49 protein-coding genes, 1 tRNA gene and 1 pseudogene (2 of these 51 cut by a window edge) are annotated in these 56360 nt (G+C 65.1%); 29 read left to right on the top strand and 22 right to left on the bottom strand.

Going from position 1 to position 56360, the window contains the following annotated elements:
* The 4 genes from AC25M7_RS16525 to AC25M7_RS16510 all read right to left on the bottom strand — a co-directional run.
* Window positions 1-291, bottom strand: the start of a protein-coding gene (locus AC25M7_RS16525) for a deoxyguanosinetriphosphate triphosphohydrolase (RefSeq protein WP_028692774.1). It extends 1041 nt beyond the left edge of the window; only the first 291 of its 1332 coding nucleotides appear in the window; its start codon is at window positions 289-291; the stop codon falls past the left edge of the window.
* Between the two features lie 78 nt (window positions 292-369).
* Window positions 370-699 carry a hypothetical protein gene (locus AC25M7_RS16520; RefSeq protein ID WP_028692773.1) on the bottom strand — a complete coding sequence of 110 codons (330 nt, stop codon included), beginning with the start codon at window positions 697-699 and terminating at the stop codon, window positions 370-372.
* Window positions 696-1070 carry a phage holin family protein gene (locus tag AC25M7_RS16515; RefSeq protein WP_028692772.1) on the bottom strand — a complete coding sequence of 125 codons (375 nt, stop codon included), beginning with the start codon at window positions 1068-1070 and terminating at the stop codon, window positions 696-698. The genes AC25M7_RS16520 and AC25M7_RS16515 overlap by 4 nt, the downstream gene beginning before the upstream one ends.
* Window positions 1071-1079: 9 nt before the next feature.
* Window positions 1080-1391, bottom strand: a complete 312-nt coding sequence (locus tag AC25M7_RS16510) for an ElaB/YgaM/YqjD family protein (protein WP_028692771.1) — start codon at window positions 1389-1391, stop codon at window positions 1080-1082.
* A 302-nt stretch (window positions 1392-1693) separates the two neighbouring features.
* Here AC25M7_RS16510 and AC25M7_RS16505 point away from each other — a divergent pair, with 302 nt between their 5' ends.
* The 4 genes from AC25M7_RS16505 (at window position 1694) to AC25M7_RS16490 (ending at window position 4522) form a co-directional block, all read left to right on the top strand.
* Window positions 1694-2902: an ammonium transporter gene (locus AC25M7_RS16505; protein WP_028692770.1), complete on the top strand. Its 1209-nt coding sequence runs from the start codon at window positions 1694-1696 to the stop codon at window positions 2900-2902.
* 72 nt (window positions 2903-2974) lie between these two features.
* A complete protein-coding gene (locus AC25M7_RS16500; protein ID WP_028692769.1) occupies window positions 2975-3211 on the top strand; it encodes a glutaredoxin family protein in 237 nt (78 codons plus the stop codon).
* A 68-nt stretch (window positions 3212-3279) separates the two neighbouring features.
* Window positions 3280-3588: a hypothetical protein gene (locus tag AC25M7_RS16495; protein ID WP_028692768.1), complete on the top strand. Its 309-nt coding sequence runs from the start codon at window positions 3280-3282 to the stop codon at window positions 3586-3588.
* Between the two features lie 49 nt (window positions 3589-3637).
* Window positions 3638-4522: a pseudouridine synthase gene (locus tag AC25M7_RS16490; protein ID WP_069016680.1), complete on the top strand. Its 885-nt coding sequence runs from the start codon at window positions 3638-3640 to the stop codon at window positions 4520-4522.
* 113 nt (window positions 4523-4635) lie between these two features.
* Here AC25M7_RS16490 and AC25M7_RS16485 read toward each other — a convergent pair whose 3' ends face one another.
* From AC25M7_RS16485 to acnA, 3 genes are all read right to left on the bottom strand, one after another.
* Entirely contained in the window at window positions 4636-6201 is a 1566-nt protein-coding gene (locus tag AC25M7_RS16485; protein WP_028692766.1) for a methyl-accepting chemotaxis protein, read from the bottom strand.
* Between the two features lie 200 nt (window positions 6202-6401).
* The gene (locus AC25M7_RS16480; RefSeq protein ID WP_486971281.1) at window positions 6402-7178 is read right to left on the bottom strand and encodes a CPBP family glutamic-type intramembrane protease; all 777 of its coding nucleotides are present in this window, start codon (window positions 7176-7178) and stop codon (window positions 6402-6404) included.
* Between the two features lie 129 nt (window positions 7179-7307).
* On the bottom strand, window positions 7308-10049 hold the full coding sequence (gene acnA / locus AC25M7_RS16475; protein ID WP_062359607.1) for an aconitate hydratase AcnA: 2742 nt from the start codon (window positions 10047-10049) through the stop codon (window positions 7308-7310).
* Window positions 10050-10268: 219 nt separating this feature from the next.
* Here acnA and rlmM point away from each other — a divergent pair, with 219 nt between their 5' ends.
* From rlmM to pdxB, 3 genes are all read left to right on the top strand, one after another.
* On the top strand, window positions 10269-11333 hold the full coding sequence (gene rlmM / locus AC25M7_RS16470) for a 23S rRNA (cytidine(2498)-2'-O)-methyltransferase RlmM (RefSeq protein ID WP_062359604.1): 1065 nt from the start codon (window positions 10269-10271) through the stop codon (window positions 11331-11333).
* 68 nt (window positions 11334-11401) lie between these two features.
* Complete coding sequence (tusA, locus tag AC25M7_RS16465; protein ID WP_028692762.1) at window positions 11402-11644, top strand: sulfurtransferase TusA; 243 nt, start codon at window positions 11402-11404, stop codon at window positions 11642-11644.
* A gap of 48 nt (window positions 11645-11692) precedes the next feature.
* Complete coding sequence (gene pdxB, locus AC25M7_RS16460; protein ID WP_028692761.1) at window positions 11693-12835, top strand: 4-phosphoerythronate dehydrogenase PdxB; 1143 nt, start codon at window positions 11693-11695, stop codon at window positions 12833-12835.
* Between the two features lie 52 nt (window positions 12836-12887).
* On the opposite strand, the gene AC25M7_RS16455 is transcribed toward pdxB, so the two are convergent.
* Window positions 12888-13061, bottom strand: coding sequence for a PA1571 family protein (locus AC25M7_RS16455; protein WP_167388413.1), 174 nt, complete (start codon window positions 13059-13061; stop codon window positions 12888-12890).
* A 246-nt stretch (window positions 13062-13307) separates the two neighbouring features.
* On the opposite strand from AC25M7_RS16455, the gene AC25M7_RS16450 reads away from it, so the two are divergent.
* From AC25M7_RS16450 to mqo, 4 genes and pseudogenes are all read left to right on the top strand, one after another.
* Window positions 13308-15071, top strand: coding sequence for an ABC transporter transmembrane domain-containing protein (locus tag AC25M7_RS16450; RefSeq protein WP_486971280.1), 1764 nt, complete (start codon window positions 13308-13310; stop codon window positions 15069-15071).
* Between the two features lie 671 nt (window positions 15072-15742).
* Window positions 15743-15952, top strand: a pseudogene (locus tag AC25M7_RS16445) (methyl-accepting chemotaxis protein); the annotation flags it as partial.
* Between the two features lie 165 nt (window positions 15953-16117).
* Window positions 16118-16885, top strand: a complete 768-nt coding sequence (locus AC25M7_RS16440) for a methyl-accepting chemotaxis protein (protein WP_371877805.1) — start codon at window positions 16118-16120, stop codon at window positions 16883-16885.
* A 279-nt stretch (window positions 16886-17164) separates the two neighbouring features.
* Entirely contained in the window at window positions 17165-18730 is a 1566-nt protein-coding gene (gene mqo, locus AC25M7_RS16435) for a malate dehydrogenase (quinone) (protein ID WP_486971279.1), read from the top strand.
* A gap of 106 nt (window positions 18731-18836) precedes the next feature.
* On the opposite strand, the gene AC25M7_RS16430 is transcribed toward mqo, so the two are convergent.
* Together AC25M7_RS16430 and AC25M7_RS16425 are read right to left on the bottom strand one after the other, a co-directional pair.
* Window positions 18837-18913, bottom strand: a tRNA-Pro gene (locus AC25M7_RS16430).
* Window positions 18914-18994: 81 nt separating this feature from the next.
* Entirely contained in the window at window positions 18995-19216 is a 222-nt protein-coding gene (locus AC25M7_RS16425) for a YgdI/YgdR family lipoprotein (protein ID WP_023632528.1), read from the bottom strand.
* Between the two features lie 170 nt (window positions 19217-19386).
* Here AC25M7_RS16425 and moaB point away from each other — a divergent pair, with 170 nt between their 5' ends.
* Together moaB and AC25M7_RS16415 are read left to right on the top strand one after the other, a co-directional pair.
* Complete coding sequence (gene moaB / locus AC25M7_RS16420) at window positions 19387-19926, top strand: molybdenum cofactor biosynthesis protein B (RefSeq protein ID WP_028692756.1); 540 nt, start codon at window positions 19387-19389, stop codon at window positions 19924-19926.
* Window positions 19910-21130: a molybdopterin molybdotransferase MoeA gene (locus tag AC25M7_RS16415; protein ID WP_486971278.1), complete on the top strand. Its 1221-nt coding sequence runs from the start codon at window positions 19910-19912 to the stop codon at window positions 21128-21130. Before moaB ends, AC25M7_RS16415 begins: the two co-directional genes overlap by 17 nt.
* On the opposite strand, the gene AC25M7_RS16410 is transcribed toward AC25M7_RS16415, so the two are convergent.
* Both AC25M7_RS16410 and AC25M7_RS16405 read right to left on the bottom strand, forming a co-directional pair.
* A complete protein-coding gene (locus AC25M7_RS16410; RefSeq protein WP_062359597.1) occupies window positions 21119-22354 on the bottom strand; it encodes a glycosyltransferase family 4 protein in 1236 nt (411 codons plus the stop codon). The genes AC25M7_RS16415 and AC25M7_RS16410 overlap by 12 nt on opposite strands.
* A gap of 63 nt (window positions 22355-22417) precedes the next feature.
* The gene (locus AC25M7_RS16405) at window positions 22418-23872 is read right to left on the bottom strand and encodes a mannose-1-phosphate guanylyltransferase/mannose-6-phosphate isomerase (protein WP_486971277.1); all 1455 of its coding nucleotides are present in this window, start codon (window positions 23870-23872) and stop codon (window positions 22418-22420) included.
* Between the two features lie 266 nt (window positions 23873-24138).
* On the opposite strand from AC25M7_RS16405, the gene yegS reads away from it, so the two are divergent.
* The gene (gene yegS, locus AC25M7_RS16400) at window positions 24139-25026 is read left to right on the top strand and encodes a lipid kinase YegS (protein ID WP_062359595.1); all 888 of its coding nucleotides are present in this window, start codon (window positions 24139-24141) and stop codon (window positions 25024-25026) included.
* On the opposite strand, the gene AC25M7_RS16395 is transcribed toward yegS, so the two are convergent.
* From AC25M7_RS16395 to AC25M7_RS16385, 3 genes are all read right to left on the bottom strand, one after another.
* The gene (locus tag AC25M7_RS16395; RefSeq protein ID WP_062359593.1) at window positions 25010-25669 is read right to left on the bottom strand and encodes a response regulator; all 660 of its coding nucleotides are present in this window, start codon (window positions 25667-25669) and stop codon (window positions 25010-25012) included. The genes yegS and AC25M7_RS16395 overlap by 17 nt on opposite strands.
* A complete protein-coding gene (locus tag AC25M7_RS16390; RefSeq protein WP_028692750.1) occupies window positions 25659-26555 on the bottom strand; it encodes a sensor histidine kinase in 897 nt (298 codons plus the stop codon). Before AC25M7_RS16390 ends, AC25M7_RS16395 begins: the two co-directional genes overlap by 11 nt.
* A 377-nt stretch (window positions 26556-26932) precedes the next feature.
* Window positions 26933-27433: a hypothetical protein gene (locus AC25M7_RS16385; RefSeq protein WP_036986768.1), complete on the bottom strand. Its 501-nt coding sequence runs from the start codon at window positions 27431-27433 to the stop codon at window positions 26933-26935.
* A 338-nt stretch (window positions 27434-27771) separates the two neighbouring features.
* Here AC25M7_RS16385 and AC25M7_RS16380 point away from each other — a divergent pair, with 338 nt between their 5' ends.
* Window positions 27772-28701 carry a chemotaxis protein CheV gene (locus AC25M7_RS16380; protein WP_028692748.1) on the top strand — a complete coding sequence of 310 codons (930 nt, stop codon included), beginning with the start codon at window positions 27772-27774 and terminating at the stop codon, window positions 28699-28701.
* Between the two features lie 40 nt (window positions 28702-28741).
* Window positions 28742-29545: an MOSC domain-containing protein gene (locus AC25M7_RS16375; protein ID WP_028692747.1), complete on the top strand. Its 804-nt coding sequence runs from the start codon at window positions 28742-28744 to the stop codon at window positions 29543-29545.
* A gap of 61 nt (window positions 29546-29606) precedes the next feature.
* Here the strand turns inward: AC25M7_RS16375 and AC25M7_RS16370 are convergent, their stop codons facing one another.
* Window positions 29607-31535 carry a transglycosylase SLT domain-containing protein gene (locus AC25M7_RS16370; protein WP_028692746.1) on the bottom strand — a complete coding sequence of 643 codons (1929 nt, stop codon included), beginning with the start codon at window positions 31533-31535 and terminating at the stop codon, window positions 29607-29609.
* A gap of 207 nt (window positions 31536-31742) precedes the next feature.
* On the opposite strand from AC25M7_RS16370, the gene AC25M7_RS16365 reads away from it, so the two are divergent.
* Window positions 31743-33674, top strand: coding sequence for an ATP-binding cassette domain-containing protein (locus tag AC25M7_RS16365; RefSeq protein WP_028692745.1), 1932 nt, complete (start codon window positions 31743-31745; stop codon window positions 33672-33674).
* A gap of 81 nt (window positions 33675-33755) precedes the next feature.
* Here AC25M7_RS16365 and AC25M7_RS16360 read toward each other — a convergent pair whose 3' ends face one another.
* Window positions 33756-34199, bottom strand: a complete 444-nt coding sequence (locus AC25M7_RS16360) for a universal stress protein (protein WP_028692744.1) — start codon at window positions 34197-34199, stop codon at window positions 33756-33758.
* A 110-nt stretch (window positions 34200-34309) separates the two neighbouring features.
* Between AC25M7_RS16360 and AC25M7_RS16355 the strand changes: the two genes are divergently transcribed.
* The 7 genes from AC25M7_RS16355 (at window position 34310) to AC25M7_RS16325 (ending at window position 42531) form a co-directional block, all read left to right on the top strand.
* Window positions 34310-34747 carry a hypothetical protein gene (locus tag AC25M7_RS16355; RefSeq protein ID WP_028692743.1) on the top strand — a complete coding sequence of 146 codons (438 nt, stop codon included), beginning with the start codon at window positions 34310-34312 and terminating at the stop codon, window positions 34745-34747.
* Between the two features lie 473 nt (window positions 34748-35220).
* Window positions 35221-37368 carry a fatty acid oxidation complex subunit alpha FadB gene (gene fadB / locus AC25M7_RS16350; protein WP_207851605.1) on the top strand — a complete coding sequence of 716 codons (2148 nt, stop codon included), beginning with the start codon at window positions 35221-35223 and terminating at the stop codon, window positions 37366-37368.
* Window positions 37369-37399: 31 nt separating this feature from the next.
* Window positions 37400-38575: an acetyl-CoA C-acyltransferase FadA gene (fadA, locus tag AC25M7_RS16345; protein ID WP_028692741.1), complete on the top strand. Its 1176-nt coding sequence runs from the start codon at window positions 37400-37402 to the stop codon at window positions 38573-38575.
* Window positions 38576-38653: 78 nt separating this feature from the next.
* Window positions 38654-38905 carry a DUF1653 domain-containing protein gene (locus tag AC25M7_RS16340; RefSeq protein WP_028692740.1) on the top strand — a complete coding sequence of 84 codons (252 nt, stop codon included), beginning with the start codon at window positions 38654-38656 and terminating at the stop codon, window positions 38903-38905.
* A 100-nt stretch (window positions 38906-39005) separates the two neighbouring features.
* Window positions 39006-41615 (top strand): type I DNA topoisomerase, encoded by a 2610-nt coding sequence (topA, locus tag AC25M7_RS16335; RefSeq protein WP_182322730.1) that lies wholly within the window; start codon window positions 39006-39008, stop codon window positions 41613-41615.
* Between the two features lie 109 nt (window positions 41616-41724).
* Window positions 41725-42246 carry a DUF6586 family protein gene (locus tag AC25M7_RS16330; RefSeq protein ID WP_207851603.1) on the top strand — a complete coding sequence of 174 codons (522 nt, stop codon included), beginning with the start codon at window positions 41725-41727 and terminating at the stop codon, window positions 42244-42246.
* Window positions 42247-42297: 51 nt separating this feature from the next.
* The gene (locus AC25M7_RS16325; RefSeq protein WP_023630868.1) at window positions 42298-42531 is read left to right on the top strand and encodes a hypothetical protein; all 234 of its coding nucleotides are present in this window, start codon (window positions 42298-42300) and stop codon (window positions 42529-42531) included.
* A 51-nt stretch (window positions 42532-42582) separates the two neighbouring features.
* Here the strand turns inward: AC25M7_RS16325 and sulA are convergent, their stop codons facing one another.
* Window positions 42583-43059 carry an SOS-induced cell division inhibitor SulA gene (gene sulA, locus AC25M7_RS16320; protein ID WP_062359586.1) on the bottom strand — a complete coding sequence of 159 codons (477 nt, stop codon included), beginning with the start codon at window positions 43057-43059 and terminating at the stop codon, window positions 42583-42585.
* Between the two features lie 13 nt (window positions 43060-43072).
* The gene (gene lexA, locus AC25M7_RS16315) at window positions 43073-43681 is read right to left on the bottom strand and encodes a transcriptional repressor LexA (RefSeq protein WP_028692736.1); all 609 of its coding nucleotides are present in this window, start codon (window positions 43679-43681) and stop codon (window positions 43073-43075) included.
* A 219-nt stretch (window positions 43682-43900) separates the two neighbouring features.
* Between lexA and AC25M7_RS16310 the strand changes: the two genes are divergently transcribed.
* Complete coding sequence (locus AC25M7_RS16310) at window positions 43901-44605, top strand: TetR/AcrR family transcriptional regulator (RefSeq protein ID WP_028692735.1); 705 nt, start codon at window positions 43901-43903, stop codon at window positions 44603-44605.
* A gap of 194 nt (window positions 44606-44799) precedes the next feature.
* Window positions 44800-45798 carry a beta-N-acetylhexosaminidase gene (gene nagZ / locus AC25M7_RS16305; protein ID WP_175406179.1) on the top strand — a complete coding sequence of 333 codons (999 nt, stop codon included), beginning with the start codon at window positions 44800-44802 and terminating at the stop codon, window positions 45796-45798.
* 66 nt (window positions 45799-45864) lie between these two features.
* Here the strand turns inward: nagZ and AC25M7_RS16300 are convergent, their stop codons facing one another.
* The 3 genes from AC25M7_RS16300 to mfd are packed head-to-tail and all read right to left on the bottom strand — an operon-like array spanning window position 45865 to window position 53197.
* The gene (locus AC25M7_RS16300; protein WP_486971276.1) at window positions 45865-49176 is read right to left on the bottom strand and encodes a DEAD/DEAH box helicase; all 3312 of its coding nucleotides are present in this window, start codon (window positions 49174-49176) and stop codon (window positions 45865-45867) included.
* A 1-nt stretch (window position 49177) separates the two neighbouring features.
* Window positions 49178-49738, bottom strand: a complete 561-nt coding sequence (locus AC25M7_RS16295; protein ID WP_028692733.1) for a CsiV family protein — start codon at window positions 49736-49738, stop codon at window positions 49178-49180.
* Between the two features lie 9 nt (window positions 49739-49747).
* Window positions 49748-53197 (bottom strand): transcription-repair coupling factor, encoded by a 3450-nt coding sequence (mfd, locus tag AC25M7_RS16290; RefSeq protein WP_486971275.1) that lies wholly within the window; start codon window positions 53195-53197, stop codon window positions 49748-49750.
* 167 nt (window positions 53198-53364) lie between these two features.
* Here mfd and AC25M7_RS16285 point away from each other — a divergent pair, with 167 nt between their 5' ends.
* The 3 genes from AC25M7_RS16285 to sthA all read left to right on the top strand — a co-directional run.
* On the top strand, window positions 53365-54828 hold the full coding sequence (locus tag AC25M7_RS16285) for a glyceraldehyde-3-phosphate dehydrogenase (protein WP_036986701.1): 1464 nt from the start codon (window positions 53365-53367) through the stop codon (window positions 54826-54828).
* A 226-nt stretch (window positions 54829-55054) separates the two neighbouring features.
* The gene (locus tag AC25M7_RS16280; RefSeq protein ID WP_069016682.1) at window positions 55055-56053 is read left to right on the top strand and encodes an FAD:protein FMN transferase; all 999 of its coding nucleotides are present in this window, start codon (window positions 55055-55057) and stop codon (window positions 56051-56053) included.
* A 203-nt stretch (window positions 56054-56256) separates the two neighbouring features.
* Window positions 56257-56360, top strand: partial view of a Si-specific NAD(P)(+) transhydrogenase gene (gene sthA, locus AC25M7_RS16275; protein WP_023631920.1) — the beginning only. It continues 1291 nt past the right edge of the window; only the first 104 of its 1395 coding nucleotides appear in the window; the start codon lies at window positions 56257-56259; its stop codon lies beyond the right edge, outside the window.

Below are 56360 nucleotides of genomic sequence, written 5' to 3'. Positions count from 1 at the left end.
TCCCAGATCGCTCGGCTCGCACCAGGCCGGCAGTTGCTCGCGCAGGGTCTCGCCGACGCGCATGCCTAGCGAGCGACCGACGCAGCTGACCTCCAGTGAATGGGTCAGGCGTGTGTGGATGTGATCGTTGCTGGATACCGGGTGCACCTGGGTCTTGCGCCCCAGGCGACGGAACGCGCCAGAGAAGGTGATGCGGTCGTGATCTTTGTGGAACGGGCTGCGGCCAAGCTCCTCGGGGCTGTAAAGAGCTTTGCCCAGTCGTTCGCGGGTTAGCAGGGTGTGCCAGTCCAAGGCGTGTTCTCCCATCGTAGAGTCGGGATAGCTTCCTGCGTCCGGCGCGCCCGTGCAAGCGTCGGGCGCACCTTGGCTTCAGGGGCGGCGGCTGTTACCGAGGAACAGGCGGATCAGTGGAACCAGACTGGTGCCCACCCGAATCAAGCGCGTCAGGTTGCCGCTGCGCACGCCCTTGCCGGTGAGAAAACCCAGGGCAACGACGGCGCCGATGCCCCACAGTGAGCCATGCTTGACCCCAAGGCCCTCGCCGAACGAGTTGCCCATCCCGCGCAGGCGGCGGACGGGTTCAAGCAACTGGCCGGACTCGTGGCGGATTTCCTGGCGGTGCATTTCCATGCGCAGGCGCAGCAGTGCCTTGCGCAGCTCGCGCGGGTTACGGGTGTTGGGCAGTTCGGGCAGACTCATGGCAGCAGGCGCTCCCGATCTTTGGCCAACTCCTGGAGGGTGGCGTTGAACGGCGAGGACTCATCGAACACCGCGGCCTTAAGACGCAGGCCGCAGTATAGCGCGGCGACCCCGTAGAACACGCACAGGCCGATGATCCCGGCCAGGCGATAGCTGTCCCACAGCAGCACCAGCAGCAGGCCCGACAGCGCGGTCAGCAGCAGCAGGGCGAACACCAAGGCCAGGCCCGCGAACAACAGCAGGCTGAGGGTGCGGGCCTTTTGCTCCTGCAACTCGATGCCGAACAGCTCGATATGGCTGTGCAGCAGACCCAATATGGCCGCGCCCAGGCGCCGACCGGAGGCGCCCGTGCCGATGGCGTCGTTATCCATGCCGGCTCCTCAGCGCTTGGCCAGCAGGCCGATCAGCAGGCCGACGCCGGCGGCGATGCCAATGGCCTGCCACGGGTTCTCCTGTACGTACTGTTCGGCGTTGCCAAGGGCCGCTTGGCCGCGGGCACGCACCGAATCCTGGGTCAGTTGCAGGGTCTCGCGGGCCTGCACCAGGCGTTCGTGGATCTGCTCGCGCAGTTCGTCAGCCTGGTCGCCGGCCAGGTTGGCGGTGTCGGCGAGCAGCTTCTCGGTGTCGCGGACCAAGGCCTGGAAGTCAGCCATCAATATTTCCTGTGCAGTCTTTGCCGATTTGCTGGCCATGGAGGGGCCTCCCTGTGAATGTGTACTGGCTATTTCGAGTGATCGGTGCCGCGGAAGGTTCAGCGGAATATGTTGGTACAGCGCTTGCTAAAAAGCGGTGCGTGTCCGCCAAGACTTGCGCCGAAACCATGCGCCAGCGCTGCGGATACCGCTAAACCTTAACTCAATCCACGACAAACCCAAGAAAAAACCACGCAGGTTCCGCCCGGTTCACCGAAACAGGGCAGGGGCCTGGCACCGATTCGGTGCACGGATGCCGGTTCTTGAACTGTCCTGGTGCCTTTTTGCAGGTCTGCCACTTCATGGAAAACATGCACAGCGCGATGGACTCACTGGTCCATGGCTCCAACACCTTGTTCATCCTCATGGGCGCGATCCTGGTCCTGGCCATGCACGCGGGGTTCGCCTTTCTTGAGGTTGGCACGGTGCGGCACAAGAACCAGGTCAACGCCTTGTCGAAGATCATCAGCGACTTCGCCATCTCGGCTCTGGTGTATTTCTTCATCGGTTACTGGGTCGCATACGGCGTGAGTTTCCTGCAGCCGGCGGCGACCCTGGCCAACGATCACGGCTATGCCCTGGTCAAGTGCTTCTTCCTGCTGACCTTTGCCGCAGCCATTCCGGCGATCATCTCCGGCGGTATCGCCGAGCGCGCCCGCTTCGCGCCGCAACTATGCGCGACGGCATTGATCGTGGCGTTCATCTACCCGTTGTTCGAAGGCGTGGTGTGGAATGGCAACTTCGGCTTGCAAGCCTGGTTGCAGGCGCGTTTCGGTGCGCCGTTCCATGATTTCGCCGGTTCCGTGGTGGTGCACGCCATGGGTGGCTGGTTGGCGCTGGCGGCGGTGCTGCTGCTCGGTGCGCGGCGGGGCCGCTACCGCGACGGGCGCCTGGTGGCGTTCGCGCCGTCGAGTATTCCATTTCTGGCGCTGGGTTCGTGGATCTTGATCATCGGCTGGTTCGGCTTCAACGTCATGAGTGCGCAGACCCTGCAGGGGGTGAGTGGGTTGGTGGCAATCAACTCGCTGATGGCGATGGTTGGCGGCACGTTGTCGGCCTTGTTGGCCGGGCGCAACGATCCGGGCTTCCTGCACAACGGCCCGTTGGCAGGCCTGGTGGCGGTGTGCGCGGGGTCCGACCTGATGCACCCGGTGGGCGCGCTGGTCACCGGGCTGGTGGCCGGTGGACTGTTCGTCTGGTGCTTCACCGCCGCGCAGAATCGCTGGAAGATCGACGACGTGCTGGGGGTGTGGCCATTGCATGGCCTGTGCGGCGTGTGGGGTGGCATCGCCTGCGGTGTGTTCGGCCAGGCAGCCCTGGGTGGGTTGGGCGGCGTCAGCCTGGTCAGCCAGCTGCTGGGAAGCCTGGCGGGCGTGCTGGTGGCGCTGGCCGGGGGTTTTGCCGTGTATGGCCTGATCAAGGCGCTGCATGGCCTGCGCCTGAGTCACGAAGAGGAGTTCCAGGGGGCGGACCTGGCCGTGCACAGGATCGGCGCCACTAGTCAGGATTGAGCCAGGTCAGGTGCGCGCCGGCGGGCTCGGACCTAGAATGAGCATCCATTCATGCGAATTACGGATGTCTGCATGCTCCCTGAAACCCAGTTGTTCGGCACCGTGGGGTGCCACCTGTGCGAAGTGGCCGAGGCCGTGCTGATGCCTCTCGTCGAGCACGGTCTGCTGGTCGAGCTGGTCGATATCGCCGACAGCGAGGCACTGTTCGAACGCTACGGGCTGAGCATCCCGGTGCTACGCCGTTGCGACACCGGTGCCGAGCTGGGCTGGCCGTTCGATGCCGAGCAGGTGGTGGCCTTCCTCGGCTGAGTCGCACATTGACGAGCAGGGGTCTCGCTCCGTATGCTGTATATAAATACAGTATTCGAGGTGAAGCCATGCTCAATGTCGAGCAACTCAAGTACAGCATCAATCACATGGCTCCCGAGCGTGTGTACGAGGCCGTGCTGGAACTGCGCCTCGACGGCATCGTCACCGACGAGCGCACGCCGTTCGGCAAGGTGCATTTCAATACCTGCTTCGCCGAGATCGAGGCGCTGTTCCAGCGCGCTGGCTTCCACCGTCCGCTGGACGTGGTGGGCTACCAGGGCCTGAGCTACGCCCTCTACGATCCGGGGCGCTGGGACGCGGTACAAGTGTTGCGCTGGCTCAAGGCGCGCTGCGAGCCGGTCAGCGAGGCTGGTTGAGGGGCGCGAGCTGGGGGATAATGCCTGCCCCGCAGAACCGAGCCCGACGATGACCACGCCTTTCGACCCCTCCCGCCAGCAAGCCAGTACAGTATGCCTGCCTCCGGGCCTCTGGACGACTGTGCTTGACTGTCTGTGTGATCATTTCAAGGGCATCGACCGTGAGCAATGGCTCGACCGCTTCGCCCGTGGTCGGGTGTTGAATGCCGACGGCCAGCCCATTGCGGCCGATACGCGCTACCGGCAAGGCATGCGCCTGCACTATTTCCGTGAAGTACCCAATGAAAAAGTGATCCCGGTGCAGGAAGAGATCCTGCATGTCGACGAGCACCTGGTGGTGGCGGACAAGCCGCACTTCTTGCCGGTCACCCCCACCGGCGAGTACGTCGAACAGACGCTGCTGCGCCGGCTCATCCGGCGCCTGGACAACCCGCACCTGGTGCCGCTGCACCGCATCGACCGACACACCGCCGGGTTGGTGCTGTTTTCCGCCAACCCGCAAAGCCGTGGCGTCTATCAGCGTCTGTTTCCCGAGCGGCGTATCGACAAGCACTACCAGGCCATCGCCGCGGCCATGCCGCAGCATGACTACCCGCTGGTGCACCGCAGCCGCCTGGTGCATGGCGAGCCGTTCTTTCGCATGCATGAAGTGGAAGGGGCCGATAACAGTGAAACTCATGCCTGTGTGCTGGAGAAAAACGGCGAGCTGTGGCGCTATGGCCTGTCACCGGTCACCGGCAAGACCCACCAGTTGCGGGTGCACATGGCGGCGCTGGGCGCGGGGATCTGCAACGATCCGTTCTATCCGCAGCTGGTCAACGAGCAGGATGATTACGCACGGCCACTCAAGCTGCTGGCCCACAGCCTGCGCTTCGAGGATCCGTTGACGGGTGAGGTGCGGTATTTCGAGAGCCGGCTGACGCTCGACTGGTAGAAACATCGCCGGCAAGCCCGCTCCCACAGGTACGGCGCAGGTCTGGAAATCGGTGCGGCCGGTGTGGGAGCGGGCTTGCCGGCGATGCGCCGCGTAAGCGGCGCTCTGTGGACTCAGCGGTTGAAGCGTTCCACCAGCGAGTACTGGGTACCCGCGGTGCTGGTCAGTTCTTCGCTGAGCAGCGCCGAGCGCTGGGCCTGGCCGGAGGTCTGGTCGGCCAGGTCGGCGATGGTGCTGATGTTGCGGCTGATCTCCTCGGCCACCGCGCTCTGCTCTTCGGTGGCGGCGGCGATCTGGGTCGCCATGTCGGTGATGTTGGCCACGGCCTCGCTGATGCCTACCAACGCCTGGTCGGCCTCCATCACCCGCTCGACACCTTCCTGGGCCTGGCGGTGGCCGGTCTCCATGGTCTGCACCGCGTTGTTGGCGGTCTGTTGCAGCTTGGCGATCAGGGTGTGGATCTGCCCGGTGGATTCGGCGGTGCGCTGGGCCAACTGACGGACCTCGTCGGCGACCACGGCAAAGCCGCGGCCCATCTCGCCGGCGCGTGCCGCTTCGATGGCGGCGTTGAGCGCCAGCAGGTTGGTCTGGTCGGCGATGCCCTTGATCACATCGACCACGCCGCCGATCTCGTCGCTGTCCTTGGCCAGCTGGGTGACGGTCAGCCCGGTCTCGCCCACGGCGGCGGACAGCCGCTCGATGGCGTCACGGGTTTCGCCGGCGATGTTACGGCCCTGGCTGGTCAGGCGATTGGCTTCCTGGGTGGCGTCAGCGGTGCGCTGGACATGGTTGGCCACTTCCTGGGTGGTGGCGGCCATCTGGTTGACGGCGGCGGCGACCTGCTCGGTTTCCACCCGCTGGCGCTCCAGGCCCGAGGAACTCTGGTGGGCCAAGGCGTCGGACTGGCGTGCCTGGTCGCTGAGCTGCTCGGCGCTGTCCTGCAGGCGGGTCAGGCAGGTCTTCATCCGTGCGTCCTGGCTGAGCATGGCCATTTCCAGGCGTGCCTGGACACCGCGGCTGTCGGTGTACATCTGCGCGATCAGCGGATCGGAAGTGGTCTGTTCGGCCAGGCGCAGCAAGCGCTTGAGGCCGCGCTGCTGCCAGCTCAGGCCGAGCAGGCCGAGCGGCACCGACAGGCCGGCGGCCAGGGCGAAGCCCCAGGAGTGACCGAGCCAGTTGCCGATCAGGAAGCCGATCTGGCTGACCAGGATGAACGGCAGCCAGTCCTGTAGCACCGGCAGCCACTTGTCGCGTTTCGGGATGGCCGAGCGGCCCTGGTTGATGCGCTGGTACAGCGCCTCGGCGCGACGGATCTGCTCGGCGGTGGGCTTGACCCGCACCGACTCATAACCAATTACCTGGTTGTTGTCGAAGATCGGCGTGACGTAGGCATTCACCCAGTAATGGTCGCCCGACTTGCAGCGGTTCTTGACGATGCCCATCCACGGCAGGCCTTGCTTGAGGGTCTGCCACATGTGGGCGAACACGGCCGGCGGCACATCGGGATGGCGCACAAGGTTGTGCGGCGCGCCCATCAATTCCTCGCGGGTGAAACCGCTGATCTCGATGAAGGCATCGTTGCAGTAGGTGATCACGCCCTTGGCGTTGGTGGTGGAGATCAACCGCTGCTGGGCAGGGAAAGTCCGTTCTCTCTGGGTAATCGGCTGGTTGTTACGCATTGGCTGTTCAATCCGCAAGGCTTTCGACGGGTATCGGCAAGCCTCTGGTTTTATTGAATGAATATTTAACTGGCTTGATCTGGGGCAAGGTGCCATCGGTGCCGCTGAGCTAATGCAGCCCACCTGATCGCAGCCGTTGCCGCCAATATTGCAGTTTTCTTTATAAATGATGACGAATAGGTCTGATCATGACCGATTGTTCAATGCGGGGCCAGCATCGGGTAGCTGAAAGCGGCGAAGTGCGCCAGGTTGACGCAGGTGTGGCAAAGCACCGCCGTCGCCAACCCGCCATGGCGATAGGCCAGACCATACCCCACTCCGGCCAGGGTCGCCAGGTAGAACCATTGCCAGCCACCGGCCAGGTGCGCAAGGCCGAACAACAGCGCGGCCACCAGCAACGCCAGCCCCTCGTGCCTGAACAGACGTTGCAGGCCGCCCTGGATGTAGCCACGGAACAGCAGTTCCTCGGTCAGGCTTACCAGTAGCAGGTTGTTCAGCAGCCACAGCCAGGCCTGGTCGGGCCATTTCGGTGCCCAGGCCAGCATGCCCAGGGCCCAGGCGCCGCCCAGGCAGGCGAGCAGGGTCAGGGGCAGGGTCAGCGCCAGGCCCGGCAACAGGCCGCGTGGGCGCAGCATGATCAGCCACGGGCAGGCCAGCAGCAACCACAGGCCGATCAGGGGCTTGTCAAGGTTGAGGTACAGGGAGAAGGGCACGGCGCCGTTGCTGAGCACGGCCTTGTCGATCACCTTGGCGCTGTGGAAGCCGGGTAGCCAGTGCAAGGCCAGGGCGATGGCCAGGAGGATGAACAACAGGTGGCCGAGGCTTTGTTGCCAGCGTACCGGACGTCGAGCGAGCAGGGCACTGCACAGTAGGGCGAGCAAGGCGGGCAGGGCAGCGAGACCGAGGCTGCCGTAGGTCAGGGCGATCGCATAGCCGAGGGCGAGCAGGATCAGGGCGATCCAGTGGGGAAGAGGCATGACATTTCCTTAGTGCCGGTGAATCCGAGGAGGGTAGGACTCCTCGTTTGGCCGTCAGGACACCTGAAATCAGCCACGCGGGGCAAGCCCCCACATTGCGTGGGAGCGGGCTTGCCCCGCGATGGGGCCTTACCCTGCGATCAATTGCCGCAGCACATAATGAAGGATCCCTCCCGACTTGAAGTACTCCACCTCATTGAGGGTATCGATCCGGCACAGTACCTCGATCTGCTCCTGGCGCCCGTCCTCGCGGGTAATGCGCACCGGCAGGCTCATGCCCGGGCGGATCTGCGCGCCGCCAAGGCCCAGCACATCGATGCGTTCCTTGCCGGTCAACCCGAGGCGCTTGCGGTCGTCGCCAGCCTTGAACTGCAACGGCAGCACGCCCATGCCCACCAGGTTGGAGCGGTGGATGCGCTCGAAGCTTTCCGCCAGCACCGCCTTGACCCCCAGCAGGTTGGTGCCCTTGGCCGCCCAGTCGCGGCTGGAGCCGGTGCCGTATTCCTGTCCGGCAATCACCACCAGCGGCGTGCCATCCTGCTGGTAGCGCATGGCGGCATCGTAGATCGACAGTTTCTCGCCCGTGGGTACGTACAGTGTGTTGCCACCTTCCTCGCCACCGAGCATCTCGTTGCGGATGCGGATGTTGGCGAAGGTGCCGCGCATCATCACCTCATGGTTGCCGCGCCGTGAGCCGTAGGAGTTGAAGTCCCGCGGTTCCACGCCCTTGCCGCGCAGGTAGCGGCCGGCCGGGCTGTCGGCCTTGATGTTGCCAGCCGGGGAGATATGGTCTGTGGTCACCGAGTCGCCGAGCAGGGCAAGGATGCGCGCGCCGTGGATATCGCCGATTTCCGGCAGTGGACCACTGATGTCGTCGAAGAACGGCGGGTGCTGGATATAGGTGGAATCGTCCTGCCAGACATAGGTGGCCGCCTTGGGCACCTCGATGGCCTGCCATTGGGCGTCGCCGGCGAATACTTCGGCGTATTCCTTGTGGAACATGCGCGTGTCGACATTGCCCACGGCCTCGGCGATCTCCTGCTGGCTGGGCCAGATATCGCGCAGGTACACGGGCTTGCCATCCTTGCCGGTGCCCAGCGAGTCCTGGGTCAGGTCGACGCGCACGCTGCCGGCCAAGGCGTAGGCCACCACAAGCGGCGGCGAGGCCAGCCAGTTGGTCTTGACCAATGGGTGCACCCGGCCTTCGAAGTTGCGGTTGCCCGACAGTACCGAAGCCACGGTGAGGTCGGCGCTGCCGATGGCCTTCTCGATCGCCTCGTCCAGGGGGCCGGAGTTGCCGATGCAGGTGGTGCAGCCATAGCCGACCAGGTCGAAGCCGAGCTGATCCAGATAAGGCGTGAGACCGGCGGCCTTGAAGTAGTCCGTCACCACCTTGGAGCCTGGGGCCAGCGAGCTCTTGACCCAGGGCTTGCGGGTCAGGCCCTTCTCCACGGCTTTTTTCGCCACCAGCCCGGCGGCCATCATCACGCTGGGGTTGGAGGTGTTGGTGCAGGAGGTGATGGCGGCGATCACCACGGCGCCGTCGCGCAAGGTGTGGGTCTGGCCGGCATGGCTGTAGTCGATCTCGCCGGCCTGGTCGGCATTGCCTACCGCCACCCCACCACCGCCTTCGCTTTCCAGGCGGCCGACCTCCTTGGCCAGGGGTTTGGGCTGCAGTTCGATGAAGTGGTCGAAGGCCTGGGCGACCTGGCCCAGAGCAACCCGGTCCTGCGGCCGCTTGGGCCCGGCGAGGCTGGCTTCGACGTCGTTCATGTCCAGTGCCAGGGTGTCGCTGAACAGCGGCTCCTGGCCTGGCAGGCGCCACAATCCCTGGGCCTTGCTGTAGGCCTCGACCAGTTGCACGGCCTCTTCGGGGCGCCCGGACAGGCGCAGGTAGTCCAGGGTCACCTGGTCCACCGGGAAGAAACCGCATGTGGCGCCGTACTCAGGGGCCATGTTGGCAATGGTGGCGCGGTCGGCCAGCGGCAGGTCGGCCAGGCCGTCGCCGTAGAACTCGACGAACTTGCCCACCACGCCCTTCTTGCGCAGCATCTGTGTCACCGTCAGCACCAGGTCGGTGGCGGTTATGCCCTCGCGCAGCTTGCCGGTGAGCTTGAAGCCGATGACCTCGGGGATCAGCATCGACACCGGCTGGCCGAGCATCGCCGCCTCGGCCTCGATACCACCGACGCCCCAGCCGAGCACGCCCAGGCCGTTGATCATGGTGGTGTGCGAGTCGGTGCCGACCAGGGTGTCGGGGAAGGCGTAGGTGCGGCCGTCCGCCTCACGGGTCCACACGGTGCGCCCCAGGTACTCGAGGTTGACCTGGTGGCAGATGCCGGTGCCCGGCGGTACCACGCGGAAATTGTCGAAGGCGCTCTGGCCCCAGCGCAGGAAGGCGTAGCGCTCGCCGTTGCGTTGCATCTCGATGTCGACGTTCTGAGCGAAGGCATTGGGGCTGGCGTAACGGTCGACCATCACCGAGTGGTCGATCACCAGGTCCACCGGCGACAACGGATTGATTCGCTGTGGGTCGCCACCGGCCTTGGCCATCGCCGCGCGCATGGCGGCCAGGTCGACCACCGCCGGCACGCCGGTGAAGTCCTGCATCAGCACCCGCGCCGGGCGGTACTGGATCTCGCGGTCGGAGCGACGCTCCTGCAGCCACTGGGCCAGGGCGCGCAGATCGTCGCCGGTGACGGTCTTGCCGTCTTCCCAGCGCAGCAGGTTTTCCAGCAGCACCTTCAGTGACATGGGCAGGCGCTGCAGGTCGCCGAGCTGGCGCGCGGCGTCGGGCAGGCTGAAATAGTGGTAGACACGGTCGGCCACCTGGAGAGTCTTGAGGGTTTTCAGGCTATCGAGCGAGGGCATTTACAACTCCTTGTGCTCCGGTGCCCGGCGATTGCGTGTCGCTCGCCGGTGTCACCGCTCTGGACCGGTCCGCACGGCACGGACCTGGCTGAACAGTCAGGTTAGACCGGTTTGTCTGGCCTGACCCTTTTCTGGACCGATGGGGCGTGTCGTCGGTTCCGATCTTCCTTTATCATTCGCCGCCCTGGCGCCGTCTTCGCCAGTGATGTGGAGTGAGAAATGAATACCCTGTTCATGCATTGCCGGCCCGGCTTCGAGGGCGAGGTCTGCGCCGAAATCAGCGAACACGCCGCCCACCTGGGTGTGTCCGGCTATGCCAAGGGCAAGCCGCAGAGCGCCTGCGCCGAGTTCGTCTGCAGCGAGCCGGACGGTGCCGAACGCATGATGCAGACACTGCGCTTCTCGCAGCTGATCTTCCCGCGCCAGTGGGCCCGCGGCACCTACGTCGAGCTGCCGGAGACCGACCGCATCAGCGTGCTGCTCGAGCACCTGGCCGCGCTGCCGGTGTGCGGCAGCCTGTGGCTGGAAGTGCTCGACAGTAACGATGGCAAGGAGCTGTCGACCTTCTGCCGCAAGTTCGAGGTGCCGCTGCGCAAGGCCCTGGAAAAGGCCGGGCGGCTGGTGGACGACGCCCGGCGGCCACGCCTGCTGCTGACCTTCATCAGCGGCCGGCGGGTGTTCCTGGGGCTTGCCGAGGCCGACAACTCGGCGCTGTGGCCGATGGGCATCCCGCGCCTGAAATTCCCCCGCGAGGCCCCCAGCCGCTCGACCCTCAAGCTCGAGGAGGCGTGGCACCAGTTCATTCCCCGCGAGCAGTGGGACCAGCGCCTGAACGACGACATGACCGGCGTCGACCTGGGCGCCGCGCCCGGCGGCTGGACCTACCAGCTGGTCAAGCGCGGCATGCTGGTGACCGCCATCGACAACGGGCCGATGGCCGAAAGCCTGATGGACACCGGCCTGGTCACCCACCTGATGGCCGACGGCTTCACCTGGAAGCCCCGCCAGACCGTCGACTGGATGGTCTGCGATATCGTCGAGAAGCCGGCGCGCACCGCTTCGCTGATCGAGACCTGGCTGGGCGAAGGGCTGTGCCGCGAGGCAGTGGTCAACCTGAAGCTGCCGATGAAGCAGCGCCACGCTGAGGTGCGCAAGCTGCTCGAGCGCATCGAGGCCGGGTTCAAGGCGCGCAAGGTGAAGGTATCGATCGCCTGCAAGCAGCTGTATCACGACCGCGAGGAAGTGACCTGCCACCTGCGCCGGCTGGACCTGAAACCGCGCTGAGGTCAGCGCGGGGGCTGTGACAGCCCCGCTTCATGCGCCACAATGACGATCATTTTGCGGAGCCCTACATGACCGATTTCACCCATGATGCGATCCTCGACGCCACCGGCCTGAACTGCCCGGAGCCGGTGATGATGTTGCACAAGCACGTGCGCGAGCTGGCCGGCGGCGGCGTGCTCAAGGTGATCGCCACCGACCCGTCGACCCGCCGCGACATTCCCAAGTTCTGCATCTTCCTCGGCCACGAGCTGCTCGGCCAGCAGGAAGAGTCCGGCACCTACCTGTACTGGATCCGCAAGAAGGCCGACTGAGCCGCCTGTGATCGCGCTACACTGCGCTCCCCCTGACAGGAGAGCGCCATGCTGATAGTTGCCGACGAGAATATCCCGCTGCTCGATGCCTTCTTCGCCGGTTTCGGCGAGATCCGCCGTTACCCCGGCCGGGCCATCGACGCCGCCTGCGTCAAGGATGCCGATGTGCTGCTGGTACGCTCGGTGACCCGCGTCGACCGGCAACTGCTCGAAGGCAGCCGGGTGCGTTTTGTCGGCACCTGCACCATCGGCACAGACCACCTTGACCTCGAATATTTCGCCCAGGCCGGTATCCACTGGAGCAGCGCGCCGGGCTGCAACGCCCGGGGCGTGGTGGACTACGTGTTGGGCAGTTTGCTGACCTTGGCCGAGCTTGAAGGGGCAGACCTAAGCAAGCGGGTCTATGGCGTGGTCGGCGCCGGCGAGGTCGGTGGCCGTCTGGTTCGGGTGCTGCACGGCCTGGGCTGGAAGGTGCTGGTGTGCGACCCGGTGCGCCAGGCCGGCGAGGGCGGCGACTTTGTCGACCTTGAGACGATTCTTGATCAGTGCGACGTGATCAGCCTGCACACGCCGCTGCAGCGCGGCGGCGAGCACCCGACCTGGCACCTGCTCGACCATTCGCGCCTGGCGCGGCTGCGTGCCGGCGCCTGGCTGATCAACGCCAGCCGCGGACCGGTGGTGGACAACGCGGCCCTGCGCGAATTGCTGCTGGACCGCGAGGATGTGCACGCGGTGCTCGATGTGTGGGAGGGCGAGCCGCAGGTGGACCTGCAACTGGCCGATCTTTGCACCCTGGCCACGCCGCATATCGCCGGCTACAGCCTGGATGGCAAGCAGCGGGGCACGGCACAGATCTACCAGGCCTTCTGCCGCTGGTGCGGGGAACCCGAGCAGGTATACCTGGCCGATCTTCTGCCGGCTCCGGGCCTGGCTCAGATCGAGTTTGACGCGAGCGCGGACCCGGCCTGGGCGCTGGCCACCCTGTGCCGGGCGGTCTATGACCCCCGCCGTGACGATGCGGATTTCCGTCGCAGCCTCAGCGAAGACCCAGCCGAACAGCGTGCGGCGTTTGACCTGCTGCGCAAGCACTATCCGGTACGGCGTGAGATCGAGGGGCTGGCAGTGCGTGTAGGTGGGCAGGCGCCGCAACTGGCGCAACTGGTCAGTGCTCTGGGGGCGGTGCTGGCCTGACGGCCGGCCAATAAAAACCCGGCGCAAGCGCCGGGTTGCACGCAATTCGGGGTCAGGCCTTGCCGGTTTTCTTGACCCGGCTCTCTTCCAGGTCCTTGCAGGCCTTCTGGATCATCTGCTCGGTGATCGGGACCTCACGGCCCTGGGCATCGATGATCGAGCCGCAGACCTGAGGTTGCGGACGGTTCTGTGTCTTGGGCGTGTCGGTGCTGTGCTGCAAGCTCATGTCCTGTCTCCTCTTTCAGGTTCAAGCTCAAGGTAGCGCTTCGCCGTGACTGGTCTGTGACAGTTTTCGGCGTCATGCCGGATCAGTCCAACAGAAACGGTGGTAAAGCTCTAGTCGCAGGTTAGAACGAATGGGCATAGTCACTGTCGTTCTCTTCGTTCATGGGACGGCGTCGTATTCCCGGACGTTGCACAGGGCCGACGAGTGGTAGTCTTGGTCTTGTCTCCGTATGGAACCACCCTCGCCATGCCCGATCCTATCTCTGCCCGCCAGCGCCGCGCCCTGTACCTGGGCTGGCGCTTCGTTCGTCCCTATCGCCGCCAGGCCCTGCTGGCCTTGCTGGCGCTGGTGGTCACCGCCGCCATCACCCTTTCCATGGGCCAGGGCATCCGTCTGCTGGTCGACCAGGGCTTCATGACCGGCTCGGCGCACCAGCTCAACCAGACCATCGGCCTGTTCCTGCTGCTGGTGGTGGCGCTGGCAGTGGGGACCTTCGCCCGTTTCTACCTGGTGTCGTGGATCGGTGAGCGCTGCGTGGCCGATATCCGCCGGGCGGTGTTCGACCACCTGATCGGCCTGCATCCGGGCTTCTTCGAGGACAATCGCAGTTCTGAGATCCAGTCGCGGCTGACCGCCGACACCACCTTGCTGCAGTCGGTGATCGGCTCGTCGCTGTCGATGTTCCTGCGCAACGCGTTGATGGTGCTGGGCGGGGTGATCCTGCTGTTTGTCACCAATCCCAAGCTGACCAGCATCGTGGTGCTGGCACTGCCGCTGGTGCTGGCGCCGATCCTGCTGTTTGGCCGGCGTGTGCGCAGCCTGTCGCGGCAGAGCCAGGACCGGGTGGCCGACGTGGGCAGCTATGTCGCCGAGACCCTGGGCCAGATCAAGACGGTGCAAGCCTACAACCATCAGGGGCATGACCAGGCGCGCTTCGCCGAGACCGTGGAGGCGGCGTTCGGCGTGGCGCGCCGGCGCATCGCCCAGCGCGCTTGGTTGATCACCCTGGTGATCGTGCTGGTACTTGGGGCGGTGGGGGTGATGCTCTGGGTCGGCGGCATGGATGTGATTGCCGGGCGCATCTCTGGTGGCGAGCTGGCCGCCTTCGTGTTCTACAGCCTGATCGTCGGCAGTGCCTTTGGCACGCTGAGCGAGGTGATCGGCGAACTGCAACGGGCCGCGGGTGCCGCCGAACGTATCGCCGAGCTGCTGGCGGCGCAGACGGCGATCCTGGCGCCAGTGCCAGCGCAGGGGCTGGCGCAGGGGCGCGCGACGGGTGACATCCAGTTGTGCGACGTGCGCTTCGCCTACCCGTCGCGCCCCACTGCGGCGGCCATCGATGGTCTGAGCCTGCACATCCGCCCAGGCGAGACCGTGGCCCTGGTCGGGCCGTCGGGGGCCGGCAAGTCGACCCTGTTCGACCTGTTGCTGCGCTTCTACGACCCACAGGGCGGCGTGATTCTGCTCGACGGCCAGCCGATCACCGGGCTGGAGCCTGCCGAGCTGCGCCGCCAGTTCGCCCTGGTGGCCCAGCAACCGGCACTGTTCCGTGGCACGGTCGAGGCCAACATCCGTTACGGCCGGCCCGACGCCAGCCTGGCTGAGGTCGAGGCGGCGGCGCGCAGCGCCCATGCCGATGAATTCATCGCCCAGTTACCCAAGGGCTACCAGACGCTGCTGGGCGAGGGCGGCGTGGGCTTGTCCGGCGGCCAGCGCCAGCGCCTGGCGATTGCCCGGGCGCTGTTGGTGGATGCGCCGATCCTGCTGCTGGACGAGGCCACCAGCGCCCTGGACGCGCAGAGCGAGCACCTGATCCAGCAGGCCTTGCCGCTGTTGATGGCCGGGCGCACCACGCTGGTCATTGCCCACCGCCTGGCGACGGTGCAGCATGCCGACCGTATCGCGGTGATCGACAAAGGCCGACTGGCGGCAGTCGGCAGCCATCGACAATTGATCGAGCAAAGCCCACTCTACGCACGCCTGGCGGCGCTGCAGTTCAACCCGGCCTGAGCGGCCATGGCTGTCGCAGTTTTGTAACAATTCTGTAGCAATTGCCTGAGACTATCTGCCTCGCTGTTGCGCAGTTGCTCGCCCTCGCTGCCATCGCCCGATGGCGGCGTTTTCGGGCCAGCGAAAGAGGACAAGGATGCCTCCGTCGGCGGTGCCGTCGTGTGCCGTTTTCCCTCTTCCTTGTTCCGAGATCCGCAATCTTGCGTAAATCCCTCAGAGTGCAAATTCTCTCCCTGCTCGGCGGCAGCCTGCTGGCGATCCTGCTGATCGCCCTGGTGTGCTTCCAGTTCCTGTCGTCCAGCGTGCGCGGCTATGCCGAGCTGGTGGACGGGCCGTTGCGTGCCTCGCAACTGATAGACGAAGCCAATCTGCAGTTCAAGATCCAGGTGCAGGAGTGGAAGAACGTGCTGTTGCGTGGTCGCCAGCCAGCGGAGCTGGACAAGTACTGGCAGCAGTTCCAGGCCCGCGAACAGCAGGTGCAGCAGTTGCTGGGGCAACTGATCGACAGCAGCGAGCCAGCGCTCAGGGCGCGCCTGGAGCAGCTCAAGGCCAGCCACCGGCAGCTGGGCTCGGCCTACGCGCAAGGTCGCCAGGCGTTCCTGGCCGCCGGCGGCGACCCGGTGGCGGGCGACCTGGCGGTAAAGGGCGTGGACCGTGCCACCAGCGACCAGATGAGCGCGTTGGTGGAGCAGTTGCGCGCCGATGCCCTCGGGCGTGCCGCCGCCATCAGCGCCAGCGCCGAGCGCACGGTGTGGCTGGGCGTGCTGGTAATGCTGGGTTCAGCTGTGCTGGTCGGGCTGTTCAGCCTGTGGCTGGTCAACCGTAGTCTGGTCGAGCCGATCCGCCAACTGATCGATTATGTCGCCCAGCTCAGCCAGGGGCGTTTCGCCGCCCGTGTCGACAGCCGCCGCGAGGATGAACTGGGACGCCTGGCGCTGGCCGCCAATACGCTGCGTGACTTCCTCGCCGATACCGTCGGACGCCTGAAGGACAATGCCGAGGAGCTGGAAACAGCCAGCGGCCGGCTGCGCAGCATCGCCGGCGACATGGCCCACGGCACCCACGATCAGTTCCAGCGCACCGACCAGGTCGCCACGGCCATGCACGAAATGTCCGCCACCGCCCAGGAAGTGGCGCGCCACGCCGCCGACGCCGCCCGCGCCGCGGACGAGGCCGACCACAGTGCCCAGGCCGGCGAGCAGGTCATGCAGCGGACCATCGACACCATCGCCGTGGTCAACCGTGAAATCGCCGGTACCGCGACGGTGATCCGTCACCTGGAGCACGACAGCACGCGCATCGGCAAGGTACTCGAAGTGATTCGCGGCATCGCCGAGCAGACCAACCTGCTGGCGCTCAACGCCGCCATCGAGGCCGCCCGTGCCGGCGAGGCCGGGCGCGGCTTCGCGGTGGTGGCCGACGAGGTGCGCAGCTTGGCCCAGCGCACCGCCGCGTCGATCGCCGAGATCCACCAGATCATCGAGGCCGTGCAGTCGGGCGCGGTGGAGGCGGTCAAGGCCATCGAGAGCGGCCAGCAGCGCAGCGAGGAGGGCGCTGAGCAGGTGCAGCAGGCCGGGCAGATGCTGCAGCGCATCACCACGGCGGTTGAAGCGATCCGCGACATGAACCGGCAGATCGCCACCGCTGCCGAGGAGCAGACCAGCGTCGCCGAGGACATCTCGCGCAACCTGGTCGAGATCACCCGCATCGCCACCGCCAACCAGGAGGCCGTGCAGCACACCGAACAGGCCGGGCAGCGCTTGCACGGATTGTCGGGGCAGTTGGGCGAGGTCACTTCCCGCCTAAGCGCTTGAAATCGCCTTCGCGGGTGGGGAAATCCGCCAGTTTCGCATGCGGTATCAGATGCCCGTGGCGGATTGTCGCCATCCACTGGGTAGCCGGGAACGCTAGGGGCGGTATCAGCCGTGGCCCAGGCCAACCTGGCACACTCTCTGCTTTACGGCGCCCCGGGCCACGGCCCGAGGCGATCGTGCCCCGATTTCGCAAGACTCCTGCTGACCAGAACAACAACATCCGGGCGTGCACGCCGGGGGCAACGACTGCCAGTCCTTCACTTCAATTGGATTGAGCTAATGAAAAAAATCCTGCTGACGCTCCTGTGCCTGGGCGTCATCGGCTGCTCCAAGCCCGCGGAGCCACAGAAGTCCGTCGATGTCCTGCTGATCGGCGGCGGCATCATGAGTGCAAGCCTTGGGACCTACCTCACCGAGCTGGAACCGAACTGGAAGGTCGACGTCTACGAGCGCATGGAGCAGGTCGCCGAGGAAAGCTCCAACGCCTGGAACAACGCCGGCACCGGCCACTCGGCGTTCTGCGAGCTGAACTACACCAGCGTCGGCAAGGACGGCAGCATCGACATCGGCAAGGCGGTCAACGTCAACGAGCAATTCGAGGTATCCAAGCAGTTCTGGGCCTACCAGGTCGAGCAGGGCGTGCTGAGCAACCCGCGTTCGTTCATCAACAACGTGCCGCACATGAGCTTCGTCTGGGGTGATGACAACGTCGCCTTCTTGCACAAGCGCGTCGAAGCCTTGCAACACAGCTCGCTGTTCCGCGGCATGGAGATCACCGAGGACCACGAGCAGATCCGCAAGTGGGTGCCGCTGGTGATGGAAGGCCGTGACCCCGGGCAGAAGGTGGCCGCGACCCGCATGGCCATCGGCACTGACGTGAACTTCGGCGAGATCACCCGCCAGCTGTTCGCCTCGATGGCCCGCAACCCCAATGTGCAGCTGCACCTGAGTCATGAAGTGCGCGACATTGTGCGCAATGACGATGGCAGCTGGAATGTGGTGGTGGCCGACCTGGCCAACGGTGGTAAGGAGTCGGCGGTCAAAGCCAAATTCGTCTTCATCGGCGCCGGTGGCGGTGCGCTCAAACTGCTGCAGAAATCCGGTATTCCGGAGGCCGAAGGCTATGCAGGCTTCCCGGTCGGTGGCCAGTTCCTGATGACCGACAATGCCGACCTGGTCACCCGCCACAAGGCCAAGCTGTACGGCAAGGCCTCGGTCGGCGCGCCGCCGATGTCGGTGCCGCACCTGGACACCCGGGTGATCGATGGCAAGGAAGTGCTGCTGTTCGGCCCGTTCGCGACCTTCTCCACCAAGTACCTCAAGCACGGCTCGTTGCTGGACATGTTCAGCTCGCTGACCACCCACAACATCAGCCCGATGATGCATGCCGGGATCGATAACATTGACCTGAGCACCTACCTGATGGGCCAGCTGATGCTGAGTTTCGATGACCGCATGGCAGCGCTGCGCGAGTACTTCCCCAACGCCAAGAATGAAGACTGGAAGCTGCTCCAGGCCGGCCAGCGCGTGCAGGTGATCAAGAAGGATCCCGAGCACGGTGGCGTGCTGCAGTTCGGCACCGAAGTGGTGGCCGCCAAGGACGGCAGCATTGCCGCGCTGCTGGGCGCCTCGCCCGGTGCCTCGACCGCCGCGCCGATCATGCTGAGCGTGCTGGAGAAGACCTTCAAGGACCGGATCAACAGCGCCGAGTGGCAAGCCAAGCTCAAGCAGGTCGTGCCCACCTACGGCCAGAAGTTGAACAACGACCTTGAGCTGACCAACAAGACCCGTGAGTGGAGCAGTGCGCGCCTGCAACTGCTGTACGTGCCGGTGTTGCCGGAGTAAAGCAGTAGAAGCTCGTGCCGTGCAGCGTCACGGCACGGGCCTGTCTTACTCCGGGCCTTTTCGCAGGCAACAAAAAACCCGCTCTAGGCGGGTTTTTTGCGGGATATGGTCGGAGAGACAGGATTCGAACCTGCGGCCTTCTCGTCCCGAACGAGACGCGCTACCTGGCTGCGCTACACTCCGATGTCCAAAATGCTACTGCATCGCTTTTTTCAACGCAACCCCTTGTTGCAAAAAGGAGTTGCGTCCAAAAGCATTCCCGGATCACAGCTCCTTGACGGTGCGGATCTGGTCTTTGTTGATACGCGTGCGCTTGCCGTCGAGCTGCTCGAATTCGTAGAAACCGGAATCGTCGTCATAGGATGGGGTGTCCACCGCCTGGATCTCGCGGCCGTCGTTCAGGGTGATGACGGTTGGCGAGGCGCAGCCGGCGAGGGCGCCCAGGCCCAGGGCAAGCAGGAAGGCGGGAAGGGTCCGTTGGATCATCGTGTTTCTCCAGTGCGATGGTGCTAGATGTCATTAAGACGCAGGGCGTCCACGCAAGTTCCTTGCACAGTCCAGCATAGCGCCATCGCGGCGGCATTGACCAAGAACAACGCCGCAGGCCGCCTGTGATATAACAGCGCACATTCCCAGTTACCCTGCGACGGACTCCCATGAAAGCCAAGGCAGATACCCCATTCGTTGCGCTGAACATCGCCGTGCTGACAGTCAGCGATACCCGCACCTTCGACACCGACACCTCCGGCCAGCTGTTCGTTGATCGCCTGGGCGCCGCCGGGCACCGCCTGGCCGAGCGCGTGCTGCTCAAGGACGACCTGTACAAGATCCGCGCCCAGGTCGCGACCTGGATCGCCGATGACCAGGTGCAGGTGGTGTTGATCACCGGCGGTACCGGCTTCACTGGCCGCGACAGCACCCCGGAAGCCGTGGCGTGCCTGCTGGACAAGCAGGTCGAGGGCTTTGGCGAGCTGTTCCGGCAGATCTCGGTGGCCGACATCGGTACCTCCACCGTGCAGTCCCGCGCCCTGGCGGGGCTTGCCAACGGCACCCTGGTCTGCTGCCTGCCGGGCTCGACCAACGCTGTGCGCACCGGCTGGGACGGCATCCTCGCCGAGCAGCTGGACGCCCGTCACCGGCCGTGCAATTTCGTGCCGCACCTGAAGCAGGCGGCGGCCTGTGACAGCCGTGGTTGAGGTGGCCCGGCCCTTGATGCCGGTGGAAGAGGCCCTGGAGCGCCTGCTGGCGCTGGCCGATACGGCGCCCATCGCCGAGACCGAACACGTAGCGCTGGGCGAGGCCGAAGGGCGGGTCCTGGCCCATGAGCTGGTGGCCGGCCTCGACCTGCCGCCGTGGCCCAACAGCGCCATGGACGGCTACGCCCTGCGCCTGGCCGACTGGCAGGGCGAACCGCTGCGGGTGACCCAGCGCATCTTCGCCGGGCATGCGCCACAGCCCCTGGAGCCTGGCACCTGCGCACGGATCTTCACCGGCGCGCCGCTGCCGGAAGGCGCCGATTGCGTCGAGATGCAGGAAAACACCAAGGTGCTTGAAGACGGCCGGGTGCGCTTTCTTGAGCCCCTGGCGCTGGCGCAGAACGTTCGCCCCAAGGGCCAGGAAACCCGTGTCGGCGAACAGGTGATGAGCGCCGGCACGCGGCTGGGTCCGATCCAGCTCGGCCTGGCCGCGACCCTGGGCTTCGCTACGCTCGAAGTGCGGCGCCGGCCCCGGGTGGCGGTGCTGTCGACCGGCGACGAACTGGTCGAGCCGGGCCTGGTCCTGGGCCCTGGGCAGATCTACAACAGCAACCGACGCCTGCTGGTCAGTTGGCTGCAACGCCTGGGCTGCACGGTGGTCGATGCCGGCATCCTCCCGGACGATCTCGAGCGTACCCGCCAGTGCCTGGGCGGGCTGGGCGATGTCGACCTGATCCTGTCCACCGGCGGCGTGTCGGTGGGCGAAGCCGATTTCCTCGGCCTGGCCCTGCGCGAGGTGGGCGAGCTGGCGCTGTGGAAGCTGGCGATCAAGCCGGGCAAGCCGCTGACCTTCGGTCATTACCAAGGGGTACCGGTGATCGGCCTGCCGGGCAATCCGGCCTCGACCCTGGTCACCTTCGGCCTGCTGACCCGGCCCTATCTGCTGCGCCGACTGGGCGTGGCCCATGTCGCGCCGCTGCGCTTCAGTGTGCCGGCGGGCTTCGACTGGCCCAAGGCCGGAACCCGCCGAGAGTACCTGCGGGCGCGCATCGAGGACGGTCGCGTGCGCATCTACAAGAACCAGAGCTCCGGTGTGCTGCGCAGCGCGGCATGGGCCGACGGCGTGGTGGAAGTGCTCGAAGGCACGACGCTGCAACAGGACGATGCGGTGACATTCATCCCGTTCAGCGAACTACTTGGCTAGTACGCTACCGGTGGCCGCCGCGCCGGTCGGCGCCAGTTGGGTCAGGCGCATGTGCACGTTCTCTAGCTGCTGGGCGGCGACGCTCCAGTCATGACGCTGGCGGGCGAACTGGCGCCCGACCTCGCTGAGCTGGCACATGCGCCATGGCTGGTTGAGCAGTTGGGTGACCAGCAGCGCCAGCTGGCCGCTGTCGTCGCTGCCCAGGTAGTGCTCGCCGTTGTTCATGGCCAGGCCCGAGGCGCCCTTGCTGGTGGTGATTACCGGTAATCCGGCGGCCATCGCCTCAAGGATTTTTACTTTGGAGCCGCCGGCATGGCGCAGCGGTGCGAAGAACAGCGCCGAGCGCCGTTGCAGCTCGCGCAGGTCGGCACGATAGCCCACCCACTCGATACGCGGGTCGTTCCAGTGCAGCTTCCAGCTGGCCGGCAGGGCGTGGCCGGCGATGGCCAGGCGCACCGCCGGATTGCTCATCCACACCTGGGGCAGGATCTCCTCCAGCGCCCATTCGATGGCCTCCAGGTTGGCGCCGTACTCGAAGTTGCCGACGAACAGCAGGCGCTGGCTGTGCGGCGTGGGGCGCACGTCCTGATAGTGGTCGCAGTCCACGCCATTGACCACCACGTTCACCGGGCGGCCGCTGATCTGGCTGATAAGCTCGGCATCGTGGGCGCTGACCGCTACCACCTCCGTGGGTTGGCGCAGCACCCGCTGTTCCCAGCGCCGGTAACGCCAGCGGTCGAAGGCGTTCAATGGCCGTAGCCACAAGGGCAGGCGGTCGTGGCAGGCGGCGCCCGTCACCGATTCCAGGTAGTGCTCGCTGAGCATGTAGGGCAGGCCGCGGGCCTGCAAGGCCTTCTCGAACGGCTGGAAGCTGTAGCTGTGCTCGATCTGGATCACATCCCAGGGTTCGTCCAGCAGTTGCTCGAAACGGTGCCTCAGGCACGGTGCCAGGCCGTTGATGATGGCCCGCATGGGGTAGTCGATAATGGGCGAGGCCAACAGGTTCAGCGGGCTGTGCAGTGGGCGCCGGGGCAGCACCAGCAGGCGCTCCACCAAGGGCTCCAGGGCCTCGCGCGCAGCGTCACTCAAAGGGATCTTCGACTGCACCAGCAAGGTGATCCGGTGGCCATGCTGGGCCAGGGCGCGCAGCAGGTGGTATTGCCGGGTCTTGCTGCCGCTGGTGGTGGGCCAGGGCAGGTAGGGCAGGGTCCAGAGTATGCGCATGAGCCCGAATCCTCGCGGTTGGCCGGGTGTTGGCCCTGGATGGCAAGACGCGCCCGCTGGCAGTCAAGCAGATGCTGCTGCCGGGGCGCGTCCATAGATATCAGTAAAGCGCACGATGTCGTCTTCGCCCAGGTACTCGCCGCTCTGCACCTCGATCATCACCAGGTCGATGACGCCGGGGTTGGTCAGGCGATGGCTGCGCCCGGGCTTGATGAAGGTCGACTCGTTGGTGTCGAGCAGAAACTCCTCTTCACCGTTGGTCACGCAGGCCATGCCGCTGACCACGATCCAGTGCTCGCTGCGGTGATGGTGCATCTGCAGCGACAGCGATTCGCCGGGGCGAACCATGATGCGCTTGATCTTGAACCGTGGCCCTTCCTCAAGCACGGTGTACAGGCCCCAGGGGCGGGTCACGGTGCGGTGCAGGCGGTAGGCGTCATGGCCCTGTCGCTTGAGTTGCTGGGCGATCACCTTGACCTCCTGGCTGCGCGCCGCGTCGGCGATCAACAGGGCGTCGGGGGTGTCGATGACGATCAGGTTGTCCAGGCCCACCGCGCCCACCAACCGTCGCGGCGAGTCGATGTAGCAGTTGCTAACGTCATGCAGCACGGTTTCGCCGTTGCAGTGGTTGCCCTGGCTGTCGGCCGGGCGCAGCTCGCGCACCGCTTCCCAGCTGCCGATATCGCTCCAGCCGATGGAGCAGGGCACCACGGCCACCTGGGTGGAGGGCTCCATGAGCGCGTAGTCGATTGAGATATCAGGCGCGAGCGCGAAACTGTCGGCGTCGAGTTCCACCTGCTGGCCGCACGCCCCCTCCTTGAACGCGCTCTGCACCAGGCAGTGGGTCACGTTGTGCAGCAGCTCGGGGGCGTGGGCCTGCAGCTCCTGCAGCACCGTGCCCGCGCGCAGGCAGAACATGCCGGCGTTCCACAGGTGCTGGCCACCGTCCAGGTAGGCCTGGGCGGTGTCTGTGTCTGGCTTTTCGACGAAGCGGGCGACCCGGTAACTGTCGCCGTCGAGCGGCTGGCCCAGTTCGATGTAGCCGAAGCCGGTCTCGGCGCGGGTCGGCAGCAGGCCGAAGGTGGTCAGCCAGCCTTGTGCGGCCAGGGCCATGGCCCGCTGGACAGCCGCCTCGAAGGCGTCCTGGTCCTGGATCAGGTGGTCGGCGGGGAGTACCAGCAGCAGGCTGTCCTCGCCATGCAGGCGGGCGCAGTGCAGCGCTGCGGCGGCGATGGCGGGGGCGGTGTTGCGACCGAAGGGTTCGAGGATGAAGTCCAGGGCGATGCGCTGGCTGCCGACCTGGCGATACTCGTCCTGGGTACGGAACACCACTTCGCGGTTGGTCACCGTGAGTACCCGCTCGACGCCGGGCAGGCTGCTGGCGCGGCTGAAGGTCTTCTGCAGCAGGCTCATGCCATCGGGCAGGCGCATGAAGGGCTTGGGCATGGCCTCGCGGGAGACCGGCCACAATCGGGTGCCGGCGCCGCCAGCGATGATGCAGGGGATCAGAACGCTCATAGTCACAGCCTCGAATCAGGGCGCCGGGGGCGGCGCAATGCACGGAAATCACGACCTGTCAGGCGTCTGGCGGCAAAAAGTCAATAAAATGACTTTTCGAGTCGGCTTCATCCGTGATGGCCAAATATTTGTCAGATGATGCACCTGTGATGCTCGGCTTTCAATGGCATTTGTGTGAAGCGGCGGTTTTTCGGCGTAGCAGGGAGCAATCTGCTCGTCGCAGTGGTCGAGATTGCGGTAGGGCATTTCTATTCGGGGAGAACGGCATGAGCGAGCGCAAGGCACTGTTGATCCTGCATGGCAAACAGGCCGGCAACGAAGAGGTGCGAGCCGCGGTGGGCCAGCTGCGCGAGCGGGGCTGGACCCTGGATGTGCGCCTGACCTGGGAGGGCGGCGACGCCCAGCGCCTGGTCGGCGAGGCCCTGGCCGCGGGCTATGGCCAGGTGGTGGCCGGTGGCGGTGACGGCACGTTGCGTGATGTGGCCGAAGCCATGGGCCTGGCCGCGACCCAGGCCAGCCTGGCACTGTTGCCGCTGGGTACCGCCAACGACTTCGCCAGGGCGGCCGGCGTGCCCCTCGAACCGCAGGCGGCTCTCGACCTGCTGGAGGTGCCGGCGCGGCCGATCGACCTGGGGCGGGTGGGCGACCAGTTGTTTTTGAACATGGCCACCGGGGGCTTCGGCAGCCAGGTCACGGCCAACACCTCGGAAGACCTGAAGAAAGTGCTGGGTGCGGCTGCCTACCTGTTCACCGGCCTGTCACGCTTCAGCGAGCTGCAGGCCGCCTCGGTGGAACTGCAGGGGCCCGGCTTCCAGTGGCAGGGCGAATTGCTGGCGCTGGGCATCGGCAACGGCCGCCAGGCCGGCGGCGGGCATGTGCTGTGCCCGGAGGCGATGGTGGATGACGGCCTGCTGGATATCGGCATTCTGCCGGCGCCGCAGGAGGTGGCGGGGGCCTTGCGCGACTTGCTGGCCGGCGACGGACTGTTCGTTCGTGCGCGGTTGCCATGGGTGGAAATCAAGGGCGCCCAGGGGCTGGACATGAACCTCGACGGCGAGCCGCTGCAGGCCACAAGCCTGCGTTTCGAAGCCATGCCGCAGGCGTTGCGCGTGCACTTGCCTGCGGGCTCGCCGCTGCTCAGTCGTCCAGGCTGATGATCTTTTCGCGCACGGCGAACAGTACCAGGCCCGCCACGTCGTAGATCTGCAGGCGTTTCATGATCTGCGAGCGGTGGGTCTCCACGGTCTTGATCGACAGGCCCAGGCCGGCGGCGATCTCTCGGGTCGACTTGCCGCGCACGATAAGGCGCAGGATCTCCAGCTGGCGACCGGTCAGGTTATGGCCTTCGCTGCTCGGCTGGCGGCCGTTCTGCGCGCGCAGCAGCGCCTGGTTGATGACGGTGTGGGCGATGGCCGGGCTGAGGTAGCGTTCGTCGTTGCGCAGCGCGGTGAGCGCTTGTTCCAGTTCGGTGGCCGTGGTGTCCTTGAGCAGGTAGCCGTGGGCGCCGCTTTCCAAGGCACGCATGATCAATTCCGGATCGGTGTGCATCGACAGGATCAGGACCTTGCAGGTGCAACCGTTTGCGCGCAATTGCGTCAGCGCGTCCAGACCGCTGGTCGAACGCATGGAAATGTCCAGCAGGACGATGTCTGGCGCCAGGCGCAGCACGTGGTCCAGGAGCTGGCTGCCGTCGTCGGCTTCGCCGACCACGGTGTAACCGGGGATGTCCGATACCAGTGCCCTGACGCCTGCGCGAATCAGGGAGTGATCGTCCACCAGCAGTAATCTACAGGTCATCGGGGGCAGGGGTCCTGGCGCGTTCTTGGCTGCGGGGTGGCCACGGAAAGAGGGCTTCTATCTGGGTGCCTTGGCCGGGCTGGCTGGTGATGGTCAGGCTGCCTTGCAGCGCGGTCACCCGCTCCTGCATGCCAGCCATGCCGCGCTGGCCGTATTCTGCGGGGAACTGGGCCGGAACGAAGCCGCCGCCGTCGTCGTGGATCGACAGGGCCAGGCCGGCCGGGGTGCGTTGCAACCTAACCACCAGATTACGCGCGTCGGCGTGGCGTAGCATGTTGGTGACCGCCTCCTGGGTAATGCGGAAGGCGGCCATGGCCACTTCTTCGCTGATGCCGCCCAGGCGCTGGTTGCATTCCAGGCTCCAGTGTACCTCGGTGTTCTCCAGGGTGCGCAGCAGGTGCGCGCGCAGGCTTGCCTCCAGGCCCAGGCTGGCCAGCTGGCGCGGGTTGAGAATGGTGGAAACGTCGCGCACGTTGCTCAGGGTCAGGTCCAGGGTGCTGCGCAGGGTGCTGCAGTGCTCCTGCAGCTCGGCCGGTACCCGGCGTTGCAGCCAGTCGACCTGGAGCTTGGCGGCGGTCAGCAGTTGGCCGATATCGTCGTGCAGCTCGCGGCTCAGTCGCTGGCGCTCGCTTTCCTGCACTTTGAGCATGCGCGTGGCCAATTCCGCCGGGCGCAGGCTGATCGAGCGCGCCCAGTGGCGCAGGTGCCAGCCGACGCCGAGCATCGCCAGCAGTTGCAGCAGCAGCTGGCTGGCCGACAAGGGCTGAGTGCTCAGGTACACCACCAGGTTCGCCGCCAGCGATGCAACGCACAGCAGGGCGGTCGTCCAGCGCAGCAGGGCAACGGGGGGGCGACAACGCTGGAGAAACTTCAAGCGTGGGAGCATAGATAAGGAAGCCACTGAGTTATAGCGGTTTTTAGCATTGCACGCGTCTGCCCCGAGATTTTTCCGCTCCACCACTCATCAAGTGTCGGATGCGGATCCAATCGGCCGATAACCTGGGCGCGCATGTTCGAATGCACGCATGTTATCACTTTGATTGAGTTTGGTCGCGGGGGGATAACTGCTTGAAAGCTCGTATTTTCCGGGCTGTGGCGGGCCTGTCGGGCGAGGGGATGGCTAGCAGAGTGCCATTATTAAATGATGTTTCCGCTGGGTGTGGAATAACTAACAATTCGTCTTTGCCAACACATTTGGAAAAACTTGGCCAACTTTGCAAGTTTAACCCGGGTGCGGGCTTAGTTGGGACTCAGTTGCTCGCTTTAGTGTTGCAGGTCGCAAGCCTCGGTACCGTTATCCACTGTATGGGGGTGAGCGCAGAACACCCCCGTCTGCTGGCAGTCCGCGCACAGCTGCACGGACGGCTGGCCCAGTGCGGTGGCCAGTTCACCCAGCAGCTGCCGCTGTTCATCGGTGTCCATGCCTAGCTGGCCGGTGTGTGGGTCGAGCAACTCCAGTTGCCAGTCGAGCAGGGTCAGGCAGGCGTCCAGTGCAGGCAGGCTGCTGCCGTGCAGGTGCTGCTGGGCGCAGGTGGGTGCGAGCAGCTTTTGCAAGGCGAACGCATAGTGGGCGACCTCGAGCAGGCCGAGCGTGTCTGCACGGCGGGCCAGGGTGTCGAGTGCAGTGGTGAGGCTGTGGCAGGCGTCCGGGTCGTTGGCGATCAGCTCCAGGTGCTGCAGGCATTCCTGGGATCTGGCCAGCAGGACCTGCGCGTCCTGCAAAAAGGCCGCCACGGCGGCGTTGTGCAGTGGTGTGCTATCCATCATGGCGCCCCGTGGTCAGGGATTGGCCGTACCAAGATGATCGCTCGCAAAAGCCTGACTCCGTTCATGCAGTGAGAATGGCGTCACATTAATGGCTAATGGATATTGCGAACATCAGGTTGCACCCGATTGCTACTAGGGGTTTCCCTGATGAGGATTCAGGTGGTTCGTTCGTTGCGAGCGAGGGACGCGGCGGGATGTGGCAGCAGTAAAGCATGATGGTAAAGTGATATCAATCACCTGGAGCGGCTTTTTCCATCAGGGGTCAAGCTACGCGCGCATCCGCCGATACAGGGGGATGCATTCATTTTTACCGACTCACGCCTGGGGGCTTTCCAATGGCTGGCATTCTCGACACGGTAGACCAACGCACGCAACTGGTGGGTGAGAACCGCCTGGAAATCCTGATGTTCCGTCTGGCCGGCCGACAGTTGTTCGCCATCAACGTATTCAAGGTCCAGGAAGTGCTGCAGCTGCCAAAGCTGACGCTCATGCCGCAGCGCCATTCCTTCGTCTGCGGCGTGGTCAACCTGCGCGGCCAGACGCTGCCGGTGATCGACCTGTCCCAGGCGATCGGCATGCGCCCGCTGCAGCCGGGTCCTGACAGCACCATCATCGTCACCGAATACAACCGTTCGGTGCAGGCGTTCCTGGTAGGCGGTGTCGATCGTATCGTCAACATGAACTGGGAAGCCATCATGCCGCCACCGGCCAGCGCTGGTCGCCAGCACTACCTCACCGCGATCACCAAGGTCGACGAGAAGCTGGTGGAGGTCATCGACGTGGAGAAGGTGTTGGCCGAGATCGTGCCGTACAACGCCAAGGTGTCCCGCGACAAGCTGGAAGACCCGGTACTGGCCCGCGCCCGTGGCCGCGAAGTGCTGCTGGTAGACGACTCCAGCGTGGCCCTGGCGCAGTTGCGCGACACCCTGTCGCAATTGGGAGTGAAGCTGCACGTGGCCAGCGACGGCCTCAAGGCCCTGCGGCTGCTCAAGGGTTGGGCCGACGCCGGGGAGAATGTCTGCGAGAAGTTGCTGATGATTTTCACCGATGCCGAAATGCCAGAGATGGACGGTTACCGGCTGACCACCGAGATCCGCAACGACCCGCGCCTACGTGGCCTTTACGTGGTGCTGCACACCTCGCTGTCGGGTAGTTTCAACGAATCCATGGTCAAGAAGGTCGGTTGCGACAACTTCCTGTCCAAGTTCCAGCCCGATCGTCTGGTGGATGTGGTGCGTCAGCGTCTGAACATGGATCACGCCTAGGTGTAAGCTTGGTTTTTAAATGGCAACCAGGTGAGCAGGGATGTTTCTGAGTGCGTTGTATCGATACCCGGTAAAATCGGGGCGGGCCCAAGGCCTGCAAGCGTCCGCGGTCGGCAATCTGGGCCTGGACGGTGACCGCCGCTGGTTGGTGGTGGAGGAGGAGAATGGCCGCTTCCTGACCCAGCGGGCCTGGCCCCGGTTGGGGCAGGTCGGCGCCGATTACGGCGAGCAGGGCCAGTTGCTGCTGCAGGCACCGGGACAGGCACCCTTGGAGGTGCCCGTGCCGCCGGCCGACGAGGCCCTGCGCGGCGTCACCATCTGGCGGGACACCTTGCGCGTACCCGATGCCGGCGATGCGGCTGCAGCCTGGCTCAGCGACCTGCTGGGCAAGGCGGTAAGGCTGGTGTACTGCCCCGAACAGCGGGCCCGCTACCTGCCCAGCGGCTACGGCCTGAACAGTGACCGGGCAGCGTTTCCCGATGGTTTTCCGTTGCTGCTGATCGGTCAGGCCTCACTGGATGAGCTGAGCCAGCGGGTGGGGCGCCCCATGGAGATGCTGCGTTTTCGCCCGAACCTGGTGGTCGAGGGGGCCGAGGCCTTCGCCGAGGACCGCTGGAAGCGTATCCGTATCGGTGACATGACCTTTCGCGTGCTCAAGCCGAGCGTGCGCTGCATCCTCACCACCCTTGATCCCGTCACGGGCGAGCGCAGCCCGGACCGCGAGCCGTTGACCACGCTCAAGACGTTTCGCGAGAAGGAAGGGGATGTGCTGTTTGGCCAGAACCTGGCGGTGGATGGCGAGGGGCAGCTGCAGGTGGGAATGGACGTCCAGGTCCTCGATTAGTGCCATCGCGAGGCAAGTCACATCGGTGCGCCGATGCGACTTGCCTCGCGAAAGGGTTCGATCACATATCGTCGAAATACCGTTCATGCCAATCCACCAGCGGTTGCGGTGAATTGAGCTTCTGCCCATAGATGACCGAATACGACAGCACGTTCTGCACGTACTGGCGCGTCTCGTCGAACGGAATCGACTCGACCCACACATCGAAGCTCAAGTGCTTGGCGCCCTTGAGCCACTGGCGTACGCGTCCGGGGCCGGCGTTGTAGGCGGCCGAGGCCAGCACGCGGTTGCCGTTGAACTGGCTGTGCACCTGGCTCAGGTAGGCGGCGCCGAGCTGGATGTTCTTGTCCGGGTTGAATACCTGGGCCGGCGAGGCCAGCGGGATGCTGAACTTGCGCGCGGTTTCCTTGGCCGTGCCTGGCATCAGCTGCATCAGGCCGCTGGCGCCGACGCTGGAGCGGGCGTCTTCCATGAAGGCGCTTTCCTGGCGGGTAATGGCGAACACCCAGCTTGAATGCAGGCCGCGGACCTTGGCTTCGCGCACCAAGGTGTCGCGATGGGCCATGGGGAAGCGGATGTCCAGGTCGTCCCAATACTGGGCCTGGCTGATGGTGCGAATGGCCGGGAAGTACCAGCGCATGTCGTAGGCCAGGCGGGCCTGGGCGACCATCTCGTCACGGTTGAAGTGACGGCTGACGTGGTACCACTCGCGCCGGCCCTCGACGATCTGGCCGCGGGCATGGAACTCCAGGGCGCGACGCACACCCGGGGTGTTGCGGACCTTGTTGATCACCGCCTGGCTGAGTGCCAGCGGCTTGTTGTTCAACTGGTAAGGCGTCTGCGCCCGGTCGGCGGCGAGGAAACCGTAGAAATCGCGCTCGCGGGCGACGGTCTTGTACAGCAGCGGAATCTGCGGGTTGTTCGGCTGTGCCAGTTCCAGGCTGCGTGCCTGCCAGTACTTCCAGCGGTTGCTGCTGGCCAGGTCCTGGGGCAGGCGCCTGGTCAGCTCGTAGGCGTCCTCCCAGCGGCCCAGGCGCAGCAGCAGACGCAGGCGCCATTCGCTGACGGTGTTGTCACGCAGCTCGGGGTCGTAGCGGGTCATCAGGTCGAGGGCGCGCGGGTCGTAGCGCCGGGCCAGGGTCAGGCCGATCTCGCGGGCGATGGCGACCTTCTCGTCACGGGAGAAGTGCATGCGCTGGGCGTAGTCGTCGAGCAGCGCCATGGCCTGCTCGGGGTCCTGACGGGCCAAGCGGCGCAGGCCGAGGCTGACCACGTCGGACATGGCTTCGTTGACCGGGGTGAAGCGCGATGGCTGGTTGAGCAACTCCGGCTTTTGCGCCACGTCGATCAGTAGCTTGCCCTGGGGGGCGAGGGTGGTGAGGGTCTTGACCAGGCTGTTGGCCAGGCCATAGTTGCGCGCCTGGGCCGCCAGCTTGGCGCGCTGCCAGCGCTTGGCCTCGGTCAGTTGGCCTTCGGCGGCCCACATGGCGAACAGGGTGTCGCAGGCGGTGGGCTGCGACTTGCCGACGTTCCACAGCTTGTCGGCGGTGGCGAAACCTTCGGCGCGCAGGCCGTGGGAGAGCTGGTACTGGCCGTTGAGGCAATCCAGCTCGGTGAAGTTGAGCTTGGGGTCGTAGTATCGGGTAAAGGTGTTCCACTCGCCGCGTTCAGCCAGCCAGCGCAGCCAGCGCAGTTTCATCCAGTTGGCCTGGGGCAGGTCGCCGTGGGCCTTGAGGAAGCCCTCGATCTCCTCGTTGCTGGCGCTCTTCAGGCGGGCGGTCAGCTCGTCATAGGTGAGGTAGGGTGTCAGCGGATAATCGCGCAGCGCCTGCGCGTAACGCAGGTAAGGACCCTTGTCGCCCTTGGCCAGGGCGCGCTTGGCCTCGTCGTAGTACTGACGCTGCTGGGTGATGTCGACGGCCTGTGCGGCGCTCGCGGCGGTGGCGGTGAGCAGCAGGCAGGAAGCAATTTGTAACAGGCGGCTGCGCATGATACGTCCGGGCAGTAGAACCATGGAAAGTGACGGCGGAGCCAGCACTGTTGGGTATTAGTGTCTAGCTTAGCCGTTTGCCGGTGGCGGGTGAAAGCACTGTGCTTGTATCGAGTTGTTATCCGACGCCCTGCTGCCGGCGATGGGCTTTTGATGCCGTGAAGGGGCAAGTCAGGTAGAATGCGCGCCCGGTTTTTGGAGATGATCATGACCCTGCTCAAATTCAGCGATGTGTCCCTCGCGTTCGGCGCCATGCCGCTGTTGGACAAAGTGTCCTGGCAGATCGCCCGTGGCGAGCGGGTGTGCATCATCGGCCGCAACGGCACGGGCAAGTCGAGCATGCTGCGCCTGGTCAAGGGTGAGCAGAAGCCCGACGACGGCGATATCTGGCGCGCGCCGGGGCTGAAGATCGGCGAGCTGCCGCAGGAACTGCCGGTGGCCGACGAGCGCAGCGTGTTCGACGTGGTGGCCGCAGGCCTGGATGGCGTGGGCGAGCTGCTGGCCGAGTACCACCACCTGAGCCAGAACATCCACGGCGATGACGACCTGGAAAAGCTCATGCACGTCCAGCATGAGCTGGAGGCCCGCGACGGCTGGCGCCTGCAGCAAGTGGTGGAAAGCACCCTGAGCCGCCTGCAGCTACCGGCCGACAAGACCCTGGCCGAGCTCTCCGGCGGCTGGCGCCGTCGCGTGCTGCTGGCCCAGGCACTGGTGTCCGAGCCCGACCTGTTGCTGCTCGATGAGCCGACCAACCACCTGGATATCGGCGCCATTGCCTGGCTGGAAGAGGCCCTGAGCGGCTTCAACGGCGCGGTGCTCTTCATCACCCACGACCGCTCCTTCCTGCAGAACCTGGCTACACGCATCCTCGAGCTGGACCGTGGCGGGCTGATCGACTGGAACGGCGACTACGCCAGCTTCCTGGTGCACAAGGAGGCTGAGCTGGCCGCCGAGGCCACTGCCAACGCGCTGTTCGACAAGCGCCTGGCTCAGGAAGAGGTGTGGATTCGCCAGGGCATCAAGGCCCGGCGTACCCGTAACGAAGGCCGCGTACGCGCGCTCAAGGCGCTGCGCGTGGAGCGCAGCGAGCGCCGTGAGCGCCAGGGCAAGGCCAATATCCAGATCGAAGTGGCTGACAAGTCAGGCAAGCAAGTGATGGTGCTGGAAGATGTCAGCTTCGCCCACAAGGATGGCCCGAAACTGGTCAAGGACTTCTCCATGGTACTGCAGCGCCAGGACCGCATCGGCCTGCTCGGCGCCAACGGTACCGGCAAGACCACGCTGCTCAAGCTGATGCTCGGTGACCTGGAGCCGACGTCTGGCAAGGTCGAACGCGGCACCAAGCTGGAAGTGGCCTACTTCGACCAGATGCGCCATCAGCTGGACCTGGAAAAGACTGTCATCGACAACCTGGCCGAAGGCCGCGACTTCATCGAGATCGATGGCCAGAACCGCCACGTGCTGAGCTACCTCGGCGACTTCCTGTTCAGTCCGCAGCGTGCGCGCACGCCGGTCAAGGCGTTGTCCGGCGGCGAGCGCGCGCGCCTGCTGTTGGCCAAGCTGTTCAGCAAGCCGGCCAACCTGCTGGTGCTGGACGAACCGACCAACGACCTCGACGTCGAGACCCTGGAGCTGCTCGAGGAAGTGCTGTCCAACTACAAGGGCACGGTGCTGATGGTCAGCCACGACAGGGCCTTCCTCGACAACGTGGTGACCAGCACCCTGGTGTTCGAGGGTGAGGGCCGTGTGCGCGAGTACGTCGGTGGCTACGAGGACTGGATCCGCCAGGGTGGTTCGCCGAAACTGCTGGGCGTGACCGAGAGCAAGGGCGGCAAGTCCGAGCTCAACAGCGCGGTGGTAGCCAAGACGGTGGAAGAGCAGGCACCTGCCGCTGCCGTCGCGCCTGCTGCCGATGCCAGCAAGAAGAAGCTCAGCTACAAGCTGCAGCGCGAGCTGGAGGCGCTGCCAGGGCAGATCGATGCGCTGGAACAGCAGATGGCCGAGGTACAGGAAGAGGTCAATGCCTCGAACTTCTACCAGCGTCCTATCGATGAAACCACCGCAGTGCTGGCCAAGCTGGAGAAGCTGCAGGGCGAGCTGGACGTGCTGGTGGAGCGCTGGGCCGAGCTGGAAGGCTGAACGCATCGCGGGGCAAGCCCGCTCCCACGCAGCCCCGTCTGGCGAGCTGTGTGGGAGCGGGCCTGCCCCGCGATTACAGGCTTACTCGGCCTTCTTCTGCAACCGCACCGCCAGTACGTCGCACGGCGCGCCGTGCAGCACGTCATTGGCGGTGGAGCCCAGCAGCAGCGCCAGGCCATGGCGACCATGGCTGCCCACCACGATCAGGTCGCAGTGTTGATCCTTGGCCAACTGGTGGATTTCCTGTCGCGGCTGGCCGTAGACCAGGTGGGAATCGCCACGATTGATGTCCGGATACTTGTTGTACAGACGGTCCATGCGCTCCTTGGCCTGGTCGAACTGTTGCTGCTGCAACTGCGAAAGGTCCATTGGCACGTCGCCGCCGAAGGCCATGGCCATGGGTTCGACGATATGCACCAGGGATACCTTGGCGCCGCTGGCCAGGGCGATGGCTTTGGCCCGCTTGATCACCGGGTCGCATTCTTCGGTCAGGTCGACGGCGACCAGAAGATGTTCGTAGGACATGTGCAGTACTCCTGACAATCGCGATAGTAGAAGTATGGTCGCTTTCGGGCCGGGCGTGCGTGAAACCTGGATAACCCGCTCATTTGCAACGCTTTATAAGGTCTACAGATATGACGGTATGGCTAGTGGTGTCAATCCTTGCGCTGATGCTCAGCCCGCTGGCCTGGCTGCGTCAGTCGCGCAAGCAGAGCGAACAGATGAACCTGCGCCTGGAGGGGCGGCGCATGGGGCTGGCCATGCAGCTGGCACCGCAGCAGTGGCCGCACTGGCTGGAAAAGGAACCGCCCAGCCCCTGTCCGCAATACCACCGGGCGCGGCGCAAGGGCCGCGAGGACTGCTGGTGCTACTGGCAGATCAGTCCGGGCGTGTGGTGGAACCAGTGGCGCGAACCCTGCGAGGAGCCGCGTCTGGCCGAGGTCTTCGCTCGTCTGCCGGCAACCGTTTACAAGGTCGAGGCCGACCGGCGCATGATCGCCCTGTACTGGAGCGAGCGGGGCGATAAATCTGTTTTGCAGGATATTGCCCAGGCCCTCGATACCCTCGCCTAACCTGATCAACGCAAAACGGCGCGCAGGAGCAACCATGCTCTTGCGCGCCGTTTTGCGTTCTGCAGTGCAGAAAAGGGCCAGGCAGGCCGGAAACACTTTCATGCAGGCCCAGTGTAGCCATCGTTGGCGAATGCGTTTAGAAAAAAGCGCCGTTCGCCGTCGGTGATGGTCTATCGCTGACATGAATGGTCGGCGATCACTGTCATCATGTTTCGTACCCGGTGGGTAGAAGATGACTGGAAAGTCGCGTTTTCACGGTGTTCGCGAGCATTTGACAACGCCGTTCATTTCGGAGAATGTGTGCACACCCAAGTCAAACGGGCGTATGAATTGAGCGTTTGTATGTCAGACGGCTCTTACAGAATCCCGATTAGCGCGTCGACGGGTGTGCCTGGAGCGAGTGACCGGTAGACCGGCTCTTGCGCCAGCGTTCGACGTGTACTGTTCAGCTTCCATATCGTGGAGATCAGTTGATGATTTACGAAGGTAAAGCCATCACGGTTAAGGCTCTTGAAAGCGGCATCGTCGAACTGAAGTTCGACCTCAAGGGTGAGTCCGTCAACAAGTTCAACCGTCTCACTCTGAACGAGCTGCGTCAGGCCGTGGACGTGATCAAGGGCGATGCCTCGATCAAGGGCGTGATCGTCAGCAGCGGCAAGGACGTGTTCATCGTCGGCGCCGACATCACCGAATTCGTCGACAACTTCAAGCTGCCCGAGGCCGAACTGGTCGCCGGCAACCTGGAAGCCAACCGCATTTTCAATGACTTCGAAGACCTGCAGGTGCCGACCGTCGTCGCCATCAACGGCATTGCCCTGGGTGGCGGCCTGGAGATGTGCCTGGCCGCCGACTACCGGGTCATGTCCAGCAGCGCCAAGATCGGCCTGCCGGAAGTCAAGCTGGGCATCTACCCAGGCTTCGGCGGCACCGTGCGTCTGCCGCGCCTGATCGGCTCGGACAATGCCATCGAGTGGATCGCCTCGGGCAAGGAAAACCGTGCCGAGGACGCCCTGAAGGTCGGCGCCGTCGACGCCGTGGTGGCGCCCGAGCTGCTGCAGGCCGGTGCCCTGGACCTGATCAAGCGCGCCATCAGCGGCGAGCTGGACCACAAGGCCAAGCGCCAGCCCAAGCTGGAAAAACTCAAGCTCAATGCCATCGAGCAGATGATGGCGTTCGAGACCGCCAAGGGCTTCGTCGCCGGCCAGGCCGGCCCGAACTACCCGGCGCCGGTCGAGGCCATCAAGACCATCCAGAAGGCTGCCAACTTCGGCCGTGACAAGGCCCTGGAAGTCGAAGCCGCCGGCTTCGCCAAGCTGGCCAAGACTTCGGTCGCCGAGAGCCTGATCGGCCTGTTCCTGAACGACCAGGAGCTCAAGCGCAAGGCCAAGGCCCATGACGAGATCGCCCACGACGTGAAGCAGGCCGCCGTGCTCGGCGCTGGCATCATGGGTGGCGGCATCGCCTACCAGTCGGCGGTCAAGGGCACGCCGATCCTGATGAAGGACATCCGCGAGGAAGCCATCCAGCTGGGCCTGAACGAGGCCTCCAAGCTGCTCGGCAAGCGCGTCGAGAAGGGGCGCCTGACCCCGGCGAAGATGGCCGAGGCACTCAACGCCATTCGTCCGACCTTGTCCTACGGCGATTTCGCTAACGTCGACATCGTCGTCGAGGCCGTGGTCGAGAACCCGAAGGTCAAGCAAGCGGTACTGGCTGAAGTGGAAGGCCAGGTGAAGGAAGATGCCATCCTGGCCTCCAACACCTCGACCATCTCCATCAACCTGCTGGCCAAGGCGCTCAAGCGCCCGGAAAACTTCGTCGGCATGCACTTCTTCAACCCGGTGCACATGATGCCGCTGGTCGAAGTCATCCGCGGCGAGAAGTCCAGTGAAGTCGCGGTCGCGACTACCGTGGCCTACGCCAAGAAGATGGGCAAGAACCCGATCGTGGTCAACGACTGCCCGGGCTTCCTGGTCAACCGCGTGCTGTTCCCGTACTTCGGCGGCTTCGCCAAGCTGGTCAGCGCCGGCGTCGACTTCGTGCGCATCGACAAGGTCATGGAAAAGTTCGGCTGGCCGATGGGCCCGGCCTACCTGATGGACGTGGTCGGCATCGACACCGGCCACCACGGCCGCGATGTGATGGCCGAAGGCTTCCCGGACCGCATGAAGGACGATCGTCGCTCCGCCGTCGACGCCCTCTACGAGGCCAACCGCCTGGGTCAGAAGAACGGCAAGGGCTTCTACGCCTACGAGACCGACAAGCGCGGCAAACCGAAGAAAGTCGCCGACGCCAGCGTGCTCGACGTGCTCAAGCCAGTGATCTTCGAGCAGCGTGAAGTCAGCGACGAGGACATCATCAACTGGATGATGGTGCCACTGTGCCTGGAAACCGTGCGCTGCCTGGAAGACGGCATCGTCGAAACCGCCGCCGAAGCCGACATGGGCCTGGTCTACGGTATCGGTTTCCCTCCCTTCCGCGGTGGCGCGCTGCGCTACATCGATTCGATCGGGGTCGCCGAGTTCGTCGCACTGGCCGACAAGTACGCCGACCTGGGGCCGCTGTACCACTCCACTGCGAAGCTGCGCGAAATGGCCAAGAACGGCCAGCGCTTCTTCAACTGAGCGCCCAACGAGCTAGAGCGAGAATATTGATATGAGCCTGAATCCAAGAGACGTGGTGATTGTCGACTTCGGTCGCACGCCGATGGGCCGTTCCAAGGGTGGCATGCACCGCAACACCCGCGCCGAGGACATGTCCGCGCACCTGATCAGCAAGCTGCTGGAGCGCAACGACAAGGTCGATCCGAAGGAAGTCGAGGACGTGATCTGGGGCTGCGTCAACCAGACCCTGGAGCAGGGCTGGAACATCGCCCGCATGGCGTCGCTGATGACCCAGATCCCGCACACCTCCGCCGCCCAGACCGTCAGCCGCCTGTGCGGATCGTCGATGAGCGCGCTGCACACCGCCGCACAGGCGATCATGACCGGTAACGGTGATGTGTTCGTGGTCGGTGGCGTCGAGCACATGGGCCACGTCAGCATGATGCACGGCGTCGACCCCAACCCGCACATGTCCTTGCACGCCGCCAAGGCTTCCGGGATGATGGGCTTGACCGCCGAGATGCTCGGCAAGATGCACGGCATCACCCGTGAGCAACAGGATCTGTTCGGCCTGCGTTCGCACCAGCTCGCCCACAAGGCGACGGTCGAGGGCAAGTTCAAGGACGAGATCATCCCGATGCAGGGTTACGACGAGAACGGCTTCCTGAAGGTCTTCGACTACGACGAGACCATTCGCCCGGAAACCACCCTCGAAGGCCTGGCGTCGCTCAAGCCTGCGTTCAACCCCAAAGGTGGCACCGTCACCGCGGGTACCTCCTCGCAGATCACCGACGGCGCCTCGTGCATGATCGTCATGTCCGGCCAGCGCGCCATGGACCTGGGGATCCAGCCACTGGCGGTGATTCGCTCGATGGCGGTGGCCGGTGTCGACCCTGCGATCATGGGCTACGGCCCGGTCCCGGCGACGCAGAAAGCCCTCAAGCGTGCTGGCCTGTCCATCGCCGACATCGACTTCTTCGAGCTCAACGAAGCCTTCGCCGCACAGGCCCTGCCGGTGCTGAAGGACCTGAAAGTGCTCGACAAGATGGATGAGAAGGTTAACCTGCACGGCGGCGCCATCGCTCTGGGCCACCCGTTCGGTTGCTCCGGTGCGCGGATCTCCGGCACCCTGCTCAACGTCATGAAGCAAAATGGCGGTACCCTGGGCGTCGCCACCATGTGTGTCGGCCTGGGCCAAGGCATCACCACTGTCTTCGAACGCGTCTGATCGCGTTGCGGGACAGCAGCCGGGGCCATGTGCCCCGGCTTTTGTTTTTTACAGGATTTGTTCAAGAGGGCGAGTGACATGCAGATACAACCTGGTGTGTACCGGCATTACAAAGGCCCTGAATACCGCGTGTTCAGTGCGGCGCGGCATTCCGAAAGCGAAGAATGGATGGTCTTCTACCAGTGCCTGTATGGTGACTACAGCTACTGGGTCAGGCCACTTTCGATGTTCCAGGAGTCCGTCGAGGTTGACGGCGAACAGGTGCCACGCTTTGCTTTGGTCAAGGCCGAAGAGGGGCTGGGCGAGCGGCTTGGCAAGGCGCACGAGTGATCGACCACGCTTGACCTCACTCTTTTGCCACTATATATAGCGGTGCCGCGTCCGGCACCTGACGCGTTTTTCATCTTCAGATTCAGGAATACTCCGATCCATGGGCAAATCGCTGGTCATTGTGGAATCCCCGGCCAAGGCCAAGACCATCAACAAGTACCTGGGCAGCCAGTACGTGGTGAAGTCGAGTATCGGCCACATCCGTGACCTTCCCACCAGCGGTTCCGCCAGTGCGAGCAAGGAACCGGCGGCCAAGCGCGGCAAGACCGCGGCCCAGGCCCCGGCCTTGTCGCCGAAGGAGAAGGCGCGCCGCACCCTGGTCGCGCGCATGGGCGTCGACCCGGAAGCGGGCTGGAAGGCCAAGTACGAGATCCTTCCCGGCAAGGAGAAGGTGATCGAGGAACTGCGCCGCCTGGCCAAGGATGCCGACACCATCTATCTCGCAACCGACTTGGATCGCGAGGGGGAAGCCATTGCCTGGCACCTGCGCGAAGCCATCGGCGGCGACGACAGCCGCTACAAGCGCGTGGTGTTCAACGAGATCACCAAAAAGGCTATCCAGGAAGCCTTCTCCCAGCCGGGCGAGCTCGATATCGACCGGGTCAACGCCCAGCAGGCGCGGCGCTTCCTCGACCGCGTGGTCGGCTACATGGTCTCGCCGCTGCTGTGGGCCAAGATCGCCCGCGGCCTCTCCGCAGGTCGTGTGCAGTCGGTGGCGGTAAAGTTGGTGGTCGAGCGTGAGCGCGAGATCCGCGCGTTCAATCCGGAAGAGTACTGGGAAGTCCACGCCGACCTGGGCACCGCCAAGAACGCCAAGGTGCGTTTCGAGGTGGCTCGCGAGAAGGGCGAAGCTTTCAAGCCGCTCAACGAAGCCCAGGCCATGGCCGCGCTGGAGAAGCTCAAGGCCTCCAGCTACAGTGTGAGCAAGCGCGAGGACCGGCCGACCAGCAGCAAGCCTTCGGCGCCGTTCATCACCTCCACCCTGCAGCAGGCCGCGAGCAACCGCCTGGGCTTCGGGGTGAAGAAGACCATGATGATGGCCCAGCGTCTGTACGAAGCCGGCTACATCACCTACATGCGTACCGACTCGACCAACCTGTCGACCGACGCGGTCGAGATGGCGCGCAGCTACATCGAGAAAGAATTCGGCAAGCAGTACCTGCCCGCCGCGCCGATCGTCTACGGAAGCAAGGAAGGCGCCCAGGAGGCGCACGAGGCGATTCGTCCGTCGGATGTGAACACCCATCCGACCAAGCTCAGCGGCATGGAGCGTGACGCCGAGCGCCTGTACGAGCTGATCTGGCGCCAGTTCCTGGCCTGCCAGATGCCGCCGGCGCAATACCTGTCCACCAGCGTCACCGTGGTGGCCGGCGAGTTCGAGCTGCGTGCCAAGGGCCGCATCCTCAAGTTCGACGGTTACACCCGCGTCCTGCCGCAGCAGAGCAAGCCGGGCGAGGACGACGTGCTGCCGGAAATGGCCCAGGGCGAGGCGCTCAAGCTGATCCAGCTCGATCCCAGCCAGCATTTCACCAAGCCACCGGCGCGCTTCACCGAAGCGAGCCTGGTCAAGGAAATGGAAAAGCGCGGCATCGGCCGACCGTCGACCTACGCGGCGATCATCTCGACTATCCAGGACCGTGGCTACGTTACCCTGCACAACCGTCGGTTCTACTCCGAGAAAATGGGCGACATCGTCACCGAGCGCCTGTCCGAGAGCTTCGCCAACCTGATGGACTACGGCTTCACCGCAGGCATGGAAGAGAACCTCGACGACGTGGCCCAGGGCGAGCGTGACTGGAAGAACGTCCTTGACGAGTTCTATGGCGACTTCAGCAAGAAGCTGCAGACTGCCGAGTCCACCGAGCACGGCATGCGGGCCAACCAGCCAACCCTGACCAACATCGCCTGCAAGGAATGCGGCCGGCCGATGATGATCCGTACCGCCTCCACCGGTGTGTTCCTTGGCTGCTCGGGTTACAGCCTGCCGCCGAAGGAGCGCTGCAAGGCCACGGTCAACCTGGTGCCGGGCGACGAGATCGCCGCCGACGACGAGGGCGAGTCCGAGTCGCTGGTGCTGCGCGGCAAGCACCGTTGCCCGATCTGCTCCACTGCGATGGACGCCTACCTGCTCGACGAGAAGCGCAAGCTGCACATCTGTGGCAACAACCCGGACTGCGCTGGCTACGAGATCGAGGAGGGCAGCTACCGCATCAAGGGCTACGAAGGCCCGAGCCTGGAGTGCGACAAGTGCGGCAGTGAGATGCAGCTCAAGACCGGCCGGTTCGGCAAGTTCTTCGGCTGCACCAACCCTACCTGCAAGAACACCCGCAAGTTGCTCAAGAGCGGCGAGGCAGCGCCGCCGAAGATGGACAAGGTGGACATGCCGGAGCTCAAGTGCGAGAAGGTCGACGACACCTACGTGCTGCGCGACGGCGCTTCGGGGCTGTTCCTGGCCGCCAGCCAGTTCCCGAAGAACCGCGAGACCCGTGCGCCGCTGGTGTTGGAGATCGTTCCGCACAAGCACGAGATCGATCCGAAGTACCACTTCCTCTGCGAAGCGCCGCAGAAGGACCCGGATGGGCGCCCGGCGGTGATTCGCTACAGCCGCAAGACCAAGGAGCAGTACGTGCAGTCCGAGGTCGACGGCAAGCCGACCGGCTGGAAGGCGTTCTACGACGGCAAGGCGTGGAAGGTCGAAGACAAGCGCTGATCTAAGTTGTGACTGGGGCCGCGAAGCGGCCCCAGTCATTTGATGACAAGCAAAGCGCAATCCCTGAAACTGCAGGCAATCGTCTTGCAGCCTTCAGGAGTCAGCCGAAATGGCCCAGGAACTCTACACCCGCACCAACCAGAAACTGTTCTTCGCCGGCCTCGCCCTGGAATCCATGTCCAAGGCCGTCGACAGCCAGGCCATGAACGCCCAGGGCCTGCTCCAGGCCGAGCGCGAATCGGCGCTGTTCCACCTGTATGGCGCACTGCTGGGGTTGTGCCACGAGATCGCCGGCTTCTACCGCTTGCCGCAGGCTTCAGCGCCACGGGCCGAGCTGCTGTTCAGTGACGAGGTGCTGCAGAGCGTGGCGATCCCGGAAATGGCCGAGCTGCTGGAGCTCGCCCGTCAACCGGAAACCTGGCTGGCGCGTCTGCTGGCCGCTTATGCCGATTTGTTCCGACCGCCGGTCGCGCAGAAACCCGTGAAGGGCGACGTCACCCAACCGCTGATCCAAGCCGTCAATCTGGACGCGCGCGAGCCAGCCGAGCTTTCCCGCGAGGAGCTCGAAGCCTGGCGGCAGAATCTGAAAAGCCTGGTGAGACGCTTCCGCGAAGCGCTGAGTGAGTGCTGACTGCCGCCATGGCTGGTACACTACTGGCCTTTCGTGAAAAGCAGGCCCTTTATGTCAACGTCCTTTCTAGAAATTGTCGAGTTGCCTGATGGCCGGATCGAGCTGCGCCGCGCCGAAGATGAAGGCTCCCTGGTGACCTTGGATTTCTCCGAGGATGCCAAGGCATTCCTGCAAGGACAGCATGTGGAAGTGGCCAAGGCCATGCTCAGCGTCGGCGTGCAGATGGCCGGTCGCCTCGTCGAGGGTGACTTCGAGCGTGAAGAGGGGCCACGCGTCCTTCACTGAGGCAGGTTACAGGCCCAGGGTTTCAAGCGTTTGACAGGCAAAGCCTGAACATCAGCCGAGGCGGATGTTCAGGCTTTGTGCGTTTCCGCTGGCGGCGGCGCGCTGGAGCTGTTGACGAGCATTGCTATTCAGGGTGCCTAGCCAGCTGACCACGGTGTGGCTGTGGCCCAGGCGCAAGGCTTCGCAGGCCAGTTGCAGGGCGGTCTGGTTGCCGCCGGGTTGTAGCAGCAGGATGCGTTCACGGTTCAGGCCGGCATCGCGCAGCCAGGCCTGGGTGAGGCTGCCGGGCGGGGCGATGAGCGTCAGCCAGCGGCTGTCGTCTTCTTCGCTGAGTTCGCGCAGGACCGGTGCCAGCAGACTCTGGCAATGCCCGGGTGCGCCGCGCAGGGTCAGTTCGCTGAACAGCTCGGGCTGGCTGCTCTTGCGCGGCGTCGGGGCGGGCTTGAGGCCAGGCAGCACCGGCTGGGCGAGAAAGGCTTCGAACAGCGGCAGCTGGGCTTGCTGGGGTGCATGGGTGAACGGCTGCATGGCGCCTCCTGGTTCAGCGGCGCAGGACGCCGACGCTCAAGCCCTCGATCACCAGCTCCTGTTCTTTCAGGTCGACTTCGATGGGGGCGAATTCGGGGTTTTCGGCGAGCAGCCAGACCTTGCTGCCTTCGCGCTTGAAGCGCTTGACGGTCACTTCGTCGCCGATGCGGGCCACCACCACCTGGCCGTTGCGGGCTTCGCGGGTGGTGTGCACGGCCAGCAGGTCGCCGTCGAAGATGCCGATGTCCTTCATGCTCATGCCGTGTACGCGCAACAGGTAGTCGGCGCGGGGATGGAAGAAGGCCGGGTTGATGTTGCAGGATTCCTCGATGTGCTGCTCGGCGAGGATTGGTGCGCCGGCGGCGACCCGGCCAATGATGGGCAGGCCGCTGTCGTCGCTTTTCGGCTCCAGGCCGGGAATGCGGATGCCGCGGGAGGCGCCGGGGGTCATCTCGATGGCGCCCTTGCGGGCCAGGGCCTTCAGGTGTTCCTCGGCGGCGTTGGGTGACTTGAAGCCCAGCTCCTGGGCGATCTCGGCGCGGGTCGGCGGGAAGCCGTTGTCTTCGAGGCAGCGCTTGATGAAGGCCAGAATCTCGGCTTGGCGTGGCGTCAGTTTCAGCATGGGCGAGGGCTCTGTCTTTTTATACAGTGACTGGGATTATATACAGTGGCTCGCAGCCTGCAACCCACCCGGACCAAGAAAGATCGGATGGCCGACGCATCTTGTCGCTTGCAGCCTGACTCTTGGCGCTTTTAAATGGCGACCGACCGGTCACCCAGCCTTGACATTGGCAGGTCTGAAACGTATGTTTCAAACAACTGTTTGTCAGGCGGAGTAGTCATGGCCCAATCGGAAACCGTTGAACGCATCCTCGATGCGGCGGAGCAGCTGTTCGCGGAGCGCGGGTTCGCGGAAACCTCATTGCGGCTGATCACCAGCAAGGCCGGGGTCAACCTGGCGGCGGTGAACTACCATTTCGGTTCGAAGAAAGCCCTGATCCAGGCGGTGTTCTCGCGCTTCCTGGGGCCGTTCTGCGCGAGCCTGGAGCGCGAGCTGGAGCGCCGCCAGGCGCGTCCCGAGCAGAAGGCCTCGCTCGAGGAGCTGCTGGAAATGCTGGTGGAGCAGGCTCTGGCCGTGCAGCCGCGCAGCAACAACGACCTGTCGATCTTCATGCGCCTGCTGGGCTTGGCCTTCAGCCAGAGCCAGGGTCATCTGCGACGTTACCTGGAAGACATGTACGGCAAGGTGTTCCGCCGCTACATGCTGCTGGTTAACGAGGCCGCGCCGCGTATTCCGCCGCTGGAGCTGTTCTGGCGCGTGCACTTCATGCTTGGCGCCGCGGCGTTCAGCATGTCGGGGATCAAGGCCCTGCGGGCCATCGCCGAGACCGATTTCGGCATCAACACCTCGATCGAGCAGGTCATGCGCCTGATGGTGCCGTTCCTGGCCGCCGGCATGCGCGCCGACAGCGGCGTTACCGACGAGGCCATGGCCACGGCGCAGTTGCGTCCGCGCAGCAAGTCCGCCGCCCCCGCCAAGGCCTGAGCACTGGGCGGGGCAGGGCGCTTGCGCTAAGCTAACGCCCATGCCAGACCTTGTCTCCCGCCGCATTTTCCGCCACCACGGCCGCTTCGCCACTGAACCATCGGGCAGTTCGTTGTCCGATGGTTGCGTGCGCCCGCGCCACGGCGAAGCGCCCCTGGACCTCCTCCCATGAAGGACTCCCTATGACTTCCAGCCTGCAAGGCTCCCTGATGGTGGATATCGCCGGTAAATGGCTGACCGCCGAAGACCGCCATCTGCTGCGCCAGCCCGAAGTGGCCGGCCTGATCATCTTTGCCCGCAACATCGACAGCCCGCGTCAGGTGCGCGAGCTGTGCGCGTCGATCCGCGCCATCCGCCCCGAACTGATCCTCGCCGTGGACCAGGAAGGCGGGCGGGTCCAGCGTCTGCGCCAGGGTTTCGTGCGCCTGCCGGCCATGCGCGCGATCGCCGACAACGCCAACGCCGAGTACCTGGCCGAGCAGTGCGGCTGGCTGATGGCCACCGAGGTGCTGGCGGTGGGCCTGGACCTGAGCTTCGCTCCGGTGCTGGACCTCGATCACCAGCGCAGCGCCGTGGTCGGCAGCCGCGCCTTCGAAGGCGATCCACAGCGTGCCACCGCGCTGGCTGGTGCGTTCATCCGCGGCATGAACGCCGCGGGCATGGCTGCCTGCGGCAAGCATTTCCCCGGCCACGGCTGGGCCGAGGCCGACTCCCATGTGGCGATCCCGGTCGACGAGCGCAGTCTGGAGCAGTTGCGCGCGGCCGACCTGGTGCCGTTCACCCGCCTGGGTGGCCAATTGGCGGCGGTGATGCCGGCCCACGTGATCTATCCGCAGGTCGACAATCAGCCGGCCGGCTTCTCCCGGCGCTGGCTGCAGGACATTCTGCGGGGCGAACTGGGCTTTGACGGGGTGATCTTCAGCGACGACCTGTCCATGGCCGGCGCCCATGTGGTGGGTGATGCCGCCAGTCGTATCGAGGCGGCCCTGAGCGCCGGCTGCGACATGGGCCTGGTGTGCAACGACCGAGCGGCGGCGGAGCTGGCGCTGAGCGCGGCGCAGCGGATGAAGGTCAAGCCGTCGCCGCGCATCGCGCGGATGCGCGGGCAGGGCTTTGCGCGTACCGATTACCGACAGCAGCCGCGTTGGCTGGAGGCGTTGGGGGCGTTGAAGGAAGCCCAGCTGGTCGATTAACCTCGCCGGCCTCATCGCGGGGCAGGCCCGTCCCCAAGAAGCCCTCAGGGCTCGTGGGGCGGGCTTTTACTTACTTCGTTTGCCTGGCAGCGGCGCGAACAGCGCCTCGATCTCGTCATCCCCCAGCCGCCATTGCCCGGCCTGCCCGCCATCGAGCAGCCCGGCCGCCAGCGCTGCCTTTTCCTGTTGCAACTGCTGGATCTTCTCCTCCACCGTCCCCCGGGTGATCAGCTTGAACACGAACACCGGCTTGTCCTGGCCAATACGGTAGGCACGGTCGGTGGCCTGGTTTTCGCTGGCCGGGTTCCACCACGGGTCGTAGTGGATCACGGTGTCGGCGGCGGTCAGGTTCAGTCCGGTGCCGCCGGCCTTGAGGCTGATCAGGAACACCTCGCTGTCGCCATTCTGGAACTGCTGTACTGGCGCGCGGCGGTCGCGGGTGTCGCCGGTCAGCAGGCTGTAGCGGATGCCACGCTTCTCCAGTTCGAACTCGATCAGCGCCAGCATCGAGGTGAACTGCGAGAACAGCAGTACCTTGCGCCCCTCGCTGAGCAGCTCCTCGAGCATTTCCAGCAGGCTGCCCAGCTTGCCTTTGTCGGCGAATGTGCCCTTGGCCTCGGTGCCCTTGACCAGGCGCAGGTCGCAGCACACCTGGCGCAGCTTGAGCAGCGCGTCGAGGATGACGATCTGGCTGCGGGCGGCGCCGTTGCGGGCGATTTCGTCGCGGACCTTCTTGTCCATCGCCACCCGTACCGCCTCATAGGTGTCGCGCTGGGCGTCGCTGAGCTCGACCCAGTGGATCATCTCGGTCTTGGCCGGCAGCTCGGTGGCCACCTGCTCCTTGGTACGGCGCAGCAGGAACGGGCGGATGCGGCTGGCCAGGTGGGCCATGCGCTCGGCGTCGCCGTGGCGCTCGATCGGGGTGCGGTAGTCCTGGGTGAAGCGTTTGCTGTCACCCAGCCAGCCGGGCATCAGGAAGTGGAAGATCGACCACAGTTCGCCGAGGTTGTTCTCCATCGGGGTGCCGGTCAGGCACAGCCGCTGACTGGCCTGCAGCTCACGCACCGCCTGGGCGGCCTTGCTGGTGCTGCTCTTGATGTTCTGCGCCTCGTCCAATACCAGCAGGTGCCAGGACTGGGTCTTGAGGTGTTCAAGATCGCGAGGGACGAGGGCGTAGGTGGTCAGTACCAGGTCGTAGTCGGCCAGGTTGGCGAAGTGCTTGCTGCGGCCGGGGCCGTGCAGGGCCAGGACGCGCAGGTCGGGGGCGAAGCGCCGGGCCTCGTCGAGCCAGTTGGGCACCAAGCTGGTGGGCATCACCGCCAGTGCCGGGTGGACCAGGCGCCCAGCTTCCTTCTCCAGCAGCAGGTGGGCCAGGGTCTGCAGGGTCTTGCCCAGGCCCATGTCGTCGCCAAGGATGCCGCCGGTGCCCATTTCGCGCAGGGCCTGCAGCCAGTTCAGGCCTTGCTGCTGGTAGGGGCGCAGGGTGGCGTTCAGGCCCTTGGGCGGCGTCACCTGCAGGTCGCGGGCGTCACGCAGGCGCCGGCCCAGGTCGCGGACATGGTTGCCGCCTTGCCATTGCAGTGGCAGGTGGTCGATGTCGTTCAGGCGCGCGGCGTCGGCGCGCTCCAGGCGCAGGCTCGGGCCGCTGGCGTCCTCATGCAGGTACAGCTCGCCCAGGGTGCCCATCACCGCCTTGATCCGCCCGTAGGGCAGGGCGACTCGCAGCGCCGGGCTGTCGTGGCGGGCGCGGTTGAGGTCGATCAGCAGGTGTTCATCGTCACTGCGCCGCGCCAGCTCGCTGGGGCGCAGCAGCTCGGGGCTGGCGCGCAGTAGCTGCAGGACTATTGGCAGCAGGCTGTGTCGCTGGCCGTCGACGACGATGCCCAGCTCCAGGTCGAACCATTCGTGGCCCGGCGCTTCGTCGATGGTGGCGTACCAGTCGTCGACCTCGTGCAGGTTGAAGGCGAAGTCGCGGTGCACGTCAATGGCCCAGCCGGCCTCGCGCAGGCGCGGCAGGCCTTCGCGGGCGAAGCGCAGCCAGGCTTCGTCGTCGGGCAGTTGGTACATTTCGCCGGCGCTGTCGGGCAGGGCCTTGCTCTGGCGGGTGGCGGGCTTGAAGCCCTGCTCGCGTAATGCCTTGCGCAGGGCCTGCTCGGCCTGGGGCTGGCGGCGGATGCGCTGGCTGGTGCTGCCCACCAGGCGGCTCAGCGGCTTGTCGTCGCCGCCGCTGGCGCGCAGGCCGTCGTAGTCGAACGCCAGCGCGGCGCGGTGCTGCATCTGCCGTTGCATGCGTCCGGTCTTGGGCGTGTAGGCGCTGAACTCGAGGCTGCCGAGGGTCAGGTGCGGGATCGGCTCGATGTTGTCGAGCTGTTCCTGTTGCACGGTAGTGGGCGTCGGCAGCTGATGATTGAGGGCGTTGAGCTTGTGGCTGAGGGGCACGATAAGGTGTTCCGGTACATCGGGAGCAAGGGACAGCTGCAGGGCGGTGTGCGGATCCAGGTCGTGGGAAACGGTGCCGACTTCCTGGGTGTCGATATCGAAGTAGTACAGCGGCACCAGCGGCAGCACGCAATCGAGCGGTACCTCGCCGTTGTACCACAGGCCGCGATAGTCGCCGTTGTCCAGGCGTACCCAGCGGAACGCTGCCTGGCGGGGCGCGCCCGGGATCAGCATGGGCAGGCCTTCGATGAACATCATGCGCCCGGTGTCCAGTGCCCGTTGCAGCAGCTCGCCGCCTTCGTGTCCCTTGAGTGGATAGCCGCGCTCATGGCCGTAGGGTGCAGTCTGCGCCGAGAGCTGGCGCAGGATGCGCAGGTCCTCGTCCTTGACGAACTTTGGCGGCTCGTAGAGCAGTTCGTACAGCGACTGGACGCGGCTGTAGCGAATGCCGTGCTCTTCGCGGGTGCCTTTGCGCACACGCAGCGCGCAACTCTGGTCGTCGTTGAGTATCAGCTGGTAGCAGACCATGCGGCCGCGCTTGTCTTGCGTGGTGTCTTGTCGCGGCGCAGGCGGCTCCAGCCCCTGCAGCCAGTGCTGCAGGTGATGGGGCAGCTGGTCGCCGTTGGCCGCGACCTGTCCGTAGCGGTTGGCCAGGGTATAGAGCGCGGCGGCGCAGTGCTTGCAGTTGGTGCCGACCGGACAGGAGCAGTCGCCGCGCACATGGCACTGCCCGGAGGGACCGGCAGTGATGATGATCCGCTGGCGGTAGACGTTGCCGCCGCTGCCGTGGCAGGTGGATTCGATGCGCGAGTTGCCGTGGGACTGGATCTGCACCAGGCCCTGTTCGGCGTACCGTTCGCCCCGTTGCAGGGTGGCTGCGGAAAAGTCGCGCTTCCAGCTCGGGTTCTCGGCTGCCAGCTTCTGCACATCGGCGTTCACGTCACTGCTCCATCATTTCCGGGTCCGGCAGTGGGATCTTGCGCATGCCGGCCGGCGAAACCCTGAGCAGCAGCGCCAGGTGACCGCCATCGAAGAAGGTCAGCTGGCCGGCCTTCATGTTGCTGTTGTTCTGCTTGAGCTGTTCGCTCTGCAGCACGCTGCCGTTGCCATCGAGCTGGTTGACCCAGAAGTTGGCGTCGACGGCGATGAAGCGATCTTCCCTGATGCTCAGGTTGCCCTCGATGGGGAAGTGGCCGAACTGTTCGTCGCCGACGCCGAGGGCGACAGTCTCGGTGTCCTGCTGCCAGGCCTTGTGCAGCAGCACGGTGTAGTCGGCGGTGGCCTGCAGGCGGGTGACTTCATCACCCAAACCGGTTGGACGCTCGGCGCCTTTTTCCAGGCGCGGCGCGCCGGCGCTCCAGTCTTCCGGAGCGAAGGGGCTGGTGATCGCCGGCACGGCGTTCTGCCGCACCAGGATCATTTCTACCTGGTAGGGGCCTGCGGCGAAGGCAGCCGGCGCGAGCAGGGCCAGCAGCAGGGTCAGGCAACGGATGGCACGCATGAAGCTTCCTTATGGATTTTGTGGAGTGAGGCGCTCGAACAGCGCTTCCAGGGTGTTGAAACGTTCTTCGGGGCGTTCCATCGGCACCAGGAAGCGGACCTGGGTCGCGCCTTCGAACTTGTAGCGTTTGGGCTGGCCCTGGATCAGCTTGATCAGGGTCAGCGGGTCGACCGGGGTCTCGGCCTCGAACTCGAGCTTGCCGCCGTTGGGGCCGGCATCGACTTTCTTGATGCCGAGCTTTTCCGCCTGCAGCTTGAGCAGGGTCAGGCGCATCAGGTTCTTGGTCGGCTCTGGCAGCAAGCCGAAGCGGTCGATCATTTCCACCTGCAGGTCCTTGAGGCCCTCTTCGTCGGCCGCCGAGGCGATGCGCTTGTAGAGGATCAGGCGTGCATGCACGTCGGGCAGGTAGTCCTCGGGGATCAGCGCCGGCAGGCGCAGGTTGATCTCCGGGCCGCCGCCCAGCGGCTGCTCGAGGTTCGGCTGGTTGCCCTTGCGGATGGCCTTGACCGCGCGCTCGAGCATTTCCATGTACAGGGTGAAGCCGACGGCCTGGATCTGCCCGCTCTGGCCTTCGCCAAGCAGTTCGCCGGCGCCGCGGATCTCCAGGTCGTTGGTGGCCAGGACGAAGCCCGCGCCCAGGTCCTGGGTGTTGGCGATGGCCTCCAGGCGTTTCTCGGCATCGGCACTGATCTGCTGGCGCGGCGGCGTCAGCAGGTAGGCATAGGCCTGGTGGTGGCTGCGCCCGACCCGGCCGCGCAGCTGGTGCAGCTGGGCCAGGCCGAACTTGTCGGCGCGCTCGATGACAATGGTGTTGGCGCTGGGCACGTCGATGCCGGTCTCGATGATGGTCGAGGCGATCAGAACGTTGAAGCGCTTGTGGTAGAAGTCGCTCATCACCTGTTCGAGTTCACGCTCGCGCATCTGCCCGTGACCGATGCCGATGCGCGCCTCGGGCACCAGTTCGGCCAGTTCCGCGGCGCACTTCTCGATGGTCTTGACGTCGTTGTGCAGGTAGTACACCTGGCCGCCGCGCAGCAGTTCGCGCAGCAGCGCTTCCTTGACCGTGCTCTTGTTCTGCTCCATGACGAAGGTGCGCACCGACAGGCGCCTGGCCGGCGGAGTGGCGATGATCGACAGGTCGCGCATGCCCGACACCGCCATGTTCAGCGTGCGGGGAATCGGCGTTGCGGTCAGGGTGAGGATGTCCACTTCGCTGCGCAGGGCCTTGAGCTGTTCTTTCTGGCGCACGCCGAAGCGGTGTTCCTCGTCGATGATGGCCAGGCCCAGGTCCTTGAAGCGCACATCATCCTGCAGCAGCTTGTGGGTGCCGATGAGAATGTCGATCTTGCCTTCGGCCAGTTCCGCCGCGGCGCTGGCGACTTCCTTGGCCGACTTGAAGCGGCTCATCACCTCGACCTTCACCGGCCAGTCGGCGAAGCGGTCGCGGAAGCTGTTGTAGTGCTGCTGGGCGAGCAGGGTGGTGGGTACCAGCACCGCCACCTGGCGGCCACTGTGCACGGCGATGAAGGCGGCGCGCATGGCCACTTCGGTCTTGCCGAAGCCGACGTCGCCGCAGACCAGGCGGTCCATGGGCTGGCCGGCGAGCATGTCGGCGCGTACCGCCTCGATGGCGGCCTGCTGGTCGGGGGTTTCCTCGAACGGGAAGCCGGCACTGAAGGTGGCGTAGTCGGCGGCCGGGTCGGCGAAGGCATAGCCTTTGCGCGCGGCGCGGCGGGCATAGATGTCAAGCAGCTCGGCGGCGACGTCGCGCACCTGTTCGGCGGCCTTGCGCTTGGCTTTCTGCCAGGCTTCGGAGCCCAGCCGGTGCAAAGGCGCCAGGGCGTCGTCGCTGCCGGTGTAGCGGGCGATCAGGTGCAGGTTGGCCACCGGCACGTAGAGTTTGGCGCCCTCGGCGTATTCGAGGGTGAGGAACTCGGCGGCCTGGCCGTCGATCTCCAGGGTCGCCAGGCCCAGGTAGCGGCCCACGCCATGGTCGATGTGCACCACCGGGGCGCCTTCGCGCAGCTCCGTGAGGTTCTTGATCACCGCGTCGTTGGCCGCCTCGCCGCGTTTCTCGCGGCGCCGGCGCTGCATCACGCGCTGGCCGAACAGCGGGCTTTCGGCGACCAGGGCCAGGCTGGGGTCGTCCAGCAGCAGGCCGTCGTCCAGCGGCGCGATGGTGATCGCCAGGCGTTCGCCGCCATTGACGAAGTCGGCCCATCCGTCGACGGTGTGCGGGCGCAGCTTCAGGCGTTCGAGCAGCTCCAGCAGCACTTCGCGCCGGCCCGCCGATTCCGCCGTGAACAGCACCCGGCCGGGGAACTGGTCGAGGAAGTTCGCCAGTTCCGCCAGCGGCTGGTTGGCCTTGGCCTCGATGGCCAGGTTGGGCAGGGCGCGGGCCGGAAAGCGCTCGCGGCCGACGCCGGGTTCGACGTCGTCGGCACCGATCACCACCCGTGGCCATTGCTTGAGGCGGGCGAAGCAGTCCTCCACCGGCATGAACAGCTCCGCCGGCGGCAGCAGCGGTCGGCTGAGGTCGCCGCGGCGCTCTTCATAGCGCCCGCGCACGTCGTTCCAGAAATGCTCGGCGGCCTGCTCCACGCCCGGCAGGGAGAACACCTGGGTGTCCGCCGGCAGGTAGTCGAACAGGGTGGCGGTCTCTTCGAAGAACAGCGGCAGGTAGTACTCGATGCCGGCGGGGATGATGCCGCTGGTGAGGTCCTGGAAGATCGCGCTGCGGCGGAAGTCCACGTCGAAGCGTTCGCGGAAGCGCGCCTTGAAGCGCGTCACCTCGTCCTTCTGCATGGGAAACTCGCGCGCCGGCAGCAGTCGGATCGAGTCGACCTTGTCGATCGAGCGCTGCGACTCCGGGTCGAAGGTGCGCAGGGTCTCGATCTCGTCGTCGAACAGGTCGATGCGGTACGGCTGCTTGCTGCCCATGGGGAACAGGTCGATCAGCGCGCCGCGCACGGCGAACTCGCCATGCTCGTAGACCGTGTCAACGCAGCGGTAGCCGCTGGCCTCGAGGCGCGTGCGCATCTGCTCGACGTCGATCTTCTGGCCGACGTCCAGCACCAGGCTGCTGCCCAGCAGGAAGCGCGTGGGGGCCAGGCGGTGCAGGGCGGTGGTGATCGGCACGACCAGGATGCCGTGGTCCAGCTCCGGCAGCCGGTAGAGGCTGGCGATGCGCTGGGAGATGATGTCCTGGTGCGGCGAGAACAGGTCGTAGGGCAGGGTTTCCCAGTCGGGGAACGGCAGCACCGGCAGCGCCGGCGCGAAGAAGCGCAGCTCCTGCTCGAGGCGGTCGGCCGCCTGGCTGTCGGCGGTCAGCAACAGGGTGAAGCGACCGGCGGTACTGGCCGCCTCGGCGATGGCCAGGCTCAAGGCGGCGCCGGGCAGGTTGCCCCAGGTTTGTTTGCCGGCCGTGGCCGACATTTGCGGTAGGCGCAGAACTGACACGGGAGATCGGACTCCAAGCGATGCGGCAAAGAGGTCGATTGTACCGGTGCCGGGGCTCGCTGTCAGGCTCGCGAGGGCATGACGACGGGGTCTGGCGTCGGCGACAGGCGCTCATTGCCCGATACGCCGAGGGGCGTCATAATGTAGCCCCTTTTTTGTTCCCCTACATGTGGAAGGTTACCGTGACTCAGAAGCCCGACCAGTGTCTTGGTGAGTGGATCGATCGTGAAGCCCTGGCTGAAGCGATGATCCCGCTTATCGGTCAGCTCTACCGCAACAACAACGTGGTGAGCTCGATCTATGGCCGCAGCCTGATCAACCGTTCGGTTATCTCGATCCTCAAAGCCCACCGCTTTGCCCGTCACCGTCAGACCGACGAGACCGAGCTGTCCGTCCACGAGACATTCCCCCTGCTCAAGGCCATGAGCGAGCTGAAACTGGGTGCCGCCTCGGTGGACCTGGGCAAGCTGGCCAACAAGTTCAAGGCCGAAGGCAACGGCCGCAGCGCCGAGCAGTTCGTCCGTGACGAACTGGCCGACGTCGTGGGTCAGCAGAACGCTTCCGCACGCAAGGGCACCGACGTCGTCCTGTACGGCTTCGGCCGTATCGGCCGCCTGCTGGCGCGCATCCTGATCGAGAAGACCGGTGGTGGCGACGGCCTGCGCCTGCGCGCCATCGTCGTGCGCAAGGGCGCCGAGAACGACCTGGTCAAGCGCGCCAGCCTGCTGCGCCGCGACTCGGTGCACGGTCCGTTCGACGGCACCATCGTCATCGATGAAGCCAACAATACCATCACCGCCAACGGCAACCTGATCCAGGTGATCTACGCCAAGAGCCCGAGCGAAGTCGACTACACCCAGTACGGCATCCACGATGCGCTGATCGTCGACAACACCGGCGTATGGCGTGACGCCGACGGCCTCGGCCAGCACCTGGCCTGCCCGGGCGCTGCTCGCGTGATCCTCACCGCACCTGGCAAGGGCGCGCTGAAGAACATCGTGCACGGCATCAACCACGGCGACATCAGCGCCGACGACAAGATCATCTCGGCGGCGTCCTGCACCACCAACGCCATCGTGCCGGTGCTCAAGGCCATCAACGACCAGTACGGGATCGTCAACGGCCACGTCGAAACCGTTCACTCGTTCACCAACGACCAGAACCTGATCGACAACTTCCACAAGGGCAGCCGTCGTGGCCGCGCCGCGCCGCTGAACATGGTCATCACCGAGACCGGTGCCGCCACCGCCGCCGCCAAGGCCCTGCCGGTGCTCAAGGGCAAGCTGACCGGCAATGCCATCCGTGTGCCGACGCCGAACGTGTCGATGGCCATTCTCAACCTGAACCTCGAGAAGGCCACCACCCGCGAAGAGCTGAACGAGTACTTGCGTCAGACCGCCATGCACTCGGAACTGCACAAGCAGATCGACTACGTCAGTTCCCAGGAAGTGGTGTCCACCGACTTCGTCGGCTCGCGCCACGCCGGTGTGGTCGACGCCGAGGCGACCATCTGCAACGACAACCGCGTTGTCCTGTACGTCTGGTACGACAACGAATTCGGTTACAGCTGCCAGGTGGTGCGCGTGATGGAAGACATGGCTGGTGTGAACCCGCCAGCGTTTCCACGCTGATCCGCTTGTAATGCGTTGAAAAAACGGGAACCTTCGGGTTCCCGTTTTTTTTCTTTCCGCCTCGCTGCTATCGATGTGGGAGCGGCCTTGTGTCGCGAAAGGGCTGCGCAGGAGCCCCGGCAATTGTGGTGGCGTTGCAGAAATCCCGGGGCCGCTTTGCTGCCCTTTCGCGACACAAGGCCGCTCCCACATCGACCGCGTGGGCAGGTCAATCGAGAGATCTAAGTTGCGCACAGTTCTTCTGCTTTGCCTGTTGTTGCTGTCAGCCTGCAATCAAGGCCCCACCCTCGAGCGCTTCGGCGGCCCGACCATGGGCAGCAGCTACAGCATCCAGTACGTGCGCCAACCCGGCGGCCCTGCGCCCGAGCAGGTCCAGGCCGAGGTCGAGGCCATCCTCCAGGCCATCGACGCCCGCTACTCCACCTACCGCGGCGACTCTACCGTCAGCCGTTTCAACCAGCTCCCGGCCAATCAGTGCCTGCCCATCGACGCCGACCTGTTCGAGCTGGCCAGCTTCGGCCAGCACCTGGCCGAGCAGAGCCGGGGTGCCTTCGACCTCACCGTTGAGCCACTGCTCGACCTCTGGGGCTTTGGCCCGCAGGCCCGCGAGATGCACGTGCCCGACCCGCAGGCGCTGGCCCGTGCACGTGAGCGTGTGGGCTACCGGCACCTGCGCATCGAGGGTGACGCCCTGTGCAAGGACGCCCCCATCGAGCTGGACTTCAACAGCATCGCCGCTGGCCATGCCGTCGACCTGATCGCCCAGCGCCTGCGCGGCATGGGTATCGAGGCGTTTCTCGCCGAAGCCACCGGCGAGCTCAAGGCCGTGGGCCGCAAGCCCGACGGCAGTGCCTGGCGGGTGGCCCTGGAGCTGCCGCGCGAGGATCGCCAGATCGCCCGCCAGGTCATCGACGTGGAGGACATGGCCGTGTCGACCTCGGGTGACTATCGGCATTATTTCGAGGACAATGGCCGGCGCTATTCGCACACCTTCGACGCCCATCTCGGGCGCCCGGTCGAGCACGACCTGGCGGCGGTGACGGTGCTCGACGGCTCGGCGCTGCAGGCCGACGGCTACTCGACCCTGCTGTTGATCCTCGGGCCGCAGCAGGGCTGGGATTTCGCCGTCGCCCACGGCATTGCCGCGGTACTGGTGACCCGGGTCGAGGGTGGTTTCGTCTCCCGTTCCACGCCGGCCTTCGAGCGGGTGGTGAAAGGCGAGTGAAAGGCAAGCCACGGATGATCAATGCCAGGGAAGCGGTGAAACGACATGTAGTGCAGGCAATAATGGCCTACGACGCGACCAAGGGTTAATGTGCGCGGCGTTCACGCTTGATTAGACTGCACCCGAATTTTCTCATGGCGCCCCGGCGACATGATCGCGCCCCGCGGCCATCCGGCCGGCGGGCCAGTTCTGAAGGAGTACGCATGGCTGTCTACAACTACGACGTAGTGGTGCTGGGTTCCGGCCCGGCCGGAGAAGGCGCGGCAATGAACGCCGCCAAAGCAGGGCGCAAGGTGGCCATGGTCGA

The sequence above is a fragment of the Pseudomonas sp. P106(2024) genome (genome assembly GCF_057480815.1).
This window is presented reverse-complemented; position numbering and strand designations above follow the sequence as displayed.

Bases quoted from the DNA above. Each gene is read 5' to 3' on its own strand.
- AC25M7_RS16520 (WP_028692773.1), bottom strand. From the start codon at position 699: ATGAGTCTGCCCGAACTGCCCAACACCCGTAACCCGCGCGAGCTGCGC.
- AC25M7_RS16515 (WP_028692772.1), bottom strand. From the start codon at position 1,070: ATGGATAACGACGCCATCGGCACGGGCGCCTCCGGTCGGCGCCTGGGC.
- AC25M7_RS16510 (WP_028692771.1), bottom strand. From the start codon at position 1,391: ATGGCCAGCAAATCGGCAAAGACTGCACAGGAAATATTGATGGCTGAC.
- AC25M7_RS16505 (WP_028692770.1), top strand. From the start codon at position 1,694: ATGGAAAACATGCACAGCGCGATGGACTCACTGGTCCATGGCTCCAAC.
- AC25M7_RS16500 (WP_028692769.1), top strand. From the start codon at position 2,975: ATGCTCCCTGAAACCCAGTTGTTCGGCACCGTGGGGTGCCACCTGTGC.
- AC25M7_RS16495 (WP_028692768.1), top strand. From the start codon at position 3,280: ATGCTCAATGTCGAGCAACTCAAGTACAGCATCAATCACATGGCTCCC.
- AC25M7_RS16490 (WP_069016680.1), top strand. From the start codon at position 3,638: ATGACCACGCCTTTCGACCCCTCCCGCCAGCAAGCCAGTACAGTATGC.
- AC25M7_RS16485 (WP_028692766.1), bottom strand. From the start codon at position 6,201: ATGCGTAACAACCAGCCGATTACCCAGAGAGAACGGACTTTCCCTGCC.
- AC25M7_RS16480 (WP_486971281.1), bottom strand. From the start codon at position 7,178: ATGCCTCTTCCCCACTGGATCGCCCTGATCCTGCTCGCCCTCGGCTAT.
- acnA (WP_062359607.1), bottom strand. From the start codon at position 10,049: ATGCCCTCGCTCGATAGCCTGAAAACCCTCAAGACTCTCCAGGTGGCC.
- rlmM (WP_062359604.1), top strand. From the start codon at position 10,269: ATGAATACCCTGTTCATGCATTGCCGGCCCGGCTTCGAGGGCGAGGTC.
- tusA (WP_028692762.1), top strand. From the start codon at position 11,402: ATGACCGATTTCACCCATGATGCGATCCTCGACGCCACCGGCCTGAAC.
- pdxB (WP_028692761.1), top strand. From the start codon at position 11,693: ATGCTGATAGTTGCCGACGAGAATATCCCGCTGCTCGATGCCTTCTTC.
- AC25M7_RS16455 (WP_167388413.1), bottom strand. From the start codon at position 13,061: ATGAGCTTGCAGCACAGCACCGACACGCCCAAGACACAGAACCGTCCG.
- AC25M7_RS16450 (WP_486971280.1), top strand. From the start codon at position 13,308: ATGCCCGATCCTATCTCTGCCCGCCAGCGCCGCGCCCTGTACCTGGGC.
- AC25M7_RS16440 (WP_371877805.1), top strand. From the start codon at position 16,118: ATGGCCCACGGCACCCACGATCAGTTCCAGCGCACCGACCAGGTCGCC.
- mqo (WP_486971279.1), top strand. From the start codon at position 17,165: ATGAAAAAAATCCTGCTGACGCTCCTGTGCCTGGGCGTCATCGGCTGC.
- AC25M7_RS16425 (WP_023632528.1), bottom strand. From the start codon at position 19,216: ATGATCCAACGGACCCTTCCCGCCTTCCTGCTTGCCCTGGGCCTGGGC.
- moaB (WP_028692756.1), top strand. From the start codon at position 19,387: ATGAAAGCCAAGGCAGATACCCCATTCGTTGCGCTGAACATCGCCGTG.
- AC25M7_RS16410 (WP_062359597.1), bottom strand. From the start codon at position 22,354: ATGCGCATACTCTGGACCCTGCCCTACCTGCCCTGGCCCACCACCAGC.
- AC25M7_RS16405 (WP_486971277.1), bottom strand. From the start codon at position 23,872: ATGAGCGTTCTGATCCCCTGCATCATCGCTGGCGGCGCCGGCACCCGA.
- yegS (WP_062359595.1), top strand. From the start codon at position 24,139: ATGAGCGAGCGCAAGGCACTGTTGATCCTGCATGGCAAACAGGCCGGC.
- AC25M7_RS16395 (WP_062359593.1), bottom strand. From the start codon at position 25,669: ATGACCTGTAGATTACTGCTGGTGGACGATCACTCCCTGATTCGCGCA.
- AC25M7_RS16390 (WP_028692750.1), bottom strand. From the start codon at position 26,555: ATGCTCCCACGCTTGAAGTTTCTCCAGCGTTGTCGCCCCCCCGTTGCC.
- AC25M7_RS16385 (WP_036986768.1), bottom strand. From the start codon at position 27,433: ATGGATAGCACACCACTGCACAACGCCGCCGTGGCGGCCTTTTTGCAG.
- AC25M7_RS16380 (WP_028692748.1), top strand. From the start codon at position 27,772: ATGGCTGGCATTCTCGACACGGTAGACCAACGCACGCAACTGGTGGGT.
- AC25M7_RS16375 (WP_028692747.1), top strand. From the start codon at position 28,742: ATGTTTCTGAGTGCGTTGTATCGATACCCGGTAAAATCGGGGCGGGCC.
- AC25M7_RS16370 (WP_028692746.1), bottom strand. From the start codon at position 31,535: ATGCGCAGCCGCCTGTTACAAATTGCTTCCTGCCTGCTGCTCACCGCC.
- AC25M7_RS16365 (WP_028692745.1), top strand. From the start codon at position 31,743: ATGACCCTGCTCAAATTCAGCGATGTGTCCCTCGCGTTCGGCGCCATG.
- AC25M7_RS16360 (WP_028692744.1), bottom strand. From the start codon at position 34,199: ATGTCCTACGAACATCTTCTGGTCGCCGTCGACCTGACCGAAGAATGC.
- AC25M7_RS16355 (WP_028692743.1), top strand. From the start codon at position 34,310: ATGACGGTATGGCTAGTGGTGTCAATCCTTGCGCTGATGCTCAGCCCG.
- fadB (WP_207851605.1), top strand. From the start codon at position 35,221: ATGATTTACGAAGGTAAAGCCATCACGGTTAAGGCTCTTGAAAGCGGC.
- fadA (WP_028692741.1), top strand. From the start codon at position 37,400: ATGAGCCTGAATCCAAGAGACGTGGTGATTGTCGACTTCGGTCGCACG.
- AC25M7_RS16340 (WP_028692740.1), top strand. From the start codon at position 38,654: ATGCAGATACAACCTGGTGTGTACCGGCATTACAAAGGCCCTGAATAC.
- topA (WP_182322730.1), top strand. From the start codon at position 39,006: ATGGGCAAATCGCTGGTCATTGTGGAATCCCCGGCCAAGGCCAAGACC.
- AC25M7_RS16330 (WP_207851603.1), top strand. From the start codon at position 41,725: ATGGCCCAGGAACTCTACACCCGCACCAACCAGAAACTGTTCTTCGCC.
- AC25M7_RS16325 (WP_023630868.1), top strand. From the start codon at position 42,298: ATGTCAACGTCCTTTCTAGAAATTGTCGAGTTGCCTGATGGCCGGATC.
- sulA (WP_062359586.1), bottom strand. From the start codon at position 43,059: ATGCAGCCGTTCACCCATGCACCCCAGCAAGCCCAGCTGCCGCTGTTC.
- lexA (WP_028692736.1), bottom strand. From the start codon at position 43,681: ATGCTGAAACTGACGCCACGCCAAGCCGAGATTCTGGCCTTCATCAAG.
- AC25M7_RS16310 (WP_028692735.1), top strand. From the start codon at position 43,901: ATGGCCCAATCGGAAACCGTTGAACGCATCCTCGATGCGGCGGAGCAG.
- AC25M7_RS16295 (WP_028692733.1), bottom strand. From the start codon at position 49,738: ATGCGTGCCATCCGTTGCCTGACCCTGCTGCTGGCCCTGCTCGCGCCG.
- AC25M7_RS16285 (WP_036986701.1), top strand. From the start codon at position 53,365: ATGTGGAAGGTTACCGTGACTCAGAAGCCCGACCAGTGTCTTGGTGAG.